The following is a 54,288-nucleotide window of genomic DNA, read 5'->3' as shown; positions in this document are numbered from 1 at the left end:
CCACCGCCTTCATGGCGTGGTGCCAGAATACGCTGGTCTGGTACGCCTCAAATTCGAACAATTCAGAACTCGTTGCGAAATTCGCCGGCAAGTTTGCCAGCGGCGAGATGCTCGGCGGCACCGGGCTGTCCAATCCGATGAAGAGCTTCTTCGGTATCGAGAAACTCAAACTCAGGGGACGCAAGGTCGAGGGCGGCTACGTCGTGCGCGGCGCGCTGCCCTGGGTGTCGAACCTCGGTCCCGATCATTTCTTCGGCACCATCTTCGAGCGCGAGGACAAAGGGGGCGGCATCGTGATGTTCCTTGCCGATTGCTCCGATCCCGCGATCACGCTGCAGCCATGCAAGCCGTTCCTCGCGATGGATGGCACCGGCACCTATGCAGTGCAGTTCCGCGACGTCTTCGTGCCGGATGAGCTGATCCTTGCCGAACCGGCGGGACCGTTCGTGAAGAAAATCCGCGCCGGTTTCATCCTTCTGCAGGCTGGCATGGCGCTCGGCCTGATCAAGGATTGCATCCAGATCATGGACGAGGTCGAGGCGCCCCTGAGCCATATCAACCGCTATTTGCCGCAACAGCCTACTCAATTCCGTGAACTCCATGCCGAGTTCGAGAAGGAGACGATGGCGCTGGCGCGTGACCCCTACAGTTCCGACGATAGCTACTGGCGCCGCGTCATCGCGCTGCGGCTCCGGCTCGGCGACGCCAGCGTCGCGGCTGCGCATGCGGCGATGCTTCATTGCGGCGCGCGCGGTTATTTGAAGAGCCACCGCGCCCAGCGGCGGCTGCGCGAAGCCTATTTCGTCGCCATCGTCACGCCCGCCACCAAGCAGCTTCGCAAGATGCTGGCCGGCGACGAGCACTAAAGGGATTTCCGATCGACCCCGACCCGCAACCTTAGAAACAGGAGAGGCCTGCCATGACGGACGTTCTGATTACTGCCGGCGAACTCGCGGAATTCCTCAAGCAAGAGCCGTGTGTCGTCATCGACACCCGCAATCCCGAAGCCTACGGCGCAGGGCATCTCCCAAACGCCGTCAACGTCCATGAAATCTTCACGTACCTGGCGACCTCGACGCCGGAAGGCATTCACGAACTGAAAACGAAATTCGCCGATGCGTTCGGCGCTGCCGGACTTTCCGGCAAAGAGACCGCGGTCATCTACGAGCAGTCGATGAATTCCGGCTTCGGGCAGTCCTGCCGCGGCTACTATCTGCTGACCATGCTCGGCTATCCCAAGGTCAAGGTGCTGCATGGCGGTTACGATGCCTGGGCGGCAGCGGGCCTGCCGGTAACCGAGGACGTGCCGTCGCCGGTAAAGGCGTCGTTCTCGGTTCTGCCCGAAGCCGGCGACATCCTGATCGATGCCAGCACCATGCTTGCGGCCGTGGGTAAGCCCGGCATCGCGCTGCTCGACGTGCGCGACATCGACGAGTGGATCGGCGAAAGCTCTTCTCCTTACGGGAAGGATTTCTGCCCGCGCAAGGGACGCATCCCCGGCGCGGTCTGGCTCGAATGGTACCGTATGATGAAGCCGACCGCGGAAGGGCCGCGCTTCAAGTCCAAGAACGAGATTTTGGCGGAATGCGCCACCGTCGGCATCACGCAGAATACGCCGGTCTATCTCTACTGCTTCAAGGGGGCGCGCGCCTCGAACACGTTCCTGGCGCTGAAGAACGCCGGCGTGAAGGATGTGCGGATGTATTTCGGCTCCTGGAACGAATGGTCGCGCGATCCCGCGCTGCCGATCGAGGAGGGCCTGCCGATGGAGGCCAAGCTCACCACCAAGGCGGCGTGACGACGCGCGTCTGATGGTCGCGGCCTGATTCGACCGATCAGGTCGCAACCTCGCGGCCTGCGAGACCGACGCAACATCGCCTACCGGTGGAACCGCGCCATAGCAACGCTCTGGCATTCCCGATATCCGTGGGTATAATTGCGGCACAGGTGGTGGTCGCGCGGATGTCGATGTTCTCACGCAGATTTGGTCTCGCATTGGTCGCAGCGATGCTGTGTATGGGCGCGCGAGCCGCCCACGCGCAGGCCTCGCCGGTGAATTACTGGATCCCGGGCTGGCCGATGGGATTCAGTGACGAGGCGGGCGAGAGCGCGAACAGCTACGGCAACTTTCCGAGCTTCGACTTCCGCGACGTCGGAAACGGCTCGTCCTACGCGCGTTACAATTTTTCGAACGGTTTTTTTGTCGGCAGCCAGCGCAGCAACATGGGTTTCAACGGCCTCAGCCAGAGTGCGTTTGGCAATTTCGGCTCGATCTATAGTGAGGGCGTTCAGTTCGGCTACAGCCTCAAGAACAGCGGCTTGCCCGTCACCTTCTATGCCGGGTTCGACACGCTGAAATACAATACCGGCATCGGCGGCCCGTTCGCGCCGTTCGACTCCAAGTCGGGCACGCTGCCGATCTCCAGCGTGAATGCCGGCGTCGAGTTCCAGGCGACGTCGAATCTCAGCCTGTCGCTCGGGGTCGGCTACGTCCAGCAGTCGGGCCGCCTCGACAGCGAATTCAACTCGCTCCCCGGCGCTTCGTCGTTCGCCGTCGGCGGCCGCCGCTACTAGGCATGTACTCGTAGTTAAGTCAGGCCCGCTTTACGCTCGGAAAGGCGATTATCAAGCCAGCATTGATGCATGTCGCCTTTGGGCCTAGCAGGAGACGTGAATGAACGGGTTCGTGCCACAGCCGCTGTATCCCAGGTAAGCTGCCGAGTTGGCGGAATGTTGAAAGGGAGCGTGGAATTCTAATGGCGAAGCGAACACGGCTGGCGACGATAGTGATGGGCCGAAGCATGAGAGGCGACGCTTCGACGGAGGAGGACCCTATAGTCAAGTTTGAGCTTGAGGCCGAAACTGGTGAGATTTTTGATGTCGGTTTTTCTCTTCGTGGAATCTTGAGCACAGTTGTGATGGCTCACGGCTGGCCCCCTTTGAAAGAGGAGCTTGCTCAAGTAGAGCCGCCGATCAAAGTCTAGATGCAACGTCCGTTAAGGGGCAGCCGCCGATCACCGTCAAGCCGGATGCCTTCCGCTTTGCCGTGGGAAGCCGACGTTTACGAGTGCACGCCCTAATTAGCCAGCCACCCCGCGCGCATTCGCAATCCCCAGCGCCTTGATCCGCGAGGCCAGCGTGGTCGGCTTGATGTCGAGCATCTCGGCGGCACCGCCGGGGCCGAACACCTTGCCGGAGCAGGCCTGCAGCGCCGCCAGAATGTTGGCGCGTTCGTGCGCGCGCATTTCCGCTGCCGTCATGACGGTCGGCCGGGCATCTGCTTTCACGCGCGCCGCGCCGGGGGAGGGCGGCGTGCCTGATACATCGGGCAGGTCGATGCGCAGACGGCCGTTCTGCGCGAGGATCGCCGCGCGCTCGATCACGTTCTGCAGTTCGCGGACATTGCCCGGCCAGTCGTAGCGCGAAAGCTTCCGCGCATCGCCTTCCGACAAGCGCAGCTCGGATTTCAGCGCCTTGCTCTCGCGCGTCAAGAAATGCTGCGCCAGGAGCGGAATGTCCTCACGCCGCTCGCGCAGCGGCACCGATTCCACCGGAAAGACGTTGAGGCGGAAATAGAGGTCCTCGCGAAACCGGCCGCGCTGCACTTCCTGCTTGAGATCGCGGTTGGTGGCGGCGATCACGCGCACGTCTACCGCACGGGTGCGCTCTTCGCCGACACGCTCGAAATTGCCCTCTTGCAGTACCCGTAGCAGCTTGCCCTGCAGCTCCAGCGGGATTTCGCCGACCTCGTCGAGAAACAGCGTGCCGCCGTCGGCGAGCTCGAACCGTCCGATGCGGTCGCGCATCGCACCGGTGAAGGCGCCTCTGATATGGCCGAAGAATTCGCTCTCGAAAAGTTCGCGCGGGATCGCCGCGCAGTTGACGCGGATCAGCGGACGGTCGCGCCGGCTGCTCGCTTCATGGATTGCGCGCGCGATCAGTTCCTTGCCGGTGCCGGATTCGCCCGTGATCATCACGGCGGCGGTGGTCGGCGCCACCAGCTTGACCTGGCGCAGCGTCTTCTGAATCGCCTCGCTTTGGCCGATGATGCCGCGCGGATTGGTCTCGATGCGGATTTCTTCCTGGAGGTAAGCGTTCTCCAGTTCCAGCCGCTCGCGCAGGCGATCGACCTCGGCAAGCGCTGCATGCAGCTTCTCGTCGGCCTCGCGTCGCTGGCTGACGTCACGAAACACGATGACGGCGCCGACCACGACGCCGCGGTCGCGGATCGGCGTCGAGGTATATTCGACCCAGACCGGCGTGCCGTCCTTGCGCCAGAACACCTCGCCATCGACCTGATGGACGGCGCCGTCACGAAACGCCGCGTAAATCGGGCAGTCATGATCGGGATAGTGCCGCCCGTCATGATGGGTGTGATGCACGATCGGATGGATTGCCTTGCCGACCAGTTCTTCCGCAGCCCAGCCCAGCATGCGCTCGGCGGCCGGATTGACGAAGGTGGTCTTGCCCTCGGCGTTGACGCCGTAAATGCCTTCGCCGGCGGCGCGCAGGATCAACTGGTTTTCGCGCTCGATATCCTGGAATACCCGTTCGACCCGCTGCCAGGTCGCGATCCCGCCGCGCATGTGGTCTTCGGCCGCCGCGTCGACATAGCGTCGGCGCCGCGCGTCGAGATCGCTCATGGTGAGCAGCACCAGCGAGCGGCCTTCGCCCGGCACCAGTGAGCCGGCATATTCCAGGCGCAGGCTTTGCCCCGTCGCGTGGCGCGGGGTGAGCGCATTGGTCCAGTACGCGCCCTTGTCGAGCACGGCCTGCGTGAACACGATCAGAGCAGGCAATTGTCCGGCATGCAGCGTGCTGGCCTTGGTCTGGCGCAGCAAGGCGCGGTCATAGCCGAGCAGGGTGCAGGCCGCCGGATTGGCGTCGAGGATCTGGTCGGCATGGGGATCGAGCAGTAGCGCGGGCTCGATCGCGAACTCGAACGCGGCGGTGCGCAGTTCGACATCCTGCGGCGGGGTGGTTGAGCCGAGGGCTAGATCCATCCAGTCGGTACTCCGAAATTTCGTAATTCAACTACGACATTTCGTGTATCACGAATTTTCGCAGTCGCCAACGTCAGCAGAATCCCTGTGATCTCAGAGCCATCGCCGCAGAACGGGGCTGGCATGTGCCTTGCTTAATAAGGGAGCAAACGTCGCGCAGGAGGGCTGATGTCTACCTTCGACAATCCATTCGATCCTAACCGCCGTCTTCATGCCGGTGGCTGTAGCTGCGGCCAGCATGTCAGCGAGGCCGAGCACCAGGCCGCACAACTGCAAGTCCAGTCCGCCATCGAGAGCGAGCAGAAACGTTACGAGGGGGTGATCGCCTCCGCCGTGATGCGCGCGATGTTTCCGCAGGACGTCGCGCGACGCGCGTTTTTGAAGTCAGTGGGCGCGGCAACGGCAGCGGCGGCATTATCGCAATTCTTCCCACTCAAGACGGCGACGGAAGCGTTCGCGCAAGGCGGGCCGCTGGAAAAGAAAGACCTCAAGGTCGGATTCATCCCGATCACCTGCGCCACGCCGATCATCATGGCGGCGCCGATGGGGTTCTATGCCAAGAACGGCCTGAACGTCGAAGTGATCAAGACCGCCGGCTGGGCCGTCATTCGCGACAAGACCATCAACAAGGAATACGACGCCGCCCACATGCTGTCGCCGATGCCGCTCGCCATCACCATGGGCGCCGGCTCCAATCCGATTCCCTACACCATGCCGGCCGTGGAAAACATCAACGGCCAGGCGATCACGCTGTCGATCAAGCACAAGGACAAGCGCAATCCGAAGGACTGGAAGGGCTTCAAGTTCGCCGTACCCTTCGACTACTCGATGCACAATTATCTGCTGCGCTATTACCTTGCCGAGCACGGCATCGATCCCGATGCCGACGTGCAGATCCGCGCGGTGCCGCCGCCCGAAATGGTCGCCAATCTGCGCGCCGACAACATCGACGGCTTTCTCGGGCCCGACCCGATGAACCAGCGCGCGGTGTTTGACGGCGCCGGCTTCATCCACATCCTCACCAAGGATATCTGGGAAGGACACCCGTGCTGCGCCTTCGCTGCGTCGAAGGAGTTCGTCACCACGATGCCGAATACCTATGGCGCGCTGCTCAAATCGATCATCGAGGCGACGGCATACGCGCACAAGGCGGAGAACCGCAAGGAAATCGCGGCGGCGATCGCGCCGGCGAACTATCTCAACCAGCCGCCGATCGTGCTGGAGCAGATTTTGACCGGCACCTTCGCCGACGGGCTCGGCAACATCGTCCAGCAGCCGAACCGCGTCGATTTCGATCCATTCCCGTGGCAATCCTTTGCGGTCTGGATCATGACCCAGATGAAGCGCTGGGGTCAGATCAAGGGCGACATCGACTATGCCGGCATCGCCGCGCAGGTCTATCTCGCCACCGACGCCGCCAAGCTGATGAAAGAAGCAGGACTGACGCCGCCCGCCGCCACCACCAAGAGTTTCTCGGTGATGGGCAAGACGTTCGATCCTGCGAAGCCGGAGGACTATCTCGCCAGCTTCAAGATCAGGAAGGCGTCGTGATGGCGGGGCCGCACCGACATTTGCCGCTGTCGTCCCGGCGAACGCCGGGACCCATACTCCGCGGCGTTAGTAATGAAGGAAGGTCTCCAACATCGTGCCTAAAAGAGTCGGCACGGCGTAGGGGTCCCGGCGTTCGCCGGGACGACGTGCTGAGAGACTATCCGCAATGAACGCCTCCCTTCGCTTCCGCGCGGCGGTCGTCTCGATCGTGCTGTTCGCGGCGTTCCTCGGCATCTGGCATCTCGCCACCCGCTCGACGGGCGCTGTCGGCAACATGTCGCCGGAATACGCCAAGCTGATGGGACTGACGGCCACCCAAGGCAAATCGGCGATGCCGGGGCCGCTCGATGTCGGCGCCAAATTGTGGGAGCACCTCAGGCAACCGTTCTACGATAACGGGCCGAACGACAAGGGGCTCGGCATCCAGCTGGGCTATTCCATCGCGCGGGTCGGCCTCGGCTATCTGCTCGCGGTGATCGTCGCCATTCCGCTCGGATTTTTGATCGGGATGTCGCCCTTGATCAGTAGGGCGATCGACCCGTTCATCCAAATCCTTAAGCCGATTTCGCCGCTGGCCTGGATGCCGCTCGCGCTCTACACCATCAAGGATTCCTCGATCTCGGCGATCTTCGTGATCTTCATCTGCTCGGTGTGGCCAATGTTGCTCAACACCGCGTTCGGCGTCGCCGCGGTACGCAAGGAATGGATCAACGTCGCGCGCACGCTGGAAGTCGGCACCGTCAGGCGGGCCTTCACCGTAATCCTGCCGGCGGCGGCGCCGACTATCCTGACCGGCATGCGGATTTCGATCGGGATCGCCTGGCTCGTGATCGTGGCGGCCGAGATGCTGGTGGGCGGCACCGGCATTGGCTACTTCGTCTGGAACGAGTGGAACAATCTTTCGATCACCAACGTCATCATCGCCATCCTCATGATCGGCATTGTCGGCATGCTGCTCGACCAGATCCTGGCGCGGTTTACGCGCATGGTCACGTTTCCGGAGTGATGGCGGCCATGACCGACAAATTCATTTCCATCGAGGGTATCGCGCGGCGTTATCCGGGCGCGGGTGGCGGCGAGACCACGATTTTCGAGGATCTCTGGCTGTCGATGAAGCGCGGCGAATTCGGCTGCGTGATCGGGCATTCCGGCTGCGGCAAGACCACGGTGTTGAACATCCTGGCGGGGCTCGACCAGCCGAGCGCGGGCGCTGTCATCGTCGACGGGCAGGCCATTGAAGGCACGAGTCTTGATCGCGCCGTGATCTTCCAGAGCCATGCGCTGCTGCCATGGCGCACGGTGCTCGGCAACGTCGCCTATGCCGTGACTTCGAAGTGGCGCAACTGGGATCGCGCCAAGGTGAAGGCGCATGCGCAGAAGTTCATCGATCTGGTCGGGCTGACCGGCTCCGAGCACAAGCGGCCGTCGGAACTGTCGGGCGGCATGAAGCAGCGCGTCGGCATTGCGCGGGCGCTCTCGATCACGCCGAAGATCATGCTGATGGACGAGCCGTTCTCGGCGCTGGACGCGCTGACGCGCGGTACGCTGCAGGACGAGGTGCGGCGCATTTGCCTCGAGACCGGGCAGACGGCGTTCATGATTACCCATGATGTCGATGAGGCGATCTATCTCGCCGACAAGATTTTTCTGATGACCAACGGTCCGGGTGCCGTGTTGGCCGAGATCGTGGAAAATCCGCTGCCGAAGGATCGCGGCCGCATCGATCTGCACCGCCATCCGCTCTATTATGCAGTGCGCAATCACATCGTCGATTTCCTGGTCAGCCGCAGCAAGACGTTTGCCGCCACCGTGACCGATCACGATCCGCGAAACGTGCCGGTCGTGCGGCCGGGCAAGCCGGAACTGGTGGTGGCTGCGGACGCAGAGGATTCGATTGAGGCGTCATGGCCGAGCGTGGCCCGGCCAACCACGTCTTCCCAGGGTTAGCCAAACAAGTACGTGGATGCCCGGGACGAGCCTGGGCATGACGGGTGTTGAAGGAGAGACGAAACATGAAGCGCGAAGACCTCACCGAAAAGCTGCTCGATATCAAGCGCGAGAAGGGCTGGAGCTGGAAACACATCTGCGAAAAGATCGGCGGCTATTCGGACGTGCTGATCGTCGGCGCCATCATGGGCCAGATGAAACTGACGAAGCCGCAAGCCGCCAATGCCGGCGAATTGTTCGGGCTGTCGAAAGCGGAAACTGCGATGCTCAACGAGGTGCCGATGCGCGGCACCGGCACGCCGATGCCGCCGACCGATCCCTTGATCTACCGCTTCTACGAAATGGTGATGGTCAACGGCCCGGCGTGGAAGGCGCTGATCGAGGAGGAATTCGGCGACGGCATCATGTCGGCGATCGATTTCGACATGGCGATCGACCGCGTTGCCAATCCCAAGGGCGACCGGGTCAAGATCACGATGTCCGGCAAGTTCCTGCCGTATAAATATTACGGCGCGAGTGGGAATGTACCGGAGTATGGATTTAAGGAGGAGTGACGTCCGCCTCCACCGTCATTGCGAGCGCAGCGAAGCAATCCATCTCGCGGCATAACGGAAAGATGGATTGCTTCGTCGCGGAGCCTGTCATCGGGCGCGCATTCGCGCGACCTGTTGGCTCCTCGCGGAGAGACCGTCAGACAAACGCCGCCCGCACCTCCGCGATCGGCGCCATCTCGCGCACATAGGTGAATGAACCTCGCTCCTTCATTTCACGCGCGCACTTCAAGAACGCTGCCAGCGCGTAGCGTTCCATCGCGCCGCCGACGCTGATGCGCTTGACGCCGACCTCGGCGAGTTGCGGAAGCGTCAGCGTCGGATCGGCAAATCCCATCACCAGGTTGAACGGCTTGCCGACCGACGACACCACGGCGCGGATCGTCTCGATGTCGTAGAGGCCAGGGGAATACAGGACATCGGCGCCAACCGCCTCGAACGCCTGCAGCCGCTTGATGGTGTCGTCGAGATCCTTGCGGCCGTGCAGGAAATTCTCCGCCCGCGCGGTCAGCGTGAACGGGAAGGGCAGTGCGCGCGCCGCCTCGACCGCCGCCTGCACCCGCTCGACCGTGAGCGAGAAATCGTAGATCGGCTTCGCCGGATCGCCGGAAAAATCCTCGATCGAGCCGCCGACGGCGCCGGCTTCGGCCGCGCGCACGATCGCTCTTGCCGCGACCTTCGGGTCGTCCGCGCCGCAGTTCTCCAGGTCGGCGCTGACGGGCAGGTCGGTGGCTTCCGCAATCGCCCGGCAGTTCTCGAGGATGGCGTCTAAGCTCACGGTCGCGCTGCCGAGCGTATTGGCAAGCCCCAGACTCGTGGTCGCGAGCGCCTCAAAGCCCATCGCTGCGAGCAGCTTTGCGGTGCCAGCGTCCCATGGATTGGGGATGATGAACGCGCCGGGCCGCGCATGCAGCCCGCGAAACGCCTCGGCCTTTTCGGTCTGGCTTCGCATCGGCAATCTCCGCTTCGTTTGTTGGTCGGGGTCTGGTTGGCGACGAAACTAGCGGGCTATCCTCCATCAGCCAAATTTGTTATTTCTCTAAGCGTCATCAGCTTTTTGCATGAATGAAAACATGGACAGCGATGCGCTTCTTACCTTCTTGACCATTCATCGCCGCGGCGGCATTTCGAATGCCGCAAAAGCGCTGCACCGCTCGCAGCCGGCGATTTCGCGGCGCATTGCGCTCTTGGAGCAGGAGCTCGGCGTGCCGCTGTTCGAGCGGATCGCGGGGCGCACGACGTTGAGTGACGCCGGAAAAGTGCTGGTGCCTCATGCCGAGCGCGCGGTGGCTGCGGCCCAGGATGCGGAGAATGCGGTGCGCGCACTGGCGCGGCCGGATTTAGGACCGGTCGCGCTCGCCGTCGTCGGCACGCTTGCCGGCGGGCGGCTGTCGGCGGTTCTCCGGCGCTTCGCGGCCGAACATCCCGAGGTCGAATTGAGCCTGCGTACCGCGACCAGCGCAGAGGTCAGCGACATGGTCCGCCGCGGCGAGGTGACCATCGGCCTGCGTTATGATCGCGATCGCTCGCGCGACCTCGATTGCGAGTTGCTGTTCTCCGAGCGGCTGCAGGTCGTATGCGCGCTGGATCATCCGCGCGCCGGCCGCCGGGTCGCAAAGCTCGCCGATCTGCGCGGCGAGCGCTGGATCGCATTTCCGGTCGTACCGGGACGGCGCGAGATCTCGGCCGCACATGTCTTTGCGCTGTTCCAGACCCACGGCCTCGGCGAAATCGACTGGACGCCAGTCGATAGCCTGACCGCGCAGAAGCGCCTGGTCGAAGCCGGCCTTGGCATTGCGCTGTTATCGGAGAGCAACGCTGCAGAGGAACTGCGACACAAGACGATTTCGACGATCGCCGTGCGCGATCTCAGGGCAGGCCATGACGTCGTCACAGTAACGCGCCGCGGCGGCTTCCTGAGCGCGGCGGCGCGGCGATTGATGGAGATCGTTCGAAAGGAGTATCGCTAGAAGCGGTCTTACAGATACGTAAGGCAGTCCCGCCGTCATTGCGAGCGGAGCGAAGCAAATCCATGCCGCCGCAAGTGGAGGAATGGATTGCTTCGTCGCTAGCGCTCCTCGCAATGACGGAGACGGAGGGGGCGTTACGAGCCCGCCTTCACCTGGGCGGCGGCAACCGCAATCAGTTCGTCCATCTTGACGCGAACTTCCTGTGCGGTGACGGCGACGCCCTTGGCGGTAAGATCATTCACCACCTTGTCCTGGACGTCCTTGTCGCCGGCTTGCTCGAAATCGGCCGCGACCACTTCCTTGGAATAGGCGGTGGCGGCATCGCCCGACAGGCCGAGCTTTTCCGCTGCCCAAAGACCGAGCAGCTTGTTGCGGCGCACCTCAGCCTTGAACTTCTGCTCCTCGTCGAGGGCGAATTTCTTCTCAAAACCTTCCTCGCGCTTGTCGAAAGTGGTCATTCTTCGGTTCCAATCCCCGTAAACGGTAAATGAGGCCGCGTTGTCGCGGCCCGATGGACTACCTAGATAGAGGGGGCGAATCGGTAAAACAACGGTCCGTTAAGCCGCAGGCAATCGGGATAAGTTGGGCCCAATCGGGCCGGGTCGATTGTGCTGGATGGGCCAATCGGTTAGGTTGCCATCAGGCGAGGTTCTTGTTCTGTTTCCGGTCGCTTACGTTCGGGACCTGGCCTTCACGGCAGCTCCGTCGTGGTCGCAAACCCTTGTCATCCGGAGCACACCAATTTCATGGATTTCAACAAAACACGGTACATCCCAATGAGCCGTCGACGCCGTATTTATGAAGGCAAGGCCAAGGTCCTGTATGAAGGTCCGGAGCCGGGAACCCTGATCCAGCACTTCAAGGACGATGCGACCGCGTTCAATGCCAAGAAACACCAGGTGATCGAGGGCAAGGGCGTCCTCAACAACCGGATTTCGGAGTACCTGTTTCAGCATCTCAACGACATCGGGGTGCCGACCCATTTCATCCGCCGCCTCAACATGCGCGAGCAGTTGATTCGCGAGGTCGAGATCGTGCCGCTGGAAGTGGTGGTGCGGAACGTCGCCGCCGGTTCGCTGTCGCAGCGCCTCGGCATCGAGGAGGGCACCCAGCTGCCGCGCTCGATCATCGAATTCTACTACAAGAACGACCAGCTCAACGACCCCATGGTGTCGGAAGAGCACATCACCGCGTTCGGCTGGGCGACGCCGCAGGAAATCGACGACATCATGGCGCTCGCCATCCGCGTCAACGACTTCCTGACAGGGCTGTTCCTGGGGATCGGCATCCGCCTGGTCGATTTCAAGATGGAATGCGGCCGCCTGTTCGAGAACGAGATGATGCGGATCATCGTCGCCGACGAAATCTCGCCCGACTCATGCCGGCTGTGGGACATCAAGTCGAACGAGAAGCTCGACAAGGACCGTTTCCGCCGTGATCTCGGTGGCTTGCTCGAAGCCTATACCGAGGTGGCGAAACGTCTGGGCATTCTGATGGAGAACGAGCGCCCGGCCGGTTCGGGTCCGGTGCTGGTGAAGAGCTGAGAAGAACTGGGGCAAATCTCGTGAAGGCACGCGTTACCGTTACGTTGAAGTCCGGCATCCTCGATCCGCAGGGCAAGGCCATCGAAGGCGCGCTGAAATCGCTCGGCGTCAATGGCGTCGCCAGCGTCCGCCAGGGCAAGGTATTCGACATCGAACTGTCCGGCTCGGACAGGGCCAAGGCCGAGGCGGCATTGAAGGATGCCGCCGACAAGCTGCTCGCGAATACCGTGATCGAGAATTATCGGGTCGAGCTTTTGGGATGAGGATGTGAGCGGCGGGCTTGCCACTCACAGCCATCCCACGCTGCGAAAGCGCCAGTACAGCCCGCTACAGGCGGCAAGCATCAGCCCCAGCACCATGAAATATCCGTACTGCCATTTCAGCTCCGGCATGTGCTCGAAATTCATGCCGTAGATCCCAGCGACCGCCGTCGGCACGGCGATGATGGCCAGCCACGAGGCCAGCTTCTTGGAGACCGCGGTCTCCTGGGCCTGGCCGACCAGAAGGCTTGCCTCGAATGCGAACGCCAGCACCTCGCGCATTGAATCGGTGCGCTCCTGGATGGTCCTGACGTGGTCGGTGACATCTCGAAACAGCGCCTGCATGGCTGTACGCACCATCGGCAAATTGTCGTGTTCGAGCCGGCGGCAGACTTCCACCAGCGGTCCAATCGCGTTGCGGAGTTTCAACAGGTCGCGTCGGAGCATGTACAGCCGCTCGACTTGCGCTCGCGTAATTGGGCTGGCCAACACGTGATCCTCAATTTCCTCGATCTCCTCGTGGATCGTTTCCAGCACCGGGGAATAGTTGTCGACGATGAAATCGAGGATGGCATAGAGAATGTAGTCCTCGCCACGCGCCAGCGCGCGGGGACAGCTCTCGCAGCGTTCCCGCACCGGCGCGTATGACGTTGATGCCCCGTGGCGCACCGAAACCAGATAGCCTTCGCCGACGAACAGATGGGTTTCGCCGAACGCGATCCTGCCCCGAACAAGTTGCGCGGTTCTCGCCACGATGAAAAGGCCATCGCCGTACTGCTCGATCTTGGGGCGCTGATGCGCGTGGTTGGCATCCTCGATCGCGAGATCATGCAGGTCGAATTGCTGCTGAACGCTGGTCAGCAGCGCCAGATCCGGCTCATACAGGCCGATCCAGACGACGTGACCGGGTTTGCTGCGCCAACTCGACGCCTCCTCGATGGCGATATTGGCGATGCGGCGGCCATCGACGTAAACACCAGCCGCGACGACGCCTTCGGAGGTCATCGGTTCGGTTTCGGATGTCGCCCGCGACGGGACATTCATGGCTTCCATCCCTGAGCGATTGTTGTTGAGCACGGCTGCCGCGCAGGCCGTTTTGGCGACGCTAGCACTGGAAAAACCGGCGTCAAATGGTTATGTCTCTGCCGGGTCGGCGGTTCTGCCGACATATCTCCTTTCCAGCCGGAACCGCCATGAAATCCGCCGTTCTCGTCTTTCCCGGAATCAACCGCGAGCGCGACATGGCGCGGGCGCTGAAACTCGTCTCCGGCCAGGAGGCGGCCATGGTATGGCATGCCGAGACCGAGCTGCCTGATGGCACCGATCTCGTCGTCGTGCCCGGCGGCTTTTCCTACGGCGATTACCTGCGCTGCGGCGCCATTGCCGCGCGCGCGCCGGTCATGGATGCGGTGCGCAAGTATGCGGCCGATGGCGGGCTCGTGCTCGGCGTCTGCAACGGGTTTCAGATCCTGTGCGAAGCGGGCTTGCTACCTGGCGTCCTGATGCGCAATGCGCGGCTGAAATTCGTCTGCAGGGACGTGCATCTGCGGGTCGAGCGCTCGGATACGCCCTTCACGCGCGGCTACAATGCCGGCCAGGTCATTCGCGTGCCGGTGGCGCATGGCGAGGGCAACTATGAGGCCGACGAAGAGACCGTGAAGCGGCTGGAAGGCGAGGGGCGCGTGCTTTACCGCTATTGTTCCGCCGAGGGCATCGTCGACGAGGAGTCCAACATCAACGGCGCCGCGCAGTCGATCGCCGGCATTGTCAACGAGCGCGGCAACGTGCTCGGCATGATGCCGCACCCGGAAAACCACGTCGAAGACATCATGGGCTGCACCGACGGCCGCGGCTTGTTCGCAGGGCTAGCCGCGCATCTGCAAAAAGCCGCGTGAGCTTCTTGGTGTCGCGCCTGACGATTGTCGTTGTGGCGCTATTATGCGCCGTGGCAGCCCAAGCGCAGGATTATCCCAAGCGTCCCATCACCATGATCGTTCCGTTCGCGGCCGGCGGCACCTCCGACGTGATCGCGCGTGTGGTTGCCGAGGAGATGACCAAGTCGCTCGGGCAGCCGATCGTGCGATCATGTGATAAAAAAGCCCCGCCGAGCGGGGCTTTTTGTTATCGGCCGGTAGTCGAACCCGGCCCCGTCGGCGACAGGGTCGAACCGCTCGGCGAAGGGTTGATGTGGGTGTTCCCTGACGGGTTCGCTGGACTGTTTCGGCCGGCTGCTGCACTGCCGGCATCGTTGCTCATGCCGGTGGTGGAATTACCGCCCGTTCCACTTCCGGCGGTCGTTCCGCTCGTGGAGGATCCTGCCGCGCCACCCGTGCCCGAACTTCCGCCCGCGCCGCTGCCGCCGGCTTGCGCCAAGGCGAAGGTGTTCGTGAATGCCAGCGCCACGGCCAATCCGATAGTTGCGAGTTTCATGATTGCTCCTTTTCTTGCTGCGTAACGGCGCAACACGATGCGCTCGCATGCGTTCCGGTGCGTCAATCACGGTTGATTGCTGTTCCACCTCCGTTCCCCGTAGGCCTAGTCGGAGTGGCTTTCGATCGCCGAAAAACAATTATTGTCTTGATTCCGCCGACGATCTTCATCCGCCTTTCGGCCTCCCGCGCAGGCGCTGGATCCCCTTGCGATAATGCTCGCGCGGGATGGTCATCGCGGCGACGCCAGCCATCACCAACACCAGGCCGAGCGCCAGATTCGGCGGCACGGTTTCGCCGAGCAGCAGAACCGACAGGCCTACGCCGATCGGGATTCGCAAATAGCCTTGCGCATTGGTGGTCAGTGTGCCGAGCCGCGTCAGGCACATGTAGAACAGCATCAGTCCGAAGGCGCTCGAGAAGATGCCCATCGCGGCGGTTGCAATCAGCGCCTCTGGCGTCGGCCGCAAAGTCCAGGGATGATCGACGATCAGCGCGAGCGGCAACAGCACCGTGCCGCCGAACAACAGCGAGCCCGCTGCGACCACCATCGGGTCGTAATCGGTCAGCTTGAGCCCGAAGATCGTGGCGCAGGCGAACGAGATGGTGGCGATCAGGATGACCATTTCGGCAAAGAGGTTGCTGGAGAGCCCGCCGAGCGTATCGAGGCCGATGGTGACGGCCGTGCCGGCCAGGCCCAGAATGGCGCCGATCAGCTTCAGCAGCGTCGCCGGCTCGTGCCGCGTGACGGCCCAGGTGATGAGGAAAGCGAAGATCGGCGTGGTCGAGGCCAGCACCACGGTCGGCGCCGCCGCCACATATTGCTGCGCCCAGGTGATCATCAGGAAAGGAATCGTCGAGTTGATGGTCTGCTGGAATGCAAACAGCCTCCAGGCCTTGCCGTCCGTCGGCAGCCGCAGACCGCGGGCGCGCATGATCGCCAGCAGGAAGCCCGCGGCGATCAGCGAGCGCGCCGAGATGAAGGTGACCGGCGGGATCGAGCCGAGGCCGATCTTGGTCAGCGGATAGGTCGAGCTCCAGCAGCACGCCAGCGCGAGCAGTAATGCATAGTCGCGCCAGCCGCGACGTGCCTGTGGCGCGTCAGGTGGCAACGGCGGCGGCGCCAGTCGGCTTCTTCCACTTCACCCGCTTGATGGTGCCGGAGAAGGTGAACAGCGGCCGTTCGCCGGATTTCAGCACGCCGCGCAGGAAGATCAGCGAGCCGCCGGCGCGGGTGATTTCGCCCTCGCACTCGACCAGCTCGCCCTCGCGCGCGGCATCAAGAAATTCGCAGGCAAACGATACCGTCACGCCGGGCCCCTCAAGCACGGAGGAGGCGATTGCAAACAGGCAATAATCGGCGAACGACATGAAGCAGCCGCCATGGACGTTGTGCTGGCCGTTGAGGTGCTTTTTCTCGACGCGGAACGCGCATTGCACTTTGCCGTTCTCGTCCATCCGGTGCCAGAAAGGGCCGTTATGGGTCTCAAAACTGTCGCGGGTCCAGGTTCGCCAGCCCTTGAATTCACCCTCGGTTTCGACATGCAGGTCGGGGCGGCGGTGAAATGCATTTTGGGGGAGTTCGTTCACTGAAAATGACCTTCAATTCGATGTTTCAGCTCTTAAATCCGATCCGGTAACGATGTGCAAACGCCGATCCCGCAAAGCGCGCCCGCGCAAAGCTCTGGACAGGGCGGAAATGCGCCATAAAAGGCCTTTTCGCACCCCCTCGATCTTCCTATTAAGGCACCCATGAACGAGCCCCAGATCACCCCCGAACTCGTCGCCAGCCACGGCCTTAAGCCCGACGAGTATGAGCGCATCCTCAAGCTGATCGGGCGGGTGCCGACCTTCACCGAGCTCGGGATTTTCTCGGCGATGTGGAACGAGCACTGCTCGTACAAATCCTCGCGCATCCATCTGCGCGGCTTGCCGACCAAGGCGCCCTGGGTGATCCAGGGCCCGGGCGAGAACGCCGGCGTGATCGACATCGGGGACGGGCAGGCGGTGGTCTTCAAGATGGAGAGCCACAACCACCCGAGCTACATCGAGCCGTATCAAGGCGCGACCACCGGCGTCGGCGGCATTTTGCGCGATGTGTTCACGATGGGGGCGCGGCCCATTGCCTGCCTCAATGCACTTTCCTTCGGCGCGCCGGAGCATCCGAAGACGCGCCATCTGGTGTCAGGCGTGGTGGCCGGCGTCGGCGGCTACGGCAATTCCTTCGGCGTGCCCACGGTCGGTGGCCAGGTGCGCTTCCACACCCGCTACGACGGCAACATCCTGGTCAACGCGATGGCGGTCGGCCTCGCCGAGACCGACAAGATTTTCTATGCGGCAGCCTCCGGCGTGAACATGCCGATCGTCTATCTCGGCTCCAAGACCGGCCGCGACGGCATTCACGGCGCCTCGATGGCGTCGGCCGAATTCGACGATGACTCCGCCGAGAAGCGGCCGACGGTGCAGGTCGGCGATCCCTTCGCCGAGAAGCTCTTGCTGGAAGCCTGCCTCGAGATCATGGAAAAGGGTTGCGTGATCGCGATCCAGGACATGGGTGCGGCGGGCCTGACATGCTCGGCGGTCGAGATGGGCGCCAAGGGTGATCTCGGCGTCGAACTCGATCTCAACGCGGTGCCAACCCGCGAAACCGGCATGAGCGCCTACGAGATGATGCTGTCGGAGAGCCAGGAGCGCATGCTCATGGTGCTCAAGCCCGAGAAGGAAAAAGAGGCCGAGGCGATCTTCAAGAAGTGGGGGCTCGATTTCGCCGTGGTCGGCTACACCACGCCGACCAAGCGCTTCGTGGTGAAGCATGGCGGCGACGTGATGGCTGACCTGCCGATCAAGGAATTGGGCGACGAGGCGCCGCTGTATGACCGCCCGCACGTCCCGTCCGCAGCCTTGCCGATGGTGCAGGCGCGCGAGGTGACGGCGCCGATCGGGATTTCCGCGGCGCTGGAGAAGCTGATCGGCACGCCGGAGCTATGCTCGAAGCGCTGGGTTTGGGAGCAATACGACCACGTCATTCTGGGCAATACCGTGCAGCGTCCGGGCGGCGATGCCGCGGTGGTGCGCGTCGAGGACGGGCCGAAGGGGCTCGCGCTCACCGTCGACGTCACGCCGCGCTATTGCGAGGCCGATCCGTTCGAAGGCGGCAAGCAGGCCGTCGCCGAAGCCTGGCGCAACATCACCGCGGTCGGCGGCCGGCCGCTCGCGATCACCGACAATCTCAATTTCGGCAATCCGGAACGGCCCGAAATCATGGGCCAGTTCGTCGGCTGCCTGAAGGGCATTTCCGAAGCCTGCCGCACGCTCGATTTCCCTGTCGTGTCGGGCAACGTCTCGCTCTACAACGAAACCAACGGCCGCGGCATCCTGCCGACGCCCTCGATCGGCGGCGTCGGTCTGCTCGACGATTTCACCAAATCGGCGACGCTGGCTTTCAAGGCGGCCGGCGAAGCGATCCTCCTGATCGGCGATACGCAAGGCTGGCTCGGACAGTCCGTCTACCTGCGCGACATCTGTGGCCGCGAAGAAGGCGCGCCGCCGCCGGTCGATCTGGCGGCCGAAAAGCGCAATGGCGACGTGGTCCGCGGCATGATCCGTGCCGGCACCGCGACCGCGGTGCATGACGTCTCCGACGGTGGCCTGCTGATCGCCTTGGCCGAGATGGCGATTGCTAGTGGCATCGGCGCGCAGCTATTGGCGGCGCCGAACGCGATCGTGCCGCACGCTTACTGGTTCGGCGAGGACCAGGCGCGCTATGTCGTGACGGTGCCGGCAGCCGACGCCGGCCTGGTGCTGGCGAAGATGAAGGGCGCAGGCGTGCCATGCGCGCGGATCGGCACCACGGGCGGCGATGCTATCGCCGTTGCCGGTGAAGCGCCGGTCGCGGTGGATGCGCTGAAAACGGCGTTCGAGCACTGGCTGCCGGCCTATATGAGCGGGAAGGCGGCGTAGGCGCGCTGTCTGCCCGCCATTGCTGTCGGCCTCAAAGCACCCTTGTCGCGCCCGGGATCTGCCGCAACGCTCGCGTCAGCGCCCAGCTCGCCGCGACTGTCAGCACAAACCCGATCGCGACCTTGACGATTGCCGGCAGGTTATAGTCGAACAGCCAGTATTGCAGCCACAGTGCGATCGGGTAGTGCACCAGGAACATGCCGTAGGCGTCCGCCTGCATCGGATCGAGTAGCTTGGCGGAGCCTGATTGTCTGAACCTTTGAAAAATGGCCAAGATCAGAAACATGATGGCCACGCTGAAGACGGTGAAGCAGATGGCATAGAGCGCTTCATACCAGTCCGGCAACGGAGACGGGTTGCCCAGTATTTCGCGCTTGATGAAGATCAGCACCCACAAGAGGCAATACGGAACGATCGCCAGCACCATCCAGTCCCAGCTTACCTTGGCCATCCGGCCGTCTGCAGCGAGCAGCCCGCGATCCATTTGCGCAACGCCGATGCCGGCACCGAAAAAGAAGTAGCTCGCATAGAGCATCACGCGCCCGTGCTGGACCGAGAACGGCCCGAACTCGAACCAACTGCTGTGTCCATAGTGAACCAGCCCGGGAATGTAGAACGCAGCGGTGACGGCAAGCATGACCGCGAAGAACACCGCGGGCCGGCGGCGGCCGTACAGCGAGAGGCGGTTGATCGGATCGAGCAGGTTGGGTGACAGCCGATACAAGATGCAGGCCACCACGTCGAAACTGAGCAGGACCCAAAGGAACCAGATCGGCCCGCTCGGCCACGGGCCCTTCGTGATCATATTCCACCAGTATTCCGAAAAGCCGATCTCGGGATGGTGCCGCAGGGAGATAGCGTAGTAGGCGAGCGGAATGACCGTGAAGGCGCAGATCACGAACGGCAAGCCAAGCCGAAGCAGGCGATCTGCCAAATAGCTCAGCGGTCCCTTCCGGGCGATACCAGACCAGGCGAACAGTCCCGACAGGAAAAAGAACATCGCCATGAAGAAACTGTCAGTGGCGAGCACGATCATGTCGAAGCCGAAGAAGTACTTCGGATCGGTATGACCGAAATAGGTATAGGGGATGACGGCATGGTGGAGCAGCACCACCAGCGTCAGGAAGGTGCGGGCGCGATCAAGCGAAAGGTTTCGCGATTTGGCTTGGGGCACTGCGCTAACGTTGGCATGCCCCACGGTGGAAATCGATGTCATGCGCGCCTCCCCGCCAGGCTGTGTGATCGAATTTGCAGCCGGGAACCCGATTCAGCAAGGCCCAATCAGCGCTGGCGAGCCGATCTTCCGCATCGGGCCGTTTCGGAACTGGCGCCGCAATCCGCCGTTAGAACCGCTGAATTTCAAGGGGCCGCCAATCGACACGGTCCCAGAGGTCCCGGAGCAAGCGATGACAATTCTCAAATGGGCGCTGATCTTCTTTCTGGTGTCGATCGTTGCCGGCATCCTCGGCTTCACCGGCATCTCGGAGGCCTCCGCCGACATCGCGCGCTTCCTGTTCTATGTCTTCGTCGTGATCTTCCTGGTGCTCCTGATCCTCGGGCTCACGATATTCAGGGTGTAGCTCCACGCCGTCATTCCGGGTTCGATGCCTACGCATCGCCCCGGAATGACTTCCTTAGTGCGTCTGGCTACGCCACTTCCTCGATCGTCACCTTGTCCGGATAGAACGCCAGATGGCCGGCGATCTCGGCCATGGCCGGGAAGGGCGTCTCATAGGTCCAGATCGAATTTTCGAGGCTCTTGCCGTTGGCGTTGATGCTGAAATAGTTCGCGTCCCCTTTGTAAGGGCAGTGTGTGGTCCGCTCGGTGCGCGACATTAACGCCATATTGGCGTCCTCGCGCGGCACATATTGGACCGCCGGATAGCTGGCTTCCTTCAGGGTCAGCGCGCGGGTGGTATCGGCAATGACCACGCCGCCCACCGAGACCCGGACGCGCTTGGGGTTTGCCGTAATCGTGATCGGATGGTCGGGACCGGGCAATTTCATGATTTTGAGCCTCTTTTTCGGTCAGCCCGAAATGATCGGGCGCGACGCGATCTCGCGGTGTCAAACGCTTCGGCCCGGAATATAGTGCCGCCAGGCGTGACCTAGAAGAGCGTACGCGCTAGGTTTGGCCGTCACGGTCGCGCGAGCAGGCCATGATTCGAAACCCCTGACGGAGACATGCTGGAATGCCGATGGATGCCCACGATATCGAGTCGATGATCAAGGCAGCTATCCCCGATGCCGAGGTGACGATCCGCGATCTCGCAGGCGATGGCGACCACTACGCCGCGACCGTGATCTCGGAGTCGTTCCGCGGCAAGTCGCGCGTGCAGCAGCACCAGATCGTCTACCAGTCGCTCAAGGGGCAGATGGGCGGCTTGCTGCATGCGCTGGCGCTGCAGACCGGGGTACCTGGCGGACCCGGGGCGCGAGACAGCTAGTCCCCGACTGGCGGCTGGGCTCGATGACAGACAACGCACACGGCGCGCTGTTTCGCCGGATCGTGCCGCACCAGCATAGCCGCGTCACGTACGCGGAGCTGTTCTTCGACCTCGTCTTCGTCTTTGCGGTCACGCAAATTTCGCACACGCTGCTGGCTCACTTTACGCCGTTGGGCGCATTGCAGGTCACGCTGCTGTTTCTCGCGGTCTGGTGGGTATGGGTCTTCACTACCTGGATCACGAACTGGCTCAATCCTGAAAAGACGCCGGTCCGGCTGCTGCTGTTCGCGATGATGCTGGGCGGGCTGGTGCTGTCGACATCCATCCCAAAGGCATTTGACGAGCGCGGCTTGTGGTTTGCCATCGCCTATGCGGCGATGCAGGTCGGCAAGACGATATTTCTGTGGTTGTCGACGCCACCGTCGCGGCCGCGGACACGCATGAATGCCGTCCGGATCGCCACCTGGCTTTCGGTGTCGGCCGTCTTCTGGATCGCCGGAGGGATAGCGGAGGGGCAGCCGCGGTTGATGCTGTGGGCCATTGCGCTCGTCATCGAATATATGTCGCCGGCGGCGCGGTTCTGGATTCCCCGCTATGGCGCGTCCTCGGTCGCGGACTGGATGATCGAAGGCGGCCACATGGCCGAGCGCTGTGGGCTGTTCATCATCCTCGCGCTCGGCGAATCCATCGTCGTCATCGGCGCGACTTTTGCCGAACTCGCCTGGACCACCGAAAACGTTCTGGCGTTTGTCTCGGCCTTCCTCGGCAGCATCGCGATGTGGTGGATCTATTTCCACATCGGCGCCGTAGCCGGCTCCGAACAGCTCTCAAAATCGAGCGAGCCGGGAAGGCTGGCGCGGCTCGCCTATACCTATCTGCACATGCCGATCGTGGCCGGCATCATCGTCGCGGCGGTGGCGGACGAACTGGTGCTGAAACACCCCGGCGGACATTCCGACCTCAAGACGGTAACGAGCGCGATCGGCGGCCCCTTGCTGTTTCTGTTCGGGACCATCCTGTTCAAGTTCAGCTTTCGCGGCTTCCTTCAACTCTCCCACGGGGCGGGCATCATCGCGCTTTGCGTGCTCGCCTGGTTCGCAAGCGAGCTATCGCCGTTGATGCTGTCGATCCTGACGACCGCGATCATGATCGCGGTCGCGGTGTGGGAAACGGTCTCGCTACGATCCGATCCGGCTGAATAGTACCTTTAATCCAGCCTGGGCCGCCTCACCGGCACCCATTGCGGCGAGTTGTGCTGATCGACGACATTTCTGAGAACGAGATCTGACAGTTGGACGACGAGAGCCCGGAGCCTGGCATTTTCCTCGCGAAGCGCTGCCCGCTCAGTGTCTGCTCCCTCGTCCCAGCCCGCGTCCGTATCACTGTGAACGGACGAAGATGCCGAACGTTGCCTGTGGTTGCTGGACGCTGGAAATGCGTTGCCCATAACTGCTATCCCCTGGCACGAACTCACCCCAAGCCATGCTGCCGCGGAGGCTCGGCTGAGTCCGCGTCAAAAATTGGACATTTCGAAGGGGAAACGACAGCGCAGATGGACCGTTTTGCGGGCGGGTCGATAAAGATGAATACTTGTTAAGAAGTTTGGTTATACTGAGCCCGGACAAGGTGTGGGGACGCGCGGCGGCGTAAGCACCTTTCCATCCACCTTGACCAGCGCGATCACTCAGTGCCCACGGGGGTGCCGTGGCTGGAAGTACGCGCCTATGAAACAGAGCGAAGCAAGAGTACGGATTATTCAAGAGTGGGACCGCTGGATCTTGACGCAGACGGTTGAACCGGACGGACCGACTGGAAAAGACTCGTTGAAGTTCTTTCACGAACTGCAAGACGCAGGATCTCCGCTACTGGATTTCCAGTCCCGCGGACAAGACAAGTGGCGGATCATTCACGCGTGGCTGTTGGGTGCAGACCGATTGTCCGATGATTGGATATCTGTCGCTCCCCGCATTGCGCCGACACGCAGGCCGCGACCGGACCGCAGGCGGTCCGTCTGACGTGAGGAAACCCGCGGCTAGAGCCCTTTCGGTTCTGATTGAATCAGAACCGGGCTCTAGCCGGTGTCCACTTCACTTGAAAACGCTGTAATCCTCAGTGCGACGCGACCAGCGCGTGAACGGAGAACATCTGGTCGCGATCGTTCCAGGATTCCCGCACCGACCAGCCGGACTCGCGCGCCAACGTGGTGAAGCGGTCGAGGCTGTATTTGTAGCTCGACTCGGTGTGGATGCTCTCGCCGGGACGGAATGAAAAATTCCGTCCCAGGATGCGCACGCTCTGCGCCCTCTTGGAAATCAAATGCATCTCGATGCGATGGCGCTCGCGATTATAGACCGAGCGGTGCATGAAGGCGGAGACGTCGAAATTGCCGCCGAGTTCGCGGTTGATGCGGACCAGTACGTTGAGATTGAACCGCGCGGTGACGCCGGCGGCGTCGTTGTAGGCGTCGTACAGCACCCGCTCGTTCTTCTCGAGGTCGACGCCGATGATCATCTGTGCGCCTTTGCCCAGAATGTCGCGTGCGCTGCGCAGGAAGGCGCGCGCCTCGTGCGGCTCGAAATTGCCGAGCGTCGATCCAGGAAAGAAGCCAACCTTGGGGTTGTCAGCGATTTCCGCCGGCAGCTCGAACGGCGCGGTGAAATCGGCGGCAACCGGATAAACGCCGAGATCGGGAAAATCCTTGCGCAAGCCGCCGGCCTGCGCGTTCAGGAAATCGCCGGAAATATCGACCGGGACATAGGCGGAAAAATCGCAGCGCTCCAGTAGCAGGCGGACCTTGGTGGTCGCGCCGGCGCCGAATTCGACCAGGGCCGCGCCTTTCGGAATGAGTGCGGCGATTTCGTCGCCGCGGCTGCGCAGGATGCCGAGCTCGGTGCGGGTCGGGTAGTATTCCGGTAGCACCGTGATCTGCTCGAACAGCTCGGAGCCCGTGGCGTCGTAAAAATATTTCGGCGACAGCCGCTTGGGGAACTGCGAGAGGTCGCCGATCACGTCGCCGGCAAAGGCGGAAGTCTGTTCGTCGAACGGGTGCGTTTGGGCCAAAGCGGCGGCATGCACATTCATGATACTCTCCTGAACGCGCTTTCCGGCGCGCTTCGATGATCGAAAATGTCAGGCGTAATCGGCGAGGCGTAACCCCGTGAATTGCCAGCGGTGGTGCGGGTAAAAGAAGTTACGGTAGGTGATACGGCTGTGGCCGGCTGGAGTTGCAAGCGAGGAGCCGCGCAGCACGAGCTGATTGACCATGAACTTGCCGTTGTATTCCCCGAGCGCCCCCTCGATGGCACGGTAGCCGGGGTAGGGGGAGTAGGAGCTGCGGGTCCACTGCCAGACGATGCCAAAGGCATCGTTGAGCTGGCCGGCGCGGGCGGCGACCTCCCATTCCATTTCGGTCGGCAGATGGCGGCCGGCCCAGCGTGCAAACGCGTCCGCCTCGTAATAGCTGACGTGGCAGACCGGGGCGGCCGGGTCGATCGGCTGCAGCCCGCCGAGCGTCATGATCCGCCACTCGCCGTCGACCTGGCGCCAGTGGCCAGGGGCCTGCCAGCCCTCGTTGGTCGCCGTGGCAAAGCCGTCCATCAGCCACAGCGTGGCCGTGCCGTAGCCGCCGTCCTGCATGAAGGCGAGCCATTCCGCATTGGTCACCAGGTTGCGGGCCAGCCTGACCGGGCCGACCAGGGCGCGGTGCGCGGGCTTTTCATTGTCGAAATGGAAGCTGTCGTCGGCGTGGCCTACGGTGTGGATACCTTCGTTGAGGGTGGTCCATTCGTCTACCGAACGGTGCGATGCCGGGAGGCGCCACTCCGGATCAAAGGCCGGCGGGATCGGGTTCTGGGCAAAGGCGTGCAGGATGTCGGTCAGCATCAATTCCTGATGCTGCTGCTCGTGATTGAGGCCGACCTCGACCAGCGGGATCAGTTTTGTTAGGCGCTCTTCGCCGGCGGTCTGGAAGAATTTCACCACGGCGGCATCGACATGCCGGCGATAGGCGGTGACTTCGTCGGCGCTCGGGCGGGTCAAATGGCCGCGCTGGTGACGGGCGTGCCGCGGTCCGGCGCTGACATAATAGGAATTGAATAGAAACGCATAATCAGGGTGGAAGGGCTGGTAACCCTCGCAATGCTCACCGAGCAGGAATTGCTCAAAGAACCAGGTGGTATGGGCGCGGTGCCATTTGGTCGGGCTGGCGTCCGGCATCGACTGGATGAGCTGGTCTTCGGGGCTCAACGGAGCGGCCCGGCGCTCGGTCTCGCCGCGGACGGCCAGATAGGCCTCCACCAAATTCTGGGCGAGGGTGCCGGAATCCGAGAAAAGTGACGGGGCAGGGACGGCGAGTGCTGGTTTCGTCACAGGTGTCTCCGGTGAGAGGAGAGAACGTTAGTCTGGCAAACAGGTTCCTGACGGGTAGTCCGTCCTAGATAGGGGTTCCGGTGCGGGATAAAAGCCTGCCCGCGCTATGACATTAATGCCGTCAGACTATGGGCTGCGGTCGCCCGGGCCGCCCTGAGCCGGCCCCGCGCAGCCAGCTCTTCGCCATTTTACTTTGGATGCACAACGGTTTGGGCTACATATATGGCAAGTATCCGGGTTACATGGACGAGCCGGCCCGTTACGCGACGACGCAGGGGGGCTGAGCCCCACAAGGAAGCAAATATGAGCATCGAACAATTCATCGACAACGAAGTGAAGTCGAACGACGTCGTGCTGTTCATGAAGGGCACGCCACAGTTTCCGCAGTGCGGTTTCTCTGGCCAGGTGGTCCAGATCCTCGACCACGTCGGCGTCGGCTACAAGGGGCTGAACGTTCTGGAATCCGCCGAGCTTCGCAACGGCATCAAGGAATATTCGAACTGGCCGACCATCCCGCAGCTCTACGTCAAGGGCGAATTTGTCGGCGGCTGCGACATCATCCGCGAGATGTTCCAAGCCGGTGAATTGCAGCAGCTTTTTGTCGACAAGGGCGTCACCGTCAACGCGGCGGCTTCCGCCTGAGCGGGCTGGCGCGCCAGGTCGGCCAGGCGCGGCTGGAAGTCATTGTTGCCGACATCACCGGCTTGCGCGTTGACGCCATCGTCAACGCGGCCAATTCGTCGCTCCTCGGCGGGGGTGGCGTCGATGGTGCGATCCATCGGGCGGCAGGGCCAGAACTGAAGCGCGAGTGCCACACGCTAAATGGCTGCGCGACCGGCGACGCCAAGATCACCCGAGGATACCGGTTGCCGGCCAGGCATGTGATCCACGCCGTCGGGCCGGTTTGGCACGGCGGCAATGTTGGAGAGGACGGGTTGCTCGCTTCCTGCTATCGGCGCTCCCTCGAGCTCTGCCAGGCCAATGCGCTCTCATCTCTGGCATTTCCCGCGATCTCTACGGGCGTCTATCGCTTCCCTGCCGACCGTGCGGCGGGCATCGCAGTCGCAACCGTCGTCGATGGATTGGCCGCAGCGCCTGCCGTGACAAGGGTTATCTTCTGCTGTTTCTCCCCTGACAGCGGCCTGCTGCATGAACGGGCGCTGGCAGCCTTTGGCAGCCCTTGCGCCGACTGACGCCGCAGCTACACTCCTCTCCGAATTCTGGAGGGGGTTCCAATGAACTTGCGTCAAATGCTGCGCGGGCTTGCCTGCGGCGCGCTGATGCTGGCGGTTACGCCGCAAGTCCGCGCCGAAGGCACCTTCGACATTCCCGCCGGCGCGCGTTTCAACAAGGACAAGCTGACGAAGATCACCGAATTCTTCAAGAACGAGGTGGCGACCGGCAAGATCGCGGGCGCGAACGTCCTGATCCAGCAGCATGGCAAGCCGGTCTATCACGAAACCTTCGGCGTTCAGGACGTGGAGTCCAAGAAGCCAATCAATGACAAGACCATCTTCCGCCTGTTCTCGATGACGAAAGCGATCACGTCGGTCGTGGCCATGCAATTGGTCGAGGACGGCACGATCAAGCTCGACGATCCCGTCTCAAAGTACATCCCGTCCTTCGCGAATGTGAAGGTCGGCGTCGAGAAGAAGAACGAGGATGGCACCAAGACGCTCGAGCTGGTGCCGCCAATCCGGCCGATGACCGTCCGCGACCTGATGGTGCATACGTCAGGGATCACCTACGGCTTCTACGGCGACACCCTGGTCCGCAAGGCCTATGCGGCCGCCAATATCTATGACGGAGATTTCGATCTGGCCGGGTTCGCCGAGCGGATCGCCAAACTGCCGCTGCACAACCAGCCGGGCGCGCTCTGGCAATACGGCCATTCCACCGACATCCTGGCGCGGGTGATGGAAGTCGCGTCCGGAAAATCCCTGTTCACGATCATGCGCGAAAGGCTGCTCGATCCGCTCGGCATGGTCGACACCGGCTTCTACATCACCGATCCGGAGAAGCAGCAGCGTGTGGCGCTGCCGGTGCCGAACGACAGTAACTTCCGCGTCGGCCGCGACACCAACCCGACCAATGTCAAGAAGATCGAATTCGCCAGCGGCGGCATGTACTCGACGATGGCGGACTACCGCCGCTTTACGCAGATGCTGCTCAATGGCGGCACGTTCGAGGGCAAGACCTACCTGAAGCCCGAAACGTTCAAGCTGATGACGACCGACTATGTCGGCCCCGGGTCTGGGGTCGAGCGGGACTATTTCTATTTCCCCGGGGACGGCTTCGGAATGGGCCTCGGCCTTGCGGTGCGCACCGATCCGGGCAATGCCAAGCCGCCGCCGCCGGGATCGCTTGGCGAATTGAAATGGGATGGCGCCAGCGGCTGCTATTTCGTGGTCGACCGCAAGCAGGACATGTTCTTCGTGCTGCTCGAGCAGACGCCGACGGAACGCCAGCGCATCCAGCGGACGCTGAAGCAGTTGGTCTATGAAGCGCTGGAGAACTGACGGCACGGCAGGGCGTTGCCTTGCTGCGGCGGCGCTTGTGGTTTCCCTGGTCGGCGGCCAACCGCAGGAGGCGCGGACCGAGCCGAAAGCGCCGGCCGCGCCAACTTTTTCGCGAGCGGCCCTTGACCGGATTGGTGACTACGTTCGCAGCGAGGTCACGGCCGGCAAGATTCCCGGTGCGGTGCTTCTGATCCAGCAGCACGGCAAACCAGTCTATCTTGAATGTTTCGGCGTGCGGGATCCTGCGTCCAGCCAGCCGATGACGCCGGATACCATTTTTCAGATCTATTCGATGTCGAAGGCCGTCACCTCGGTCGCCGCGATGATGCTGGTCGACGACGGGAAGCTGGCCCTCGACGATCCCGTGTCCAAATACATTCGTGCCTTTGCGGATGCGAAAGTCGGTGTCGATCTTTCTGATGAAGCAGGACAGCACCCGCTCAAGCTCGAGCCGCTGAAGCGCCCGATCACGATCAGGGATCTGCTGCGGCACACGTCCGGGATCACTTACGGCTTCTTCGGCGAAACCGCAGTGCAGAAACTCTATGCCAATCCGCGATTGTACGCCGGCGACTTCGACAACGCTGAATTCGCTGACCGCATCGCGACGCTGCCGCTCGCCGATCAGCCGGCAACGCGTTGGAACTACAGCCATTCGACCGACGTGCTCGGCCGCGTCGTCGAGGTGGTCTCGGGGCAGACGCTGTTTCAATTCGAGAAGCAGAGACTGTTCGATCCGCTCGGCATGTCCGAGACCGCATACTATGTCGCAGATGAAGCGAAGTGGCCGCGCATCGCCCAACCATTTCCGATCGATCGCTTTCGGGTGGCCGGAATCGGAGACCCGACAGTGCCGCGGCGCTGGGAATCCGGTGGCGCGGGTTTGGTCTCGACGGCCGCCGACTACGCCCGATTCCTGCAAATGCTGCTGAACGGCGGCGAACTGGACGGCAAGCGGTACCTCAAGCCCGAGACAGTCGCGCTGATGACCTCGGATCAGATCGGTCCGGAAACCAGGATCATTCACGATCCCTTTTATTTTCCGGGACCGTCCAGCGGCTTCGGTCTTGGCTTTGCCGTGCGCACCTCACCGCCGCCAAACACGACATGGCCGCTCGGCGAATACCGATGGGATGGCGCAGGCGGAAGTTTCTATTTTGTCGATCCGCAGGACGACTTGCTCGTTGTCTTCATGGTGCAGGCTCCGACGCAAGGCGGGCGAATTCAACTGGCACTGAAGACGATCATGTATGAGGCGCTCGGCAAGGGCCTGCGCAATGATTGACTATCCCCAGACTAGACTACCGCATTTCGTGCGATTGTCTCGCGATAGAACGATGCGCTCAGCTTGGGCGTACGACGCTTGGTATTGAAGTCGACGTGGTAGATGCCGAAGCGCTGCTCATAGCCGTCAGACCATTCGAAATTATCCATCAGGCTCCAAAGGAAGTATCCGAGCACGGGCACGCCCTCGGATGTCGCGCGCTGCAACTGCGTGAGATAATTGCGCAGATACATGATGCGGTCGACGTCGTAGATGGTCCCGTCCGGCGCCGGCTGATCGCTCCCTGATGTTCCGTTCTCGGTGATATAGATCGACTTCACGTTCCACAGTTTTGCGACGTGACGCGGCACCCAGTAGATGGCCTCGGGGCCGGGCCTGAGCCAGCTCGCTTTCATGTGCGGAAATGAGGCGGGAAACGGCGCCAGCGTGAAGCCGCGCTCGTTGTCGGCGGCAACGACATAATGGTCCGGCATATAGACGTTCAGCCCGACGAAATCGATCGGGGATGAAATGACGCGCAGATCATCGGCGGTGAATTTCGGCGCGTCTTGGCCGGACCGCGCCAGATACGCCTCGGTATATTTTCCTTCGAGCATCACGGTCAGGTAGCCGGCGTTGAGCTCGCGCGTCGCCATCTCGGCGGCGCGGATGTTGGGGGGCGTTTCGATGGCGGGGATGCAGCTCACGGCATTCTCCGCCGGACCGACCTTCGTTCCGGCACGCCCATGGGCGCGGATGGCCTGAACCGCGAGACCATGTCCCAGCGCAACATGGTGACGGACCTGGTTCAATCCTGATTGAGGCAGTTTGAGGCCGGGCGCGTCGGCGCCGAGGCCGTGGCCGAGATGAACGAGCCTGGAGCATTCGTTGATCGTGAAGAAATGCCTCACGCGATCACCGAGATGCTTTGCGACATGGGCGGCATAGTCCGCGAATGCCTTTGGCGTGTCGCGCGAGGTCCATCCGCCGACGCGATCCTGCAACGCCTGGGGCAGGTCCCAGTGATACAGGGTCACAAACGGCTCGATGCCGTTTGCCGACAATTCGTCGATAAGGCGCTTGTAGAAGTCGAGACCCTTTGGATTTGGCGAGCCGGCCCCTTCCGGAAAGACGCGCGGCCAGGCGATCGAGAATCGATAGGCCTTTGTGCCGAGCTCCTTCATCAGCCGTATGTCTTCCTTGTAGAGATGATAGTGGTTCGCAGCAGTATCCCCATTGCTGTTATCGGCGATCGTTCCGGGCGTGTGGGCAAAGCGATCCCAGATCGACGGCCCGCGGCCGTCTTCGTTGACCGCGCCCTCGACCTGATAGGCCGAGGTCGCCGTGCCCCACAGAAAGCCGCTCGGAAAATCAGACGAGAGTCGCTGATTCTGTGTTCCGGTCGCTTGATCGGATTGCGCCGTACTGGACTTGGCTGACAGCATCGACATGCCAAGAGCCGACCAGCCAGCAAGTCTGCCAAATTGTCGCCGGGAAAATCTCTTGAATGCCATCAGTTTACTCGCCAGGCGCGATCAATTTTGCGCAAACAAAACTCACTTTTGAACGGCTCAATATCGCCACTTCCGTACTCTCGCGCAATTGTACAGATGGTGTGACCAGCGGGTCGACATGCCTGCCGCACACGGCTAAACAGGCTCATCCATTCGTCCTATTAGGGGAGCAGGACCAATCGGCTTTCGCACACCGCTGGCGCTTTTATTTCTATCGCTGGGTATCATTGTCGCGGTGTGGTGGTGGCTGGCCACGCCGGTAGCGCTGACGCGTGCGCCGATTGATGATGCATCGAAGCTGGAATGCGTTTCCTACGCGCCGTTCCGCAACGATCAGACGCCGCACGATCCGACGCTCATCGTCAAGCCGGAGCAGATCGCGGAGGATCTGCAGGAGCTTGCCAAGGTCTCCAAATGCATCCGCACCTATTCCATCGACAACGGGCTGGACAAGGTGCCCGAGCTTGCGTCCAGAGTCGGATTGAAGGTTCTGCTCGGCGTCTGGATCGGACGTGATCGCGCGAAGAACGCGCAACTCGCCGACATTGCGGTCTCGTTGGTCAAGGATCATCCGGGCACGGTCGCAGCGCTCATCGTCGGCAGCGAAGTGCTGCTGCGCGGCGACATGACCGTTGGCGACCTTCGGCAAACGATCCAGTCGGTCAAGCCGCGCGTGGACATTCCGGTGACCTATGCCGATGTCTGGGAATTTTGGCTGCGCTACCGCGAGGTAGGCGCCGATGTCGATTTCGTTACCGCCCATTTCCTGCCCTATTGGGAGGACGTTCCCCCGCGCGCCGAGGATGCGGCCGCGCATGTAGATGAGGTACGCAAGCAATTGGCGACAGCCTTTCCCGGCAAGGAGATTTTGATCGGCGAAACCGGTTGGCCAAGCCACGGGCGGATGCGCGATGGCGCGCTGGCTTCCCGCGTCAACCAGGCGCGTTTCATCTCCGAGATTCTCGAACGGGCAAGGCGCGATAACTTCCGCGTCAATTTGTTCGAAGCCTATGACGAGCCGTGGAAGCGCCGCTGGGAAGGAACGGTGGGGGGCTATTGGGGACTGTTCGACGGGGTCGAACGCAAGCTGAAATATCCGGCCGGCGTGGCCATCAGCAATTACCCGTTCTGGAAGCTGCAGATGGCAGGCGGGCTGCTTCTTTGCCTCTGTGTATTCGCAGTTGCCGGGTTCACGCAGAAGCGCCAGCAGGCCGCGGCGCCGTTGGCATCGTGGGCCGCGGTCGCCGCATCCGCGACCGCTGGCGGGATATTGCTGGGCATCAGCGTCGACAAGATGCTCCAGGAAAGCTACGGGCTGGGCGGTTGGCTGGTTCAGGTTTTTCTGCTGACGGCGGCAATGACAGCGCCGCTGCTGGCCACCTACGCGCTGATGTCGGCGCGGGAGCTTCCGGCGTTTCTTGAGGTGTTGGGGCCGCGCAAGGGCCTGACCCCATTGTTCATGACCAACATATTGGGCGTGACCCTGATCGTGACGACGCTCATCGCCGCGCAGACCGCGCTCAGCCTGATATTCGACGCGCGCTGGCGCGATTTCCCGTTCGCCGCCCTGACCATGGCCGTGGTGCCGTTCTGGACATTGGCGTTTCTCAACGGTTCGAAATCCGGCGAGCGGCCGCTCGCCGAAGCCGTGTTTGCCGGACTCTTCGCCTTGGCGGCGATCTATATCGTCTTCAACGAAGGCTTCCAGAACTGGCAGGCCATTTGGACGGGCGCAGTGTATCTGCTGCTCGGCAGCGCACTGTGGCGGGCGCGCACATCAGCCGTTGCCTGAGTTCACGGCCTCGCGCTGACGCTTCTCACGCCCCGCGTACGATCTCGCGCACCAGCCCGACCGTCTCCTCGATCATCGCAGCACTGACGTCGAGATGCGTGCAGGCGCGAATGCGGCCGTCCATCATCGCGAGCAGCACGCCGCGCTTGCGCAAGGCTTCGACCATTTTGTCGCCGGCGATGCCTGCTCTGTCAGGCTTGAAGAACACCAGGTTGGTCTCAGGCTCTTGCACCTCGATGCCGTCGATCTGCGACAGCCCCCGCGCCAGCGCACGCGCATTGGCGTGATCGTCGGCGAGGCGGTCGACGTGATGGTCGAGCGCGTAGACGCAGGCCACGGCACAAATGCCGGCCTGCCGCATCGAGCCGCCGAGGCGCTGCTTCCAGCGCCAGACGTCGTCGATGAAGGTGCGCGAGCCCGCGATCACGCCGCCGATCGGTGCGCCGAGGCCCTTGGAGAAATCGATCCAGGCTGAATCCCATCCCGCGGCCATGTCGCGCGCCGATATTTTCGTGGCGACGCAAGCGTTCAACAGGCGCGCGCCATCCATATGAGTGATCAGCCCATGCTCCTTGGCGATCTGGACGATTTCATCCAGCGCCGCTTTCTTCCAGATCGTCCCGCCGCCGATATTGGCGGTTTGCTCGACGCTGACGACAGTCTGCGGCGGCTGGTAGCGCGAGCGCGGGTGCAGCGCGGCGCGAAACGTTTCGGGGGTGAATTGCCCGTCATCGCCCGGCAGCGGCGTGATCTGGAAGCCGCCTAGCGCGGCATGCGCGCCGCCTTCGCGGGCAATGACATGCGCGCTGGCATGGGCCAGAATTTCATCGCCCGGCCGGCAATGCGCGAGCGTCGCTGCGACGTTGCACATGGTGCCCGACGGCATGAACACGGCAGCTTCCTTGCCGAGCAGGTCCGCCACGCGCTCGCACAGCAAATTCACCGTCGGATCGTCGCCGATCTGCTCGTCGCCGACTTCCGCCCGCGCCATCGCCTCGCGCATCGCGGGCGTCGGTCGCGTCTGGGTGTCCGATAGCAGGTTGATGCGGATGGGATCGGCCTTGGGATCTCGCGGGGCAGGGGTGTAGTGCATGGCAGTTTCTCGTCTCTTTTGGACTTGATGGCGGGACAGAAATTATCTGAACCGCAGATTTTCGCGAGAGAGTTGATTGATCGCAGTGCATCCCATCAGCTTCATTCCCCGCTCGAGTTCCGACCGCATCAGGTCGAGAGCCCGCTCGACGCCGGCCTGGCCGGCCGCCGCGAGAGGATAAAGATAATAGCGTCCAACGCCTACGGCCTTGGCTCCAAGCGACAACGCCTTCAAGACATGGGTGCCCCGCTGAATTCCGCCGTCCATGATCACGTCAATTCGATCGCCGACCGCGTCCACGATTTCGGCCAATTGGTCGAATGGCGCGCGCGAACCGTCCAACTGCCGGCCGCCATGATTGGACAATACGATGCCGGTGCAACCGATCTCGACGGCGCGCCGGGCGTCCGCCACCGACATGACGCCCTTCAGGCAGAATTGCCCGTTCCATAGCCGGACCATTTCAGCCACATCGTCCCAGTTCATCGAGGGGTCCAGCATCTCGGTAAAATACTTGGAGATCGACAGCGCGCCACTGCCCATGTCGACGTGCTGGTCAAGTTGCGGAAGCTTAAACCGCTCATGCGTGAGATAATTGATGCCCCAGGCCGGCTTGATCCCGAACTGGTACATCCCGGCAAGCGTCAGCCGAAATGGAATCGAAAAGCCGGTGCGCTTGTCGCGCTCGCGGTTGCCGCCCGTGATGCTGTCCACGGTGAGCATCATCACCTGGACGCCGGCTTCTTTCGCGCGTTGCATCATCGTGCGGTTGAGACTGCGATCCCGGTGATAGTAGAATTGATAGACCTGCGGCGTGTCGTGCGCCTTGCGCAGTTCCTCGAGGCTTACTGTGCCGAGCGAGGATACGCCGAACATCGTGCCGTATTTCGCCGCAGCGGCGGCGACGGCGCGTTCGCCGGTATGGTGGAATAGGCGTTGCAGTGCAGTCGGAGAGCAATAGATCGGCATCGCCAGCTTCTGGCCCAGGACCGTCACCGACATATCGATGTTTTCGACGCCGCGCAGGACATTGGGTACCAGGTCACAGCGCTCGAAACTTGCGGTGTTCCGGCGATGGGTCACCTCATCGTCAGCCGCGCCATCGATGTAATCGAAGATAGGGCCGGGCAGCCGTCGCCGGGCCAGCTTGCGGAAATCATGAAAGTTGTGGCAGTCGCGCAAGCGCATGTTGATCCCGCTTGGTTCAAGCCCACGGCGAGGCTCGGCGTAGAGAACGCCATACTCGCATACAAAAAGGCCCCGGCAAAACCGGGGCCTTTGATATGTCGTAACTGAAACCGATCAGCGCGAATAGAATTCGACGATCAGATGCGGCTCCATCTGCACTGCGAACGGCACGTCCGACAGCGCGGGGATGCGGGTGAACTTCGCCATCATCTTGGAGTGATCGGCCTCGATGAAGTCGGGCACATCGCGCTCGCCGAGCTGGCTTGCTTCCAGAACCGGGGTGAGCTGCCTGGAGGATTCCTTGACCTCGACGACGTCGCCGGGCTTGAGCTTGTAGCTCGGAATGTTGACGCGGCGGCCGTTCACCTTGATGTGGCCGTGGTTGATGAACTGGCGCGCGGCGAACATCGTCGCGACGAACTTGGCGCGATAGACCACGGTGTCGAGACGGCGCTCCAAGAGGCCGATCAGGTTCTCACCGGTGTCGCCCTTCATCCGGCCGGCCTCGACATAGATGCCGTGGAACTGACGCTCGGAAATGTTGGCGTAGTAGCCTTTAAGCTTCTGCTTGGCACGGAGCTGGACGCCGAAGTCGGACAGCTTGCCCTTGCGGCGCTGGCCGTGCTGGCCGGGGCCGTATTCCCGGCGGTTCACGGGGCTCTTGGGGCGGCCCCAGATGTTCTGGCCCATACGGCGATCGATCTTGTATTTCGCCTCACTGCGCTTTGTCATCGCGTCCTCTGCTTAAGAGTTTGAGTTTTGAGGAAACGCGCCCTCCTGTGCACCGGGGTTGCCGGGGCCGACAGGTCCGCCTCGAAAGCTCGGGGAGGACCACGGGTCGCGAAACGCATCGCGGGCCGAAACCGGCCCGCGAGCAAGCGGGTTCTTAGGGAGAAACCGCCGTTCTGTCAACGAAAAGGCCTCCGAGACCGCCGTCATTCCGGGGCGCGAAGCGAACTATGGGGCGCCCTTGCGCCCCTGAGAATCTCGAGGTTCCAGATGCGCAATTGCGCATCTGAGGTCTGGTCCTTCGGACCATCCCGGAATGACAGCCCACAGGAGACGCCGTCACGTCGCGACCGCGCGGACCGGTTTGGGCTCGGTTTGCTGCCGATTGGCCCGCAATTCGGCTGATATTTCGCCGTTCAGCACCTTTTCCAACCGGTTCAACGCCCTGGCCATCGGAGCGGCATCGGTAACCCGGTGATCCCAGCGCAAGACGACATCGATGGTCTGGTCGGGCTTTTCCACCCCATAGCTCAGGACAAAGGGTCCGGGGCTGATGGCATGGAGCTGGCCCGCGCCATAGGCGGCCACCGAGGTGACCCCAAAACTACCAAAATAATTGGCCCGCTGGCGGCCGAAATTCAGCCCGACCGCCCAGAACAGCCGCCGCAGCGGCAGCGGCAGCCGTGTGGTTCGCAGGATCTTCCTAAACGCCGGCACCTCGTCGATCGGCGCCACCTTGGCGTGCCGGATCAGCGCGTCGACCTCGGCAAGCGGCATTTCGTCGGGCGCGGCGACCTTTTGTGGCAGTACGCAATCCTGGCCGTCATCGACCCGGGCGATCGCCACCATCGCGACGCTGCGCGGCAGTTCGTAGAAGGCCGGCATCGGCCATTTGACGTAGAGGGTGCGCAGGATCGGCTGTTCCTTGGCCACCAGCGCGAAGGCCTTGACGAAAATCGCGGCCCAGCCCGGCCGCTGGGCGGCTTGCGCGCGGGCTTCCTGCAGGGCTCGAATGTTGAGGGGACGCGAGAGCGAAACAAAGGGCACGCGGTTCGAGGCGTGCATGAGGTCGGCGACCAGACGGCGCGGTAGTGTGATTTTTCGAACCGTTCCGCGCATCGCTCCGCCCGCGTTTCCGCAATAAATCAATCAAAAAGCCGGCAGGCCCCGCCCTGGCAACCTGCCAGCATCTCATCTAGCACGAACAAGGCCTTTTGACGCCAGAAGGTTCGGATCCGGATCGCCCCGGTTGCCGGCGCCGCGGTCCCGAGGGGCTCCCGTAAACCGCGAGAACTTTGAAGGGCTTGCCGCCGTCTCGGGACCTATCGCTTGATCCCTTCAAAGCTTGCCGCGATGCCGCGCTGGAACAGGGACCAGTCGAAGCCGAGCGCCAGCGCGACGTAGCCGCGGTCGATCATCTTGTTGGCTTGCTCGGCGGTGCGCGCGACGCCGCCGATTGGTACGCCACTCCTGAGGATGCCTTCCTCGGCGCGCTTCATCAGCGCCACGACCTCGGGATCATCGGGCAGGCCGCGCTTGTTGATGGAGGTGGCGAGATCGCCGGGGCCGATCACGGCGACATCGATGCCAGGCGTCGCCATGATCTCGTCAATGCGCTCGACCGCTTCGACATGCTCGATGGTGACCATGCAGATCATGTCGTCGTCCGCGGTCGCCATGTAATCCGTCATCGACACGCCCCAGCGGAACGGCGCATGGAACGGGCCCCACAGCCGGTCGCCCTTCGGCGGGTAGCGCACGCTACGCACGGCTTTTTCGGCCTCAGCGCGGCTGCAGATCATCGGAAAGTTGATGCCGAGCGCGCCAAGGTCCATCGGCGCTTTCGCCAGCCAAGGCTCGTTGGCGGCAATCCGCACCATCGGCACGCAGGGCGTGCCAGATGTCGCGGTAACCATCGCATGCGCCGAGCCGAGATCGATCGGGCCGTGCTCGAGATCGACGATGATAAAGTCGATTCCCGAACGCGCCATGATCTGCACGGTCTGGATCGAGGGGATGGTCGCGATCGCGCCGAAGGTCGGACGTCCCTCCCGCCACGCCTGGCGGAGGCGGTTGAGCGGCGCTGGCTTTGCGGAGGTCAAGGCGGAAACTCCCTCTTCAAACGATCGATTCAAAATTCGGCGCTCGGCATCATATGGATAAATTCGCCGGCCATCGCGCCACCTGCTTTTTGCGCATCGTATTCGGCCCGCCATGCATGCCTACAGGGACATGCATCAACCTCACAACAATATGTTAACATCTTGCCCGCAACAATTGCGGCTCATAAAGATGAGCGTGCCGGGGCGTTATGCGGACATTCAATGGTGTGCAAGCCATGCGCGGCGTCGCGGCGCTGGCTGTCGTCTGCGGACACGCGGTAGTCGCTCGCTCTGATTCGGCGACGCAAAGTGCCGCCGAAGCGGCGCACACGATCCTGGCGAGCGGCGTCGACATCTTCTTCGTCATTTCCGGGTTCATTATTGCGACTACGGCCGCGTCGCAAACCGACGCGCTGAATTTCGCTTTCAGAAGGGCCGTTCGAATCTATCCGATGTATTGGCTTGTATTGCTGGGGGCGTTTATCAGTTCATACTGGATCGCACCCGGCCCGGGAGATCGCGCTGCGCTGGACCTCGGCCACATCTTCGCGTGGGATTATCCGAACTGGTATATCCCACCCGCCTGGTCGATCGCGTTTGAAATGCACTTCTACGCTGTTGTCGCGGTGATACTTGCCATTGCACCGCACCGCCTTTTCGAGCTCTTGTTCGCAGGCCTCGGCGTTTCGGTCGTCGCGATCGTTTTTAAGTTGCCTCTCGGGCTCTATTCGCATCCCCTGATTCTGGAATTCGGCGCCGGCGTCTTTATCGCTTACCTTGTCCGGATGAAGGGGACGCTGCCTGTTTTGCCGTACAGCACGGTTATCTCCGCAGCCTTGTTCACTGCGGGCTGGTACTGGATTTTCGTCCACGGATCGAGCAGTCCTCAATTCGCACGCGTGCCGACCTATGGCCTCGGTGCGGCACTCCTCATCTATACCGTCGTCTCGGCCGAATTCCACGGCGCTTCCTTTTCGCGCATCCTGCAATGGTTCGGCAGCATCTCCTATTCGCTCTACATCTCACATTATCTGCTGATCACATGGATCGCGAACTTCCCCGAGTTGTGGCAGATTTCTCCGGTCGGCGTCATCGTCGCCAGCATTTTGCTTTCGATCGGCCTCGCCGCGGTCTTGCACCTGCTCGTCGAAGTGCCGACGCTCAATTGGGCTCGCAAGCTCAGCCTGACGCGCAGGAGCGGCGAGGTCCCGCTTACCTTCGCTGACGTGCGCGACCTTCAGAAGCCATAGACCGGTTCATCAATGCCCGGCACTTTACGCCGGCACGCGGCCGCCGAAAAACGGCATCAACGCCCGGCTCAGCGCGTGCGGCCGCTGGGAGGTGAATATCATCTCAGCCCCGGCCTCATCACTTTCGTAGTTCGGCCCGGGGCGCTTGGCCGGCAGCGAACCACAGGCCTTTGCGACATCATTGGACATCGACGTTTTCATCCGTCCCGGTATGATCCCTGCACAATAAAACCTAGGGAGGAGTCGAAGATGAGGGCAATTCTTGTCGCCGCTGCACTCGCCGCCCTTACCGTTGGCGCATCCGCTCAGGACAAGCGCCCTGACTACGGCACGGCGGTCAATGCCGCGGGTGCGAAGAAGATTGCAGCCGGCGTACTCGCCGAATGCCAGAAGAACGGATGGAACGTGGCTGTCGCTGTAGTCGATAATCACGGATTCCTGGTGTACTTCGAGCGCATGGACAACACGCAGACGGCCAGCATGGACATCGCCGTCGGTAAGGCGCGGTCCGCGGCGACCTACCGGCGCCCGACACGCGTTTTCATGGAGGCGATCAACAAGGGTGGGCCGGCCACCGCCACACTTCCCGGTGTCTTCGCCTCGCCGGGCGGATTGCCGATCATGATCGACGGCAAAGTCACTGGCGGAGTGGGAGTGAGCGGCGTCACCGGCGACCAGGACGAGCAATGCGCCAAGGCCGGCCTAGGAACGACATAAGAAATTGCATCCCGCTTCCAGCGTACCGCGACGCGCCTTGGCGACCTTACGCCAGCACGCGGCCGCCGAAAAACGGCATCAACGCCCGGCTCAGTGTGTGCGGCCGCTGCGAGGTGAAGATCATCTCGGCCCCGGCCTCATTACTTTCCCGGCCCGGCGACGCCAGTAGCTCGGACACGCGCCGGGCGATCGCGGGTGCCGGGTCGATCCAGTCGACCGGCCACGGCGCGAGCCGTGTCAAGCGGTCGAGCAACAGCGGAAAATGGGTGCAGGCCAGCACGACGGTGTCGGTGCGATCCTCGCCGCTGCCGACAAAGCAGGGGGTAAGCTCCGCCGCAATATCCTCGTCACGCACGTCGTTGCCGCTGAGTGCGGATTCGGCAAGTGAAGCGAGTTCTGCCGATCCCACCAGCGTCACTTCGCAGCCTTGCGCGAAATCGTCGATCAGGCGCTTGGTGTATTCGCGCTTGACGGTGCCCTTCGTGCCGAGCACCGACACGCGTTTGGTCTTCGAGCTGGCGCAGGCCGGCTTGATCGCTGGCACGGTGCCGACGAACGGCACGCTGTAGGCGTTGCGCAGATGCGACATCACGAGCGTGGAGGCGGTGTTGCAGGCAATCACCACCAGGGCAGGGGCGTGGCGGGCGATCAGCTCGCCGACCAGCGGCACCACGCGGGCGATGATCTCTTCCTCGCTGTGATGGCCATAGGGAAAGAACACGTCGTCGGCGACGTAGACGTAGTGGGCGTCGGGCCGGGCGCGGACGATCTCGCGCACGACCGTGAGGCCGCCAAGGCCGGAGTCGAAGACGAGGATTTTTGGCAGGGATGACACGCTGCGACCTTAGCCGATCTGCGGTTACCGTTAGGTTGCTTTGAGGGTGCCGGCGGGGTCATGCAGCTTGTCGACGGCGGTTACGACAATTTGGAACCATCTAAATCGGCTTGGCAAGGCCGGGAAACTGCTGGGGTGGCACCCAGGACGCACAAACGGAGGCTCGTCCGCTGCCCTTGCAGTCGATGGAAGATGGGGTGTACTGAAACGACGGACGGCCGTTCGTCCCTTGCACGCTCGCCGCCAATCGATCAGGTGGACTGAGGAAGTCGCGCAATGACTTTGATTTCAAAATCGAAGCCCGCCAGCCAGTTCACGCCCACCGCAGTCCAGTTCGGATAGGGCGGCTCACCGATCTCCTTCATGCGGATTGCGTTGACCGCCTCCCACTGTGCGGCCGGATTGGTATGGAACGTGGTCACGTCAACGACGTCGTCAAATGTGCAACCGGCAGACTTCAGCACGGCCGAGAGATTGTCGAATGCAAGCTGGACCTGCTTTTCGAAGACTGGCTCGGGCGACCCGTCATCGCGGCTGCCGACTTGGCCCGAGACGAACAGAAGGTCGCCCGAGCGGATCGCCGCCGAATAACGGTTGATCTCGTAGAGCGCCTGCCGGCCGGCAGGGAAGATTGCATCGCGTTTGGCCATGACGCCACTCCTGTTCACAGGCGAGCCCGACCTCCACGGGTCCGGCTGTTTGCATCCTACTCGAGCGATAAATTGACATACGCTCCGTATGTTTCTATTAGGCTACATACGCGGCGTATGTCAATTAGCATACGGGGCGTATGTAATTTGCGGAGATAGCGGTGGCCGCGAAGCGACGCGCGCAGATGGTGGAGGAAACCCGGGCCAAGCTCATCCAGGCCGCCCGTAAGGCTTTCGCGACCAAAGGCTATGCGGCGGCGTCGATGGACGAACTAACCGCCGAGGCCGGCCTGACGCGCGGTGCGCTCTATCACAACTTCGGCGACAAGAAGGGTCTGCTGCAGGCCGTTATCGGCCAGATCGACGCGGAAATGGTGGCGCGAATGCGCGCTGCACAAAATCAGGCGGAGACCCGGTGGCTCGGCTTTCTCGCCGAGGGCGTCGCCTATATCGAAATGGCGCTGGAGCCAGAGATCCAGCGCATCATGCTGCTAGACGGGCCGGCCGTGCTCGGTGATCCATCGCTATGGCCCAATCAGACTGCGTGTCTTCGCGCGACCATGCAAACGATCCAGGCGCTTATCGACGAAGGAACGGTGACGCCGATGGATGCGGAAGCTGCCGCGCGGCTCATCAATGGAGCGGCGCTCAACGCTTCGCTCTGGATTGCTGCGGCCGACGATCCGCACGCCGTCTTTGCAAAGGCTGTCGAGGCCTTCCGATATCTCGCGGTTGGGTTGCTGCAGACCGAGAGATGACTGTCAAGCATTCCGACGGGTGCGTAATCAGCTCTCGCCGAATACGCGCCTGAAGATCGTATCGACGTGCTTGAAGTGATAGCCGAGGTCGAACTGCTCCTCGATTTCGGCATCGCTCAGGTGCTTCTTCACGTCGTCGTCCTTTTTCAGCAGCGTCTGGAAGTCGCCTTCGCCGCGCCAGACCGGCATGGCGTTGCGCTGGACGTATTTGTAGGCGTCCTCGCGGCTGGCACCCTTCTGCGTCAGCGCGATCAGCAGCCGCTGCGAATGCACGAGACCGCCGAGGCGGTCGAGGTTCTTCTGCATGTTGGCGGGATAGATCAGGAGCTTCTCGATCAGACCGGCAAGCCGCATTAGCGCGAAGTCCAGCGTCACGGTGGCGTCCGGCCCGATCATGCGTTCGGCGGAAGAATGCGAGATGTCGCGTTCGTGCCAGAGGGCGACGTTTTCCATCGCCGGCATCGCATAGGCGCGCACCATGCGCGACAGGCCGGTCAGATTTTCCGACAGCACCGGGTTGCGCTTGTGCGGCATGGCCGACGAGCCCTTCTGGCCCTCGGAGAAGAACTCTTCGGCTTCCAGCACCTCGGTGCGCTGCAGATGGCGGATTTCGATGGCGAGCCGCTCGACCGAAGAGGCGATCACGCCAAGCGTCGCAAAATACATCGCATGCCGGTCGCGCGGGATCACTTGCGTGGAAATCGGCTCCGGCTCCAGCCCCATCGCCTTGGCGACATGCTCTTCCACGCGCGGATCGATCTGCGCAAAAGTGCCGACGGCGCCCGAAATCGCGCAGGTCGCGACCTCCTTGCGGGCGGCAACCAAGCGCTCGCGGGCACGGGAGAATTCCGCATAGGCGTAGGCCAGCTTGAGTCCGAACGTCACCGGCTCGGCGTGGATGCCATGGGAGCGCCCGATGGTCGGCGTCATCTTGTGCTCAAACGCGCGCTTCTTCAGCGCGGCCAAAACCTTGTCGAGGTCCGATATCAATAAGTCTGCGGCGCGGGTGAGCTGCACGTTGAGGCAGGTGTCGAGCACGTCGGAGGAGGTCATGCCCTGGTGAACGAAGCGGGCCTCCGGGCCGACGATTTCGGCCAGATGGGTCAGGAAGGCGATGACATCGTGCTTGGTCTCGCGCTCGATCTCGTCGATCCGCGCCACGTCGAAAGTGGCGTGCTTGGCCTTGGCCCAGATTGTCTTCGCCGCCTCCTTGGGGATCACGCCAAGTTCCGCCAGCGCATCAGCAGCATGCGCCTCGATCTCGAACCAGATCTTGAAACGCGTCTGCGGCTCCCAGATGGAGGCCATTTCCGGGCGGGTATAGCGGGGGATCATCGAAAACTCCGGACGAGCAGGGCGGGGATAAGAGGCGGATCCCGGCCGATTTGTTTTTACGCTGCGCTTTAGCAAATCGTTCCGGGCGAGGCCACCCGCACGGCGGCCGCGAGCGGGGAAAACCGGACCTTTTGCAAGGGCCTGGCCGGACGAAAACCGGGCCATCGCTACAGGCTGGCCAGCCCGCATTCCACGGCGAGCCGCACGAGCTGCGCATCCGTCCGCATGCCGGTCTTGGTCTTGATCAGATAGTGGTAGTTCTGCACGGTCTTGATGCTGAGATTGAGGTTCGAGGCGATCTGCTCGGTGGTCGCGCCGGCAGCCAATTGCCTGAGGATCTCGATTTCCCGCTCGCCCAGTTGATCGAGCACCGATCCCGAGGGGGAGAGGCTTTCCAGCGCCAGCACGTGGGCGATGTCGTCGCTCATCGCCTGTTCGCCGCGGACAAGCGAACGGATCGCCCGGATCAGCGCTGATGGGTCGGAGCCCTTCGTGACGTAGCCGTTCGCGCCGGCATTGAAGGCGGCCTTCACCTGCGCCGCCTCGCAGTGCATGCTGAAGACGAGAATGCGGGTGTCGGAGGAGCGGGCGCGAATGTTCCTGATCGCCTCGAGCCCGCTGGCGCCCGGCATCGATATGTCCATGACCACGACGTCAGGAGCGTGCGCCTTGAACGCGCGATAGGCGTCGGCGGCGTTGTCGGCCTCGGCCACGACCTGGAAATCATCCTGGTGCTCCAGCACGCGCCGATAGCCTTGCCGGACCACGGGATGGTCGTCGACGAGCAGGATCGAAATGCCTTTGGTCTGCGACGCGGTCATCAGGCTGCGAGCGGGATCGTGGCGGCCACGCTCACCCCGCGGTTCGCATCGGCGATCGACAGCGAGCCGCCGAGCGCTGTGACCCTCTCGCGAATGCCGGTCAGGCCAAAGCCGGGAGAGCGGGCCAGTTTGGCCGCATCGCCGCCGCCGTCGTCCTCGACGTGGACCAGCAGCGCGTTTTCCGCGCCGGTGCGCCGCTCGATCCGAAGCACGATCACCCGCGCCGAACTGTGCCGCAAGGAATTGGTCAGGCACTCCTGGGCGACCCGATAGGCGGTCGCAGCGACGGCGCCGCGGACGTCGGCGAGATCGCCCTTGAGATCGAGCTGGATGGTCGGCTGCGTCGCATTCCGCGAGCGCCAGCTATCGACGAGATCGACAAGGCAGGCCTCGAGCCCGAGTTCCTCGGCGGGCGGATGGCGCAAACGGTTCAACGTATCGCGCAGGCACGCCATGATGCGATGGGTGGCTTGCGAGATCATCCGCGCGTCCTGCACGACCTCGCTCTTGCCTTTTCCGTGCGCGCTGGTTGCTTCAATCGTGTTGGCGAAAGCGAGTATCGCCGTCAGGTTTTGTCCGAATTCGTCATGCAGCTCACGGGCAAGCGCCCGCCGCTCGTCGCTGCGGATTTCGAGCAGGCGCCGGGTCAGCGCGGCGCGTTCCTCCATGGACTGCGCGAGGCGGTCGCCGAGATCGCCGACGGCCTGTCCGATCATGGCAAGTTCCATCGATCGGAAGCGGGGCAGCGACGTGCTGTATTGTCCGCGCGCCATCCGCTGCAGCGCGGCGACGATCTGCTGCGCCGGCGCAAGCGTATGCGCAATTGCAAGTGAAGCAAGCAGCGCGATCGCCGCCGCCATCAGCAGGGCGACGTGGATGTTGCCGAGGATGTGCTGCCACGCGAGTGCGATGGCGGCATTTGGATCGGCAGCGGCCGAGACGCTGCCTGCGTTGGCCACGCGGGTGCTGATCGGCCGCACGACCGCAGCGTGATCCCCAAGCAGTGTCTGTGCCAAAGCCGCGAACCAGCGCGGCGGAGCTTGGCCGATCCCCTTGTTCTGGCCGCAGAGCGGTTTTTCGAACGCGCCCGCCGGCTCGAGCTGGACGCAGATGCCCGGCGAGATCAGCCCCATCGTTTCGATGGTGCGCCATTCCGGCACCGGCAGCAGTTGCTCGCGCATCCTGTTGCTGCGCAACATCAATTCGCGCCAGTAGAGCGCTTCCAGCGCCACCGAGACACGCTCGGCGGAAGCGGCCGTGGCGCGATCGACGCTGCGATGCGCGTCGATCGTTGCCCAGATAGTCGCCGCTCCCAGGCACAGGATGACCACGAGAAACAAGCGGGCGACGAGCTGAAGCACGAGGCGCATGCGATCACTCCCGAACGTGCGGATAAGCGTAACAGCACCGCCAACCCGTGCCAATGCAGTGGCTTCTAATTCGGGAAAATTTCCCAACCAACCGTGGGCATATGTCTTTGGACGCAGCCGTGACCGCTGATCTATCAAAGCCCGGGACTATTTTCGCAGGCGGCCTTTGGGCCGCGGCGCGCCATTCCAGGGAGCTGACGCAGCATGAGTGCAACGGCTGGCGCGGAGACCGCATCATCCGGCGCGGATACGTCGGAACGCAGCGTACTCCTGCTGTGGATGATTTTCACCGGGCTCTCGGTTTTCGCCGTGGTGCTCTTGTGGCGATACGGTCTGCTCCATCTGATGATCATTTCAGACCGCACCTACATTTCGAGCGTCATTGCCGTCCTCTATATCGTCACTTGCTTCCATTGCTTCTGGCGGACGCGCGCGATCGCGCGTGAAGGCGAGATCACGCGACGCTGCCGCGCGATCCTGTCGGTCCCGGGCGGCGCAAGGGGGCTGGACGAGGATGCGCGCGCCTTGCCGGGCGGGCTGGTGACGGATCACATTCGCAGCCTGGTGCAGAAGGCGAGGGCGCAGGCGGCCGGGCGCATCGACCAGACGCTGCTGCTCCGCTCGCTCGCCGACCGGCTGCGGGGCTCCAACGGATTTGGCGCGTTCGTGTCCGACACGCTGATGAAGCTCGGGCTGCTCGGCACCATCATCGGCTTCATCATCATGCTGGCGCCGATTGCCACGCTCGATGCGGCCGACAAGGTCGCGATGAAATCATCGATGGGCCTGATGAGCGACGGCATGGCGGTGGCCATGTACACGACGCTAGCCGGCCTGATCGGCTCCATCCTGGTGAAGATCCAGTACTACATGCTGGATGCCGCGACCCAGCGGGTGTTTTCCGATGCCGTCATGCTGACCGAGACGCACGTCACCCCGGCCCTGGAAAGCCATCCGGGAACGCCGGCATGATGGACGATTTCGGTCTCTATCCGCGCGAGGAGGCCTTCGATCCGCTGGGCGTCATGCTGTTCAAGGCGCTTCAGGTGATTGCGTTCCTGTTCTTCCTGGCGCTGCTCGCAGTCTCGCCGGACGCGAAGGACGGCAAGATCGATTCCAAGGCCGAGTTCATCATCACGATGGACTGGCCGGACAATCATCCCGACGATCTCGATCTGTTCGTGCAGGACCCCGCCGGCAACATCGCCTGGTATCGCCACCGCGAAGCCGGTTTCCTCACGCTCGATCGCGACGACCGCGGCGGCGCCAACAATTTCATCATCGTCAACGGCAAGAAGATTGCGTCGCCGATCAGGGAAGAGATCGTCACCGTGCGCGGCATCGTCGCCGGCGAATACACCGTCAACGTCTCGCACTTCCAGGCGACGACCGGGCAGCCCGTCGCGGTGAGCGTGAAAGTCCAAAAACTCAATCCGACCGCGCAGGTGATCTTCGACAACAAGCTGACGCTCGACCACACCGGCGAGGAAAAGACCGCGCTGCGGTTCTGGCTCGATGCCGAAGGCAAGGTGCTCGACGTTCAGCAACGGCAGAAGTCGCTGATGGAGACGTTCCGCAACGTCCGTGCCAACGGCGCGGATCTCGATCCGAAAACCGGCGTCAGGATGCCGCGTCGTGAGTAGCCTGCAATCGGTCGTCGTCACGCTCTCTGTCAGTTACGCGCTGATTGGCGCGCTGTTGCTGATTGTCCTCGTCTATGCGCGCTTGCCCTGGTCGGCCAAGGCAGTCGCCGTGGTGGTGACGAGCGCGTTCTACATCGCGAGCTTCATGGGCGTGCGCGGCCTGTTGGGGTGGGCCAGCATCGACGGGCTGCCCGCAAGCTTCAAGCTGTTGCAGGCCCGGATCGTGGAGCCGCACTCGCTGGAAGGCGATCCGGGCTCGATCTATCTTTGGGTCGAGGCGCTCGATGACGGCAACCGGCCGAGCGGTGTGCCAAGGGCCTTTCGCATTCCCTATAGCGACAAACTCGCGCAGAAGACCGACAAGGCGGCCAGTGAGATCGCCGCTGGCCGCCCGCAGGGCGGTCGCGCCGCCGACTTTGGCGATGGCGGGGGCAGCCTGCTTGGGGCGGCCCGGGAGTACATCATGCCCACGGCGATCATCGATACGTCGGGAGGCGACCCCTCCACGGGTGGGGGATTGGCCGCGGCTCCCCGCGACGGCGACGGCATATCGTTTACGCCGCTGCTCCCGCCGCGGATGCCACCCAAGGACGAGCAGTAGGCCTGGGGCGGGATGCGACGGGCCCCGGGAGGTAGTCAGTCACGGATTATTGACTGACAGATATTGAAATCTGTCAGCGAGAGATGCTATATCCATTGCCGACGCCGGTATCGGGCGTCACCCGGCTCGTTGGCCCTGAGCCCGGGGACTTGCAAAGGACTACGCCAATGACTGCCCATCTCATTCATCTCACCGCCCAACTCCAGCGCTGGCTCAATCAGAGCGTCGCCCGCCATCTGGCCGCCCAGGCCGAGCGGCTGGAACCGGTGAAACATTAATCCGCCAAAGGATTTACAAGGCGGATTGCAAGGGAATTAGAATGACCACCCGTCCCATCGTTTCGCAGGTGCGCGCATGAACGAAGTCGTGGTTCTGACCCCCGAACGAATCCTGGAGGTCACCGAGGACGTCTTGCGCCGCTACGGGCTCGCCAAGGCAACGGTGGTGGACGTCGCCCGCGCGCTGGATGTCAGCCACGGCAGCGTCTACCGCCATTTCCCCAGCAAGGCCTCGCTGCGCGAGGCGGTGGCCAAGCGCTGGCTCGACCGTCTCAGCGCGCCTCTCCTGAAGATCGCAGAAGCTTCCGGCCCGGCGCCCGCCCGGCTGGAGAAGTGGCTGCGCACGATGTTCTCGATCAAGCACAAGCGGCTCGGCGATGACCCCGAGATGTTTGCGACCTACCTGGCGCTGGCGCGCGAGGCCTGCAGATCCGTGAGCTGCCACAAGGACTGCCTGGTCGATCAGATTGCCCGGATCCTCTCCGAAGGCGTGAAGCAGGGTGAGTTCGAGGTCGCAGACGTCAAGGTTTCGGCGCGCGCCATTTTCGATGCCACCAGCCGCTTCCACCATCCCGCGCATGCCGAGGAATGGAACGAGCCGGGTGCCCCGGCGCGGATCGATGCGCTACTGGCGCTTTTGCTCAAGGGCCTGGAAGCGCCGCGCAAGCACTGACGATCCTTCTGAAACCGAGCTGAGGCCAAGCCCCGGGGCCGCGGTGTTCTGTCTTGTGAGAGCAGCGGCCATGCCAAGATCAAATGCGGAGTTCGCATGTTGAACCATCTCGGACGTCGCTGGACCGCGCACTGCGGAACAGGTCTTGAGCTCAGTCGCGGGTCATCGCGATCAACTTGAAGTCCTTGTCGAGCTTGACGTCGTACTGACCGTCCTTGCATTTGGCGTCATCGACTTCGAAGTAGCCGCTGGCTTCGGTCTCCTTTTCCATCTTGCCGCCCGTGCAGCCAAGGACTTCCAAAGCAGCCTTGATTTTCTCGGCCTCTGCCGGTGTCACTGGGGTGTCAGCAAGCGCGAAGGTGCTGCTTACAAGTGCTACTGCGAACGCCGTCAAGAAGGGCTTCATCTGTGCATTCTCCAATCCAGCAGATGAACCAGCTTAAGCCAAGTCTGTTCCAACCGAAAGGCGTCAGGAGAGGCTGACCCATCACGCCATGGGCGTCGCGGGCTAGAATTGAGCGGTGGCCTAGCTTGCTTGCGCGGCTCTTCTAAGCGTTAGCACATGGACCGCAGTAACGATGACTGAGAACAGCAGCAAACCTATTTCGGCGCCGTGAACCCTTTTCCGAAGCGTAAGTTGAGGCGCCCCAAATTAGCAATCGAACTGCGCAAGCGGCTCGTTGTTTGATATCCATCAAGGCGCGCGCAGGCACGGGCGCGATGATGGATCGGGAGGAGACGCGTGCGGCTGGCCATTTTTGCCGATATCCATGCCAACCGGCAGGCGTTCAGCGCGTGCCTCGATTTCGCGCGCGCCCGCGGCGCGGAACGGATCGTCTGTCTCGGCGATGTCGTCGGCTATGGCGCCGATCCGGAATGGGCGCTCGATACCGTGATGGGCCTGGTTGATGACGGCGCCATCGCCGTGATCGGCAACCACGATCAGGCGATCAGCACCCCGTCGGAGACGATGAACGCGGAGGCCCAGGCTGCGATCGAGTGGACCCGCGGCAGGCTCAGCGCGCCGCAACGGCGTTTTCTTGCCGAGTTGCCGCTGACGCGGCAGGAAGACGATCGCCTTTACGTACATGCCGAGGCATCGCATCCGGCACGATGGCATTATGTGCGCAGCAGTACGGACGCCGCGCGCAGCATCGAGGCGACCGAAGTCCATGTCACCTTCTGCGGACACATCCACCGGCCGGCGCTCTATTCGATGTCATCGGCGGCGAAGATGACGAGTTTCGTTCCAACATCCGATGTGCCGGTGCAATTGCTCGGCGGCCGGCGCTGGCTCGCTGTGCTCGGCTCGGTCGGGCAGCCGCGCGACGGCGATCCTGCGGCTGCGTTTGCGATGCTCGATACGTCATCGCGCGAGATCACCTATTGCCGCGTGCCGTACGACGTCGAAGCGGCAGCAGACCGCATCCGCGCCAACGGGCTGCCGCGCTGGCTGGCCGATCGCCTGTTGGTCGGGAGGTGAGGGGATGGCGAAGCCTGCAAGCGTACCTGGCGCCGAACTCGACGGCTTCACGATCGGCGAGCACGTTCACCAGGGTGGTATGGCGACGCTGCGGGCGGTGGCGCATCCCGGGTCACGGTGCCGCTGTTGAAGGTTCCGCGGGTTGCCGGCGGTGGCGCCGACGCTCGGGTGCGCTCACTCGAGAGTCTGGACGGGCGGCAGCGCTGTTCTGGCGGAACGCGGCGGGTTCGGCACGGGATAGCTGGTGACGCGGCTGCTCCGTTCGGCTTGACCGGCGGAATTGGATGCGGGGCCTACCGCTTCCGCCCTGGCGCCTCGCACGCTGTCCCTTGAGGACTGTCTGCGGTGCCGCGACGAGCGCGAGCCTTCCAGTCCCCACGAGCGCGATATCGAAGGCCCGGCCGTATAGCCGACGAAGGCGCCGGCGACAGCCCCGACCGGGCCCAGCACGACGGCGCCGGCCACGGCCCCGAGGGCCGCGTCGCCCGCGCGCTGCGCGAGCGCGGCAGAGGGAGCGAGTACCAGGAGCATTGCGGCTGTGATTAAGGCCTTGGTCATATTTCTGTCCCGTCCGTGGAAGGCGGGATGCTGGTCCGCGTTTATGGCGAGATGCGTCAAGCTTTGTGGCCACAGCATGGACTTTCGGGTTCCATCGCTGCTGCGCGCCGGGTGTGGCTTTCCTGCCAGCTCTTTAAGTGTTTCGACGACATCGTCATCCCTGCGTTCCGCAGGTGCGACATTGAAGTGGCTAGACCGCTTCGCCGCGCGCCAGCGCCGCCGCGTTGCGGATCGCGGATATGTTGGCCTTGTAGCTGTCCACGGTGCCGCCCTTGAACACCGCGGAGCCCGCGACCAGCGCATTGGCGCCGGCTGCGGCCAACTGGCCGGCGACATCAGGACCGACGCCGCCATCGACCTCGATGTCGATCGGACGGCCCGCGGCCATCGCCCTGACATCACTGACCTTGCCGAGCGCGGATTTGATGAAAGTCTGGCCGCCGAAGCCGGGATTGACCGACATCACAAGCACCAGGTCGATCAGGTCGATGACATATTCGATCGCACCCGCCGGCGTGCCCGGGTTGAGCGAGACGCCGGCCTTCTTGCCGAGCGCGCGGATCGCCTGCAGCGAGCGATGCAGATGCGGGCCGGCCTCGGCATGGACGGTGATGTGATCGCAGCCGGCCTTTGCAAACGCCTCGAGGTAGGGGTCACAGGGCGAGATCATCAGATGCGCGTCAAAGATCTTCTTCGTATGCGGGCGCATCGCCTTGATGACGTCGGGGCCGTAGGAAATGTTCGGCACGAAATGTCCGTCCATCACGTCGAGATGGATCCAGTCGGCGCCCGCCGCGTCCACAGCGCGGACTTCCTCGCCGAGCTTGGCGAAATCCGCAGCCAGGATCGACGGTGCGATGACCAGGGGACGCGACGCAAATTGCTGGGACATGTGCGCTTTCCCAAATCTCTTCGAGGGGCGAAACGGCCCCGCGTAACATGCAGGAGGGCCGGGGGCAATGAGCCTGGGGACGTCTCCTGTGGGCGGAAAAATCTGCCGCGGCGGGCATCTATTGCCGGGCTGAGCGGACGGGAAGGGGTGAAGGAAAGCCCGGTTTTATTGGCTTTTTCTTCATGGCACGGCGCTTGCTGAGGAAGGAAACACGTTCGGCCGCTGACTGCGGCGTTGTTGGAGTTCCGCCATGTTCTTTGCTCTGGGCGCCGCGTCATCGGCCATCGATGCCCTCAAGGCGCTCGCGTCGTCGAAGTCATCAGCGCCGTCTACCGGCGTCAGCCAGAAGTCGGCAAGCCCATTCGATCTGTTGTCCTCGAGCTCGTCGGCTTCGGTCGGCCAGGGTTCCGGATCCGGCGGCGGCGGCTCGCAGATATCGCCGCAGACCATGAGCGCGCTGCTTGCTGCTCAGAGCCAGTCCAGCTCGAATGTATCGTCGCTGTCGATGCGCTCAAATTCGCTGAAGGAATGGTTCGCCAAGGTCGACAGCGACGGTGATGGCAAGATCAGCAAATCGGAGTTCGAGGCGCTCGGCGCCGCCGACGCCAACAAGACCGCCCAAGCCGGCAATGCTTTCGGCAAGCTCGATACGGATGGCGACGGTTCGATCAGCCTCAAGGAACTGGCATCGGCGTTGAAGGCCGGCAAGGACCATCACCACGATCGTGATAAAGCCGCCGATGGCGACGGAGCAAGTTCCGATCCGTTCTCGCAGACCTTGCAGGGTGCTTCCACTACATCCGTCACCAACAGCGACGGTTCGGTGACGACGTCGCTGACCTATGCGGACGGATCGAAGGTAACGATGACGTCGGCCGCGAGCGGAAGCTCGTCGAGCGCCGCGACATCGTCCTACAATTTCATCGAGCAGATGATCCAGCGCGAAGCCAAGGCGATTGCATCGGGCGCCACCGCATCGCTCTCGCTCAGCGCCTGACCACAGACCCGGCGGGATCCTTCGGATTGCGGTAGTTCTTTGCTTGAGCATGGTCTCCTCGGAAAGCCGGTACCCACTTTTCCGGACCATGCTCTAACCGAAACGATCGCCCCACGCCGGGAGCGCACCAGGAAAGGGTAGCGCGGCCGCGCCGTATACGCCGCGCGCGATTGCGCGCGCGACCGTATTGGCGGCCACCATGCCGAGTTCGGTGAGGCCGAACAGTGGATCGATCGGTTTCTTGCCGGTCGCGGCGGCAAACACCACGTCGCCGTCCAGCGGCGCATGCACGGGATAGATAGCGCGCGCCATGCCGGTTTGCGCGATCATCGCGAGCCGCCTGGCCTGCGGTTTGGTCAGCACCGCATCAGTGACGACGACCACCAGCGTGGTGTTCTGCGACGGAGCAGCTAACGGCGCGCCCTTGAGGCGGGCTCTCAGCATATCGGGCGTGAACGAGGGCGGCAGTCCTCGCCCGCCAAACTCGTTGTTCTTCTCGAACGGCGCCGCCCAGAACCACGGGCCGTCGCCGACCGTCACGCTGCCCACCGCATTGACCACCGCGAGCGCGCCGACGGTCACGCCGCCGCCGGTCTGTGCCGAAGCGGAGCCGAGGCCGCCCTTGAAATTGGCAGTGGTCGCGCCGAGGCCTGCGCCGACGCTGCCGAGCGCGAAATCGGCAGTCGCCGCATTGGCCGCGGCGTAGCCGAGATCGCGATAGGGGGGAAAGCGGCCCCATGCCTTGTTACCGCCGTTGAGCAGATCGAAGCAGATCGCGCCCGGAACGATCGGGATGACCGCGTCACGGATGCGAAAACCGCGCCCCTGTTCGGCAAGCCAGGCCTGCACGCCGCCGGCGGCATCCAATCCGAGCGCCGAGCCGCCGGCAAGCGTGATGCCGTCGATTGCCTCGACGGTGCTCTCAGGGCTGAGCAGCGCTTCCTCGCGGGTGCCTGGACCGCCGCCGCGCACGTCGATCGAGGCCACCGCGGGCGAGTCGAACAGGATCGCGGTGACGCCGGAAGCGACGTTTGCGTCGTGGGCGTGGCCGACGCGAACGCCGGAAATATCGGTCAGCAGATTTTTCAAAGCGCCGGTCCGTGGGGCTACATTCGCCTGGAGCGTTCGATCACGCATATATCAGCCGCAGCGCTGCTTCAACTGGCCAGCGCCAACCGGATCATCCGGGCAAGCTC

The 54,288-nt window shown here is 62.8% G+C and carries 56 protein-coding genes and 3 pseudogenes (2 of these 59 cut by a window edge); 32 read left to right on the top strand and 27 right to left on the bottom strand.

From position 1 onward, the window contains the following. The 4 genes from CQ13_RS15800 to CQ13_RS15785 form a co-directional block, all read left to right on the top strand. On the top strand, window positions 1–866 hold the 3' portion of the coding sequence (locus CQ13_RS15800; RefSeq protein WP_057843785.1) for an acyl-CoA dehydrogenase family protein. The gene continues 259 nt to the left of window position 1, outside the view; the window shows 866 of its 1,125 coding nt (coding positions 260–1,125); the start codon falls outside the window, past its left edge; it ends in the stop codon at window positions 864–866. Between the two features lie 53 nt (window positions 867–919). Beyond that, the gene (locus CQ13_RS15795; protein WP_057843784.1) at window positions 920–1,798 is read left to right on the top strand and encodes a sulfurtransferase; all 879 of its coding nucleotides are present in this window, start codon (window positions 920–922) and stop codon (window positions 1,796–1,798) included. Between the two features lie 128 nt (window positions 1,799–1,926). Then, window positions 1,927–2,574, top strand: a complete 648-nt coding sequence (locus tag CQ13_RS15790; RefSeq protein WP_347337043.1) for a hypothetical protein — start codon at window positions 1,927–1,929, stop codon at window positions 2,572–2,574. A gap of 182 nt (window positions 2,575–2,756) precedes the next feature. Continuing rightward, window positions 2,757–2,984, top strand: a complete 228-nt coding sequence (locus CQ13_RS15785) for a hypothetical protein (RefSeq protein WP_057843782.1) — start codon at window positions 2,757–2,759, stop codon at window positions 2,982–2,984. Between the two features lie 96 nt (window positions 2,985–3,080). Here CQ13_RS15785 and CQ13_RS15780 read toward each other — a convergent pair whose 3' ends face one another. Next, the gene (locus CQ13_RS15780; RefSeq protein WP_057843781.1) at window positions 3,081–5,003 is read right to left on the bottom strand and encodes a sigma 54-interacting transcriptional regulator; all 1,923 of its coding nucleotides are present in this window, start codon (window positions 5,001–5,003) and stop codon (window positions 3,081–3,083) included. Window positions 5,004–5,171: 168 nt separating this feature from the next. Between CQ13_RS15780 and CQ13_RS15775 the strand changes: the two genes are divergently transcribed. The 4 genes from CQ13_RS15775 (at window position 5,172) to cynS (ending at window position 9,055) form a co-directional block, all read left to right on the top strand. Continuing rightward, a complete protein-coding gene (locus tag CQ13_RS15775; protein ID WP_057843780.1) occupies window positions 5,172–6,554 on the top strand; it encodes a CmpA/NrtA family ABC transporter substrate-binding protein in 1,383 nt (460 codons plus the stop codon). Between the two features lie 166 nt (window positions 6,555–6,720). Further along, window positions 6,721–7,560, top strand: coding sequence for a nitrate ABC transporter permease (gene ntrB / locus CQ13_RS15770; RefSeq protein WP_057843779.1), 840 nt, complete (start codon window positions 6,721–6,723; stop codon window positions 7,558–7,560). Window positions 7,561–7,568: 8 nt separating this feature from the next. Continuing rightward, window positions 7,569–8,501, top strand: coding sequence for an ABC transporter ATP-binding protein (locus CQ13_RS15765; RefSeq protein ID WP_057843799.1), 933 nt, complete (start codon window positions 7,569–7,571; stop codon window positions 8,499–8,501). A gap of 65 nt (window positions 8,502–8,566) precedes the next feature. Next, a complete protein-coding gene (gene cynS, locus CQ13_RS15760) occupies window positions 8,567–9,055 on the top strand; it encodes a cyanase (protein ID WP_057843778.1) in 489 nt (162 codons plus the stop codon). A 136-nt stretch (window positions 9,056–9,191) separates the two neighbouring features. Here the strand turns inward: cynS and CQ13_RS15755 are convergent, their stop codons facing one another. Then, window positions 9,192–10,004: an isocitrate lyase/PEP mutase family protein gene (locus CQ13_RS15755; RefSeq protein ID WP_057843777.1), complete on the bottom strand. Its 813-nt coding sequence runs from the start codon at window positions 10,002–10,004 to the stop codon at window positions 9,192–9,194. A gap of 121 nt (window positions 10,005–10,125) precedes the next feature. On the opposite strand from CQ13_RS15755, the gene CQ13_RS15750 reads away from it, so the two are divergent. Further along, a complete protein-coding gene (locus CQ13_RS15750; RefSeq protein ID WP_057843798.1) occupies window positions 10,126–11,022 on the top strand; it encodes a LysR family transcriptional regulator in 897 nt (298 codons plus the stop codon). 134 nt (window positions 11,023–11,156) lie between these two features. On the opposite strand, the gene CQ13_RS15745 is transcribed toward CQ13_RS15750, so the two are convergent. After that, window positions 11,157–11,480: a DUF1476 domain-containing protein gene (locus CQ13_RS15745; protein WP_057843776.1), complete on the bottom strand. Its 324-nt coding sequence runs from the start codon at window positions 11,478–11,480 to the stop codon at window positions 11,157–11,159. A gap of 318 nt (window positions 11,481–11,798) precedes the next feature. Between CQ13_RS15745 and purC the strand changes: the two genes are divergently transcribed. Then, entirely contained in the window at window positions 11,799–12,566 is a 768-nt protein-coding gene (purC, locus tag CQ13_RS15740) for a phosphoribosylaminoimidazolesuccinocarboxamide synthase (protein ID WP_008974302.1), read from the top strand. Between the two features lie 20 nt (window positions 12,567–12,586). After that, complete coding sequence (gene purS, locus CQ13_RS15735) at window positions 12,587–12,829, top strand: phosphoribosylformylglycinamidine synthase subunit PurS (RefSeq protein WP_057843775.1); 243 nt, start codon at window positions 12,587–12,589, stop codon at window positions 12,827–12,829. Window positions 12,830–12,853: 24 nt separating this feature from the next. On the opposite strand, the gene corA is transcribed toward purS, so the two are convergent. Next, window positions 12,854–13,870 carry a magnesium/cobalt transporter CorA gene (gene corA / locus CQ13_RS15730; protein ID WP_082637494.1) on the bottom strand — a complete coding sequence of 339 codons (1,017 nt, stop codon included), beginning with the start codon at window positions 13,868–13,870 and terminating at the stop codon, window positions 12,854–12,856. Between the two features lie 149 nt (window positions 13,871–14,019). On the opposite strand from corA, the gene purQ reads away from it, so the two are divergent. Beyond that, window positions 14,020–14,721: a phosphoribosylformylglycinamidine synthase subunit PurQ gene (purQ, locus tag CQ13_RS15725; RefSeq protein WP_057843773.1), complete on the top strand. Its 702-nt coding sequence runs from the start codon at window positions 14,020–14,022 to the stop codon at window positions 14,719–14,721. Continuing rightward, a pseudogene (locus CQ13_RS41100) lies at window positions 14,718–14,906 on the top strand (tripartite tricarboxylate transporter substrate binding protein BugD); the annotation flags it as partial. The gene purQ and the pseudogene CQ13_RS41100, both read left to right, overlap by 4 nt. 516 nt (window positions 14,907–15,422) lie before the next feature. Here the strand turns inward: CQ13_RS41100 and CQ13_RS15715 are convergent. Together CQ13_RS15715 and CQ13_RS15710 are read right to left on the bottom strand one after the other, a co-directional pair. Next, window positions 15,423–16,367: a DMT family transporter gene (locus tag CQ13_RS15715; RefSeq protein WP_057843771.1), complete on the bottom strand. Its 945-nt coding sequence runs from the start codon at window positions 16,365–16,367 to the stop codon at window positions 15,423–15,425. After that, complete coding sequence (locus tag CQ13_RS15710; RefSeq protein WP_057843770.1) at window positions 16,357–16,845, bottom strand: PaaI family thioesterase; 489 nt, start codon at window positions 16,843–16,845, stop codon at window positions 16,357–16,359. The genes CQ13_RS15715 and CQ13_RS15710 overlap by 11 nt, the downstream gene beginning before the upstream one ends. 162 nt (window positions 16,846–17,007) lie before the next feature. On the opposite strand from CQ13_RS15710, the gene purL reads away from it, so the two are divergent. Further along, window positions 17,008–19,215, top strand: coding sequence for a phosphoribosylformylglycinamidine synthase subunit PurL (purL, locus tag CQ13_RS15705; RefSeq protein WP_057843769.1), 2,208 nt, complete (start codon window positions 17,008–17,010; stop codon window positions 19,213–19,215). A gap of 31 nt (window positions 19,216–19,246) precedes the next feature. Here purL and CQ13_RS15700 read toward each other — a convergent pair whose 3' ends face one another. Further along, window positions 19,247–20,431: an acyltransferase family protein gene (locus CQ13_RS15700; protein WP_057843768.1), complete on the bottom strand. Its 1,185-nt coding sequence runs from the start codon at window positions 20,429–20,431 to the stop codon at window positions 19,247–19,249. A gap of 190 nt (window positions 20,432–20,621) precedes the next feature. On the opposite strand from CQ13_RS15700, the gene CQ13_RS41095 reads away from it, so the two are divergent. After that, complete coding sequence (locus tag CQ13_RS41095) at window positions 20,622–20,795, top strand: DUF1328 domain-containing protein (RefSeq protein ID WP_028349982.1); 174 nt, start codon at window positions 20,622–20,624, stop codon at window positions 20,793–20,795. 67 nt (window positions 20,796–20,862) lie between these two features. Here CQ13_RS41095 and CQ13_RS15690 read toward each other — a convergent pair whose 3' ends face one another. Continuing rightward, window positions 20,863–21,222 (bottom strand): DUF427 domain-containing protein, encoded by a 360-nt coding sequence (locus CQ13_RS15690; RefSeq protein WP_057843766.1) that lies wholly within the window; start codon window positions 21,220–21,222, stop codon window positions 20,863–20,865. 185 nt (window positions 21,223–21,407) lie between these two features. On the opposite strand from CQ13_RS15690, the gene CQ13_RS15685 reads away from it, so the two are divergent. Both CQ13_RS15685 and CQ13_RS15680 read left to right on the top strand, forming a co-directional pair. Next, on the top strand, window positions 21,408–21,662 hold the full coding sequence (locus CQ13_RS15685) for a BolA family protein (RefSeq protein ID WP_057843765.1): 255 nt from the start codon (window positions 21,408–21,410) through the stop codon (window positions 21,660–21,662). Between the two features lie 23 nt (window positions 21,663–21,685). Next, the gene (locus CQ13_RS15680) at window positions 21,686–22,864 is read left to right on the top strand and encodes a low temperature requirement protein A (protein ID WP_057843764.1); all 1,179 of its coding nucleotides are present in this window, start codon (window positions 21,686–21,688) and stop codon (window positions 22,862–22,864) included. Between the two features lie 907 nt (window positions 22,865–23,771). On the opposite strand, the gene egtD is transcribed toward CQ13_RS15680, so the two are convergent. Next, window positions 23,772–24,743 carry an L-histidine N(alpha)-methyltransferase gene (gene egtD / locus CQ13_RS15675; RefSeq protein WP_057843763.1) on the bottom strand — a complete coding sequence of 324 codons (972 nt, stop codon included), beginning with the start codon at window positions 24,741–24,743 and terminating at the stop codon, window positions 23,772–23,774. 48 nt (window positions 24,744–24,791) lie between these two features. After that, the gene (gene egtB, locus CQ13_RS15670) at window positions 24,792–26,030 is read right to left on the bottom strand and encodes an ergothioneine biosynthesis protein EgtB (protein WP_057843762.1); all 1,239 of its coding nucleotides are present in this window, start codon (window positions 26,028–26,030) and stop codon (window positions 24,792–24,794) included. A 303-nt stretch (window positions 26,031–26,333) separates the two neighbouring features. Between egtB and grxD the strand changes: the two genes are divergently transcribed. Genes grxD through CQ13_RS15650 form a run of 4 tightly spaced genes read left to right on the top strand, consistent with a single transcriptional unit; the run spans window position 26,334 to window position 29,834 of the window. Next, complete coding sequence (grxD, locus tag CQ13_RS15665; protein WP_057843761.1) at window positions 26,334–26,672, top strand: Grx4 family monothiol glutaredoxin; 339 nt, start codon at window positions 26,334–26,336, stop codon at window positions 26,670–26,672. After that, complete coding sequence (locus CQ13_RS15660) at window positions 26,669–27,223, top strand: O-acetyl-ADP-ribose deacetylase (RefSeq protein ID WP_057843760.1); 555 nt, start codon at window positions 26,669–26,671, stop codon at window positions 27,221–27,223. The genes grxD and CQ13_RS15660 overlap by 4 nt, the downstream gene beginning before the upstream one ends. Window positions 27,224–27,265: 42 nt before the next feature. Continuing rightward, the gene (locus CQ13_RS15655; protein WP_057843759.1) at window positions 27,266–28,549 is read left to right on the top strand and encodes a serine hydrolase domain-containing protein; all 1,284 of its coding nucleotides are present in this window, start codon (window positions 27,266–27,268) and stop codon (window positions 28,547–28,549) included. After that, the gene (locus tag CQ13_RS15650; RefSeq protein ID WP_057843758.1) at window positions 28,530–29,834 is read left to right on the top strand and encodes a serine hydrolase domain-containing protein; all 1,305 of its coding nucleotides are present in this window, start codon (window positions 28,530–28,532) and stop codon (window positions 29,832–29,834) included. Before CQ13_RS15655 ends, CQ13_RS15650 begins: the two co-directional genes overlap by 20 nt. An 11-nt stretch (window positions 29,835–29,845) precedes the next feature. On the opposite strand, the gene CQ13_RS15645 is transcribed toward CQ13_RS15650, so the two are convergent. Continuing rightward, on the bottom strand, window positions 29,846–31,264 hold the full coding sequence (locus CQ13_RS15645) for a GH1 family beta-glucosidase (protein ID WP_245309193.1): 1,419 nt from the start codon (window positions 31,262–31,264) through the stop codon (window positions 29,846–29,848). Between the two features lie 298 nt (window positions 31,265–31,562). Here CQ13_RS15645 and CQ13_RS15640 point away from each other — a divergent pair, with 298 nt between their 5' ends. After that, on the top strand, window positions 31,563–33,119 hold the full coding sequence (locus CQ13_RS15640) for a glycoside hydrolase family 17 protein (protein WP_057843756.1): 1,557 nt from the start codon (window positions 31,563–31,565) through the stop codon (window positions 33,117–33,119). A gap of 25 nt (window positions 33,120–33,144) precedes the next feature. Here CQ13_RS15640 and CQ13_RS15635 read toward each other — a convergent pair whose 3' ends face one another. The 5 genes from CQ13_RS15635 to CQ13_RS15615 all read right to left on the bottom strand — a co-directional run bounded on the left by CQ13_RS15635 (window position 33,145) and on the right by CQ13_RS15615 (window position 38,231). After that, window positions 33,145–34,212: a threonine aldolase family protein gene (locus CQ13_RS15635; RefSeq protein ID WP_057843755.1), complete on the bottom strand. Its 1,068-nt coding sequence runs from the start codon at window positions 34,210–34,212 to the stop codon at window positions 33,145–33,147. A 42-nt stretch (window positions 34,213–34,254) separates the two neighbouring features. Next, on the bottom strand, window positions 34,255–35,400 hold the full coding sequence (locus CQ13_RS15630; protein WP_057843754.1) for an alpha-hydroxy acid oxidase: 1,146 nt from the start codon (window positions 35,398–35,400) through the stop codon (window positions 34,255–34,257). A 114-nt stretch (window positions 35,401–35,514) separates the two neighbouring features. Next, a complete protein-coding gene (gene rpsD, locus CQ13_RS15625; RefSeq protein WP_057843753.1) occupies window positions 35,515–36,132 on the bottom strand; it encodes a 30S ribosomal protein S4 in 618 nt (205 codons plus the stop codon). 336 nt (window positions 36,133–36,468) lie between these two features. Next, window positions 36,469–37,248, bottom strand: a complete 780-nt coding sequence (locus CQ13_RS15620; protein ID WP_057843752.1) for a hypothetical protein — start codon at window positions 37,246–37,248, stop codon at window positions 36,469–36,471. A 203-nt stretch (window positions 37,249–37,451) separates the two neighbouring features. Continuing rightward, window positions 37,452–38,231 (bottom strand): HpcH/HpaI aldolase family protein, encoded by a 780-nt coding sequence (locus CQ13_RS15615; RefSeq protein ID WP_057843751.1) that lies wholly within the window; start codon window positions 38,229–38,231, stop codon window positions 37,452–37,454. A gap of 236 nt (window positions 38,232–38,467) precedes the next feature. Here CQ13_RS15615 and CQ13_RS15610 point away from each other — a divergent pair, with 236 nt between their 5' ends. After that, on the top strand, window positions 38,468–39,481 hold the full coding sequence (locus CQ13_RS15610; RefSeq protein WP_197427347.1) for an acyltransferase family protein: 1,014 nt from the start codon (window positions 38,468–38,470) through the stop codon (window positions 39,479–39,481). Window positions 39,482–39,505: 24 nt separating this feature from the next. On the opposite strand, the pseudogene CQ13_RS43025 reads toward CQ13_RS15610, so the two are convergent. Continuing rightward, a pseudogene (locus tag CQ13_RS43025) lies at window positions 39,506–39,601 on the bottom strand (glutamate racemase); the annotation flags it as partial. Window positions 39,602–39,730: 129 nt separating this feature from the next. Between CQ13_RS43025 and CQ13_RS15605 the strand changes: the two are divergent. Further along, window positions 39,731–40,198 carry a GlcG/HbpS family heme-binding protein gene (locus tag CQ13_RS15605; RefSeq protein ID WP_057843749.1) on the top strand — a complete coding sequence of 156 codons (468 nt, stop codon included), beginning with the start codon at window positions 39,731–39,733 and terminating at the stop codon, window positions 40,196–40,198. 46 nt (window positions 40,199–40,244) lie between these two features. On the opposite strand, the gene murI is transcribed toward CQ13_RS15605, so the two are convergent. Further along, the gene (murI, locus tag CQ13_RS15600) at window positions 40,245–41,033 is read right to left on the bottom strand and encodes a glutamate racemase (RefSeq protein ID WP_057843748.1); all 789 of its coding nucleotides are present in this window, start codon (window positions 41,031–41,033) and stop codon (window positions 40,245–40,247) included. Window positions 41,034–41,284: 251 nt separating this feature from the next. Beyond that, the gene (locus tag CQ13_RS15595; RefSeq protein WP_057843747.1) at window positions 41,285–41,683 is read right to left on the bottom strand and encodes a RidA family protein; all 399 of its coding nucleotides are present in this window, start codon (window positions 41,681–41,683) and stop codon (window positions 41,285–41,287) included. Window positions 41,684–41,844: 161 nt separating this feature from the next. On the opposite strand from CQ13_RS15595, the gene CQ13_RS15590 reads away from it, so the two are divergent. Beyond that, the gene (locus tag CQ13_RS15590) at window positions 41,845–42,441 is read left to right on the top strand and encodes a TetR/AcrR family transcriptional regulator (protein WP_057843746.1); all 597 of its coding nucleotides are present in this window, start codon (window positions 41,845–41,847) and stop codon (window positions 42,439–42,441) included. Between the two features lie 27 nt (window positions 42,442–42,468). Here the strand turns inward: CQ13_RS15590 and purB are convergent, their stop codons facing one another. From purB to CQ13_RS15575, 3 genes are all read right to left on the bottom strand, one after another. Continuing rightward, window positions 42,469–43,776: an adenylosuccinate lyase gene (purB, locus tag CQ13_RS15585; RefSeq protein WP_057843745.1), complete on the bottom strand. Its 1,308-nt coding sequence runs from the start codon at window positions 43,774–43,776 to the stop codon at window positions 42,469–42,471. A gap of 167 nt (window positions 43,777–43,943) precedes the next feature. Continuing rightward, window positions 43,944–44,597 carry a response regulator gene (locus CQ13_RS15580; RefSeq protein ID WP_057843744.1) on the bottom strand — a complete coding sequence of 218 codons (654 nt, stop codon included), beginning with the start codon at window positions 44,595–44,597 and terminating at the stop codon, window positions 43,944–43,946. Further along, window positions 44,597–45,967: a histidine kinase gene (locus CQ13_RS15575; protein WP_057843743.1), complete on the bottom strand. Its 1,371-nt coding sequence runs from the start codon at window positions 45,965–45,967 to the stop codon at window positions 44,597–44,599. Before CQ13_RS15575 ends, CQ13_RS15580 begins: the two co-directional genes overlap by 1 nt. A 204-nt stretch (window positions 45,968–46,171) precedes the next feature. Between CQ13_RS15575 and CQ13_RS15570 the strand changes: the two genes are divergently transcribed. The 4 genes from CQ13_RS15570 to CQ13_RS15550 all read left to right on the top strand — a co-directional run bounded on the left by CQ13_RS15570 (window position 46,172) and on the right by CQ13_RS15550 (window position 49,162). Next, window positions 46,172–46,939: a MotA/TolQ/ExbB proton channel family protein gene (locus CQ13_RS15570; RefSeq protein WP_057843742.1), complete on the top strand. Its 768-nt coding sequence runs from the start codon at window positions 46,172–46,174 to the stop codon at window positions 46,937–46,939. Beyond that, on the top strand, window positions 46,936–47,610 hold the full coding sequence (locus tag CQ13_RS15565) for a DUF2135 domain-containing protein (protein ID WP_028349955.1): 675 nt from the start codon (window positions 46,936–46,938) through the stop codon (window positions 47,608–47,610). Before CQ13_RS15570 ends, CQ13_RS15565 begins: the two co-directional genes overlap by 4 nt. After that, window positions 47,603–48,211 (top strand): hypothetical protein, encoded by a 609-nt coding sequence (locus CQ13_RS15560; RefSeq protein WP_057843741.1) that lies wholly within the window; start codon window positions 47,603–47,605, stop codon window positions 48,209–48,211. The genes CQ13_RS15565 and CQ13_RS15560 overlap by 8 nt, the downstream gene beginning before the upstream one ends. 354 nt (window positions 48,212–48,565) lie before the next feature. Next, window positions 48,566–49,162: a TetR family transcriptional regulator gene (locus tag CQ13_RS15550; protein ID WP_057843739.1), complete on the top strand. Its 597-nt coding sequence runs from the start codon at window positions 48,566–48,568 to the stop codon at window positions 49,160–49,162. Between the two features lie 151 nt (window positions 49,163–49,313). Here the strand turns inward: CQ13_RS15550 and CQ13_RS15545 are convergent, their stop codons facing one another. Continuing rightward, the gene (locus CQ13_RS15545; protein WP_057843738.1) at window positions 49,314–49,568 is read right to left on the bottom strand and encodes a hypothetical protein; all 255 of its coding nucleotides are present in this window, start codon (window positions 49,566–49,568) and stop codon (window positions 49,314–49,316) included. A gap of 336 nt (window positions 49,569–49,904) precedes the next feature. Between CQ13_RS15545 and CQ13_RS15540 the strand changes: the two genes are divergently transcribed. Together CQ13_RS15540 and CQ13_RS45650 are read left to right on the top strand one after the other, a co-directional pair. Beyond that, on the top strand, window positions 49,905–50,645 hold the full coding sequence (locus CQ13_RS15540) for a metallophosphoesterase family protein (protein WP_057843737.1): 741 nt from the start codon (window positions 49,905–49,907) through the stop codon (window positions 50,643–50,645). Between the two features lie 4 nt (window positions 50,646–50,649). Beyond that, window positions 50,650–50,775 carry a hypothetical protein gene (locus CQ13_RS45650; RefSeq protein WP_347337042.1) on the top strand — a complete coding sequence of 42 codons (126 nt, stop codon included), beginning with the start codon at window positions 50,650–50,652 and terminating at the stop codon, window positions 50,773–50,775. Between the two features lie 44 nt (window positions 50,776–50,819). Here CQ13_RS45650 and CQ13_RS15535 read toward each other — a convergent pair whose 3' ends face one another. Both CQ13_RS15535 and rpe read right to left on the bottom strand, forming a co-directional pair. Further along, window positions 50,820–51,203: a hypothetical protein gene (locus CQ13_RS15535; protein WP_057843736.1), complete on the bottom strand. Its 384-nt coding sequence runs from the start codon at window positions 51,201–51,203 to the stop codon at window positions 50,820–50,822. A gap of 190 nt (window positions 51,204–51,393) precedes the next feature. After that, window positions 51,394–52,095: a ribulose-phosphate 3-epimerase gene (rpe, locus tag CQ13_RS15530; RefSeq protein WP_057843735.1), complete on the bottom strand. Its 702-nt coding sequence runs from the start codon at window positions 52,093–52,095 to the stop codon at window positions 51,394–51,396. Between the two features lie 250 nt (window positions 52,096–52,345). On the opposite strand from rpe, the gene CQ13_RS15525 reads away from it, so the two are divergent. Continuing rightward, entirely contained in the window at window positions 52,346–53,092 is a 747-nt protein-coding gene (locus CQ13_RS15525; RefSeq protein ID WP_057843734.1) for an EF-hand domain-containing protein, read from the top strand. Between the two features lie 93 nt (window positions 53,093–53,185). On the opposite strand, the gene CQ13_RS15520 is transcribed toward CQ13_RS15525, so the two are convergent. Both CQ13_RS15520 and CQ13_RS44440 read right to left on the bottom strand, forming a co-directional pair. Next, window positions 53,186–54,181, bottom strand: coding sequence for a P1 family peptidase (locus tag CQ13_RS15520; protein ID WP_057843733.1), 996 nt, complete (start codon window positions 54,179–54,181; stop codon window positions 53,186–53,188). 68 nt (window positions 54,182–54,249) lie between these two features. Further along, a pseudogene (locus CQ13_RS44440) lies at window positions 54,250–54,288 on the bottom strand (response regulator) (its annotated part continues 339 nt past the right edge of the window); the annotation flags it as partial.

Source organism: Bradyrhizobium retamae, from assembly GCF_001440415.1.
In the GTDB taxonomy this organism is placed as follows: Bacteria; Pseudomonadota; Alphaproteobacteria; order Rhizobiales; family Xanthobacteraceae; genus Bradyrhizobium; species Bradyrhizobium retamae.
The sequence above is the reverse complement of the archived record's forward strand: the minus strand, read 5'-3'. Positions and strand labels throughout refer to the sequence as shown.

What these genes read in the sequence shown, in the direction of transcription:
- CQ13_RS15620 (WP_057843752.1), bottom strand. Translation starts at nt 37,248, where the DNA reads ATGCGCGGAACGGTTCGAAAAATCACACTACCGCGCCGTCTGGTCGCC.
- CQ13_RS15525 (WP_057843734.1), top strand. Translation starts at nt 52,346, where the DNA reads ATGTTCTTTGCTCTGGGCGCCGCGTCATCGGCCATCGATGCCCTCAAG.
- purL (WP_057843769.1), top strand. Translation starts at nt 17,008, where the DNA reads ATGAACGAGCCCCAGATCACCCCCGAACTCGTCGCCAGCCACGGCCTT.
- CQ13_RS15755 (WP_057843777.1), bottom strand. Translation starts at nt 10,004, where the DNA reads ATGCGAAGCCAGACCGAAAAGGCCGAGGCGTTTCGCGGGCTGCATGCG.
- CQ13_RS15795 (WP_057843784.1), top strand. Translation starts at nt 920, where the DNA reads ATGACGGACGTTCTGATTACTGCCGGCGAACTCGCGGAATTCCTCAAG.
- ntrB (WP_057843779.1), top strand. Translation starts at nt 6,721, where the DNA reads ATGAACGCCTCCCTTCGCTTCCGCGCGGCGGTCGTCTCGATCGTGCTG.
- purC (WP_008974302.1), top strand. Translation starts at nt 11,799, where the DNA reads ATGAGCCGTCGACGCCGTATTTATGAAGGCAAGGCCAAGGTCCTGTAT.
- CQ13_RS15575 (WP_057843743.1), bottom strand. Translation starts at nt 45,967, where the DNA reads ATGCGCCTCGTGCTTCAGCTCGTCGCCCGCTTGTTTCTCGTGGTCATC.
- CQ13_RS15630 (WP_057843754.1), bottom strand. Translation starts at nt 35,400, where the DNA reads ATGCGCTTGCGCGACTGCCACAACTTTCATGATTTCCGCAAGCTGGCC.
- CQ13_RS15550 (WP_057843739.1), top strand. Translation starts at nt 48,566, where the DNA reads ATGAACGAAGTCGTGGTTCTGACCCCCGAACGAATCCTGGAGGTCACC.
- CQ13_RS45650 (WP_347337042.1), top strand. Translation starts at nt 50,650, where the DNA reads ATGGCGAAGCCTGCAAGCGTACCTGGCGCCGAACTCGACGGCTTCACG.
- CQ13_RS41095 (WP_028349982.1), top strand. Translation starts at nt 20,622, where the DNA reads ATGACAATTCTCAAATGGGCGCTGATCTTCTTTCTGGTGTCGATCGTT.
- cynS (WP_057843778.1), top strand. Translation starts at nt 8,567, where the DNA reads ATGAAGCGCGAAGACCTCACCGAAAAGCTGCTCGATATCAAGCGCGAG.
- corA (WP_082637494.1), bottom strand. Translation starts at nt 13,870, where the DNA reads ATGAATGTCCCGTCGCGGGCGACATCCGAAACCGAACCGATGACCTCC.
- CQ13_RS15580 (WP_057843744.1), bottom strand. Translation starts at nt 44,597, where the DNA reads ATGACCGCGTCGCAGACCAAAGGCATTTCGATCCTGCTCGTCGACGAC.
- CQ13_RS15635 (WP_057843755.1), bottom strand. Translation starts at nt 34,212, where the DNA reads ATGCACTACACCCCTGCCCCGCGAGATCCCAAGGCCGATCCCATCCGC.
- CQ13_RS15605 (WP_057843749.1), top strand. Translation starts at nt 39,731, where the DNA reads ATGAGGGCAATTCTTGTCGCCGCTGCACTCGCCGCCCTTACCGTTGGC.
- egtD (WP_057843763.1), bottom strand. Translation starts at nt 24,743, where the DNA reads ATGAATGTGCATGCCGCCGCTTTGGCCCAAACGCACCCGTTCGACGAA.
- CQ13_RS15745 (WP_057843776.1), bottom strand. Translation starts at nt 11,480, where the DNA reads ATGACCACTTTCGACAAGCGCGAGGAAGGTTTTGAGAAGAAATTCGCC.
- CQ13_RS15780 (WP_057843781.1), bottom strand. Translation starts at nt 5,003, where the DNA reads ATGGATCTAGCCCTCGGCTCAACCACCCCGCCGCAGGATGTCGAACTG.
- CQ13_RS15680 (WP_057843764.1), top strand. Translation starts at nt 21,686, where the DNA reads ATGACAGACAACGCACACGGCGCGCTGTTTCGCCGGATCGTGCCGCAC.
- CQ13_RS15785 (WP_057843782.1), top strand. Translation starts at nt 2,757, where the DNA reads ATGGCGAAGCGAACACGGCTGGCGACGATAGTGATGGGCCGAAGCATG.
- CQ13_RS15570 (WP_057843742.1), top strand. Translation starts at nt 46,172, where the DNA reads ATGAGTGCAACGGCTGGCGCGGAGACCGCATCATCCGGCGCGGATACG.
- CQ13_RS15595 (WP_057843747.1), bottom strand. Translation starts at nt 41,683, where the DNA reads ATGGCCAAACGCGATGCAATCTTCCCTGCCGGCCGGCAGGCGCTCTAC.
- purQ (WP_057843773.1), top strand. Translation starts at nt 14,020, where the DNA reads ATGAAATCCGCCGTTCTCGTCTTTCCCGGAATCAACCGCGAGCGCGAC.
- CQ13_RS15775 (WP_057843780.1), top strand. Translation starts at nt 5,172, where the DNA reads ATGTCTACCTTCGACAATCCATTCGATCCTAACCGCCGTCTTCATGCC.
- CQ13_RS15535 (WP_057843736.1), bottom strand. Translation starts at nt 51,203, where the DNA reads ATGACCAAGGCCTTAATCACAGCCGCAATGCTCCTGGTACTCGCTCCC.
- CQ13_RS15545 (WP_057843738.1), bottom strand. Translation starts at nt 49,568, where the DNA reads ATGAAGCCCTTCTTGACGGCGTTCGCAGTAGCACTTGTAAGCAGCACC.
- grxD (WP_057843761.1), top strand. Translation starts at nt 26,334, where the DNA reads ATGAGCATCGAACAATTCATCGACAACGAAGTGAAGTCGAACGACGTC.
- CQ13_RS15765 (WP_057843799.1), top strand. Translation starts at nt 7,569, where the DNA reads ATGACCGACAAATTCATTTCCATCGAGGGTATCGCGCGGCGTTATCCG.
- CQ13_RS15645 (WP_245309193.1), bottom strand. Translation starts at nt 31,264, where the DNA reads ATGTCGATGCTGTCAGCCAAGTCCAGTACGGCGCAATCCGATCAAGCG.
- CQ13_RS15685 (WP_057843765.1), top strand. Translation starts at nt 21,408, where the DNA reads ATGCCGATGGATGCCCACGATATCGAGTCGATGATCAAGGCAGCTATC.
- CQ13_RS15650 (WP_057843758.1), top strand. Translation starts at nt 28,530, where the DNA reads ATGAAGCGCTGGAGAACTGACGGCACGGCAGGGCGTTGCCTTGCTGCG.
- rpe (WP_057843735.1), bottom strand. Translation starts at nt 52,095, where the DNA reads ATGTCCCAGCAATTTGCGTCGCGTCCCCTGGTCATCGCACCGTCGATC.
- purB (WP_057843745.1), bottom strand. Translation starts at nt 43,776, where the DNA reads ATGATCCCCCGCTATACCCGCCCGGAAATGGCCTCCATCTGGGAGCCG.
- CQ13_RS15700 (WP_057843768.1), bottom strand. Translation starts at nt 20,431, where the DNA reads ATGACATCGATTTCCACCGTGGGGCATGCCAACGTTAGCGCAGTGCCC.
- CQ13_RS15655 (WP_057843759.1), top strand. Translation starts at nt 27,266, where the DNA reads ATGAACTTGCGTCAAATGCTGCGCGGGCTTGCCTGCGGCGCGCTGATG.
- rpsD (WP_057843753.1), bottom strand. Translation starts at nt 36,132, where the DNA reads ATGACAAAGCGCAGTGAGGCGAAATACAAGATCGATCGCCGTATGGGC.
- CQ13_RS15750 (WP_057843798.1), top strand. Translation starts at nt 10,126, where the DNA reads ATGGACAGCGATGCGCTTCTTACCTTCTTGACCATTCATCGCCGCGGC.
- CQ13_RS15690 (WP_057843766.1), bottom strand. Translation starts at nt 21,222, where the DNA reads ATGAAATTGCCCGGTCCCGACCATCCGATCACGATTACGGCAAACCCC.
- CQ13_RS15610 (WP_197427347.1), top strand. Translation starts at nt 38,468, where the DNA reads ATGCGCGGCGTCGCGGCGCTGGCTGTCGTCTGCGGACACGCGGTAGTC.
- CQ13_RS15565 (WP_028349955.1), top strand. Translation starts at nt 46,936, where the DNA reads ATGATGGACGATTTCGGTCTCTATCCGCGCGAGGAGGCCTTCGATCCG.